This is a genomic window from Paenibacillus sp. MAEPY2 (assembly GCF_000499205.1).
Lineage (GTDB): Bacteria > Bacillota > Bacilli > Paenibacillales > Paenibacillaceae > Paenibacillus > Paenibacillus vandeheii.
Genome location: NZ_AWUK01000027.1, coordinates 115,344 through 157,883, shown reverse-complemented (window position 1 = coordinate 157,883; position 42,540 = coordinate 115,344). Strand labels below are relative to the sequence as shown.

18 protein-coding genes (1 of these 18 cut by a window edge) are annotated in these 42,540 nt (G+C 47.0%); 3 read left to right on the top strand and 15 right to left on the bottom strand.

Annotation, left to right across the window (positions count from 1 at the left end):
• The 11 genes from P364_RS36295 to P364_RS0120245 form a co-directional block, all read right to left on the bottom strand.
• A partial coding sequence (locus tag P364_RS36295) for an SDR family NAD(P)-dependent oxidoreductase (protein ID WP_024631909.1) occupies positions 1–7,283 on the bottom strand: 7,283 nt, incomplete at its 3' end.
• A 13-nt stretch (positions 7,284–7,296) separates the two neighbouring features.
• The gene (locus P364_RS0120290; RefSeq protein WP_024631908.1) at positions 7,297–14,001 is read right to left on the bottom strand and encodes a beta-ketoacyl synthase N-terminal-like domain-containing protein; all 6,705 of its coding nucleotides are present in this window, start codon (positions 13,999–14,001) and stop codon (positions 7,297–7,299) included.
• Between the two features lie 46 nt (positions 14,002–14,047).
• The gene (locus tag P364_RS0120285) at positions 14,048–20,287 is read right to left on the bottom strand and encodes an SDR family NAD(P)-dependent oxidoreductase (protein WP_024631907.1); all 6,240 of its coding nucleotides are present in this window, start codon (positions 20,285–20,287) and stop codon (positions 14,048–14,050) included.
• On the bottom strand, positions 20,284–24,237 hold the full coding sequence (locus tag P364_RS0120280; RefSeq protein ID WP_081718042.1) for a type I polyketide synthase: 3,954 nt from the start codon (positions 24,235–24,237) through the stop codon (positions 20,284–20,286). Before P364_RS0120280 ends, P364_RS0120285 begins: the two co-directional genes overlap by 4 nt.
• Positions 24,238–24,268: 31 nt before the next feature.
• The gene (gene fabD / locus P364_RS0120275) at positions 24,269–27,556 is read right to left on the bottom strand and encodes an ACP S-malonyltransferase (RefSeq protein ID WP_024631905.1); all 3,288 of its coding nucleotides are present in this window, start codon (positions 27,554–27,556) and stop codon (positions 24,269–24,271) included.
• Positions 27,557–27,576: 20 nt separating this feature from the next.
• Entirely contained in the window at positions 27,577–28,257 is a 681-nt protein-coding gene (locus P364_RS0120270; RefSeq protein ID WP_024631904.1) for an MBL fold metallo-hydrolase, read from the bottom strand.
• Positions 28,258–28,272: 15 nt separating this feature from the next.
• Entirely contained in the window at positions 28,273–29,016 is a 744-nt protein-coding gene (locus P364_RS0120265; RefSeq protein WP_024631903.1) for a hypothetical protein, read from the bottom strand.
• Positions 29,017–29,186: 170 nt separating this feature from the next.
• The gene (gene bacA / locus P364_RS0120260; RefSeq protein WP_029881145.1) at positions 29,187–30,023 is read right to left on the bottom strand and encodes an undecaprenyl-diphosphate phosphatase; all 837 of its coding nucleotides are present in this window, start codon (positions 30,021–30,023) and stop codon (positions 29,187–29,189) included.
• Positions 30,024–30,403: 380 nt separating this feature from the next.
• On the bottom strand, positions 30,404–31,264 hold the full coding sequence (gene yidC / locus P364_RS0120250; protein ID WP_024631901.1) for a membrane protein insertase YidC: 861 nt from the start codon (positions 31,262–31,264) through the stop codon (positions 30,404–30,406).
• Positions 31,201–31,551 carry a hypothetical protein gene (locus P364_RS36965; protein WP_201770148.1) on the bottom strand — a complete coding sequence of 117 codons (351 nt, stop codon included), beginning with the start codon at positions 31,549–31,551 and terminating at the stop codon, positions 31,201–31,203. Before P364_RS36965 ends, yidC begins: the two co-directional genes overlap by 64 nt.
• A 92-nt stretch (positions 31,552–31,643) precedes the next feature.
• On the bottom strand, positions 31,644–33,263 hold the full coding sequence (locus P364_RS0120245; RefSeq protein ID WP_024631900.1) for a DUF4153 domain-containing protein: 1,620 nt from the start codon (positions 33,261–33,263) through the stop codon (positions 31,644–31,646).
• Positions 33,264–33,397: 134 nt separating this feature from the next.
• On the opposite strand from P364_RS0120245, the gene P364_RS0120240 reads away from it, so the two are divergent.
• Positions 33,398–35,179 carry an ABC transporter substrate-binding protein gene (locus tag P364_RS0120240; RefSeq protein WP_024631899.1) on the top strand — a complete coding sequence of 594 codons (1,782 nt, stop codon included), beginning with the start codon at positions 33,398–33,400 and terminating at the stop codon, positions 35,177–35,179.
• Between the two features lie 61 nt (positions 35,180–35,240).
• Here P364_RS0120240 and P364_RS0120235 read toward each other — a convergent pair whose 3' ends face one another.
• Positions 35,241–36,593 carry an FtsW/RodA/SpoVE family cell cycle protein gene (locus P364_RS0120235; RefSeq protein WP_024631898.1) on the bottom strand — a complete coding sequence of 451 codons (1,353 nt, stop codon included), beginning with the start codon at positions 36,591–36,593 and terminating at the stop codon, positions 35,241–35,243.
• The gene (locus P364_RS0120230; protein WP_024631897.1) at positions 36,590–36,925 is read right to left on the bottom strand and encodes a PadR family transcriptional regulator; all 336 of its coding nucleotides are present in this window, start codon (positions 36,923–36,925) and stop codon (positions 36,590–36,592) included. The genes P364_RS0120235 and P364_RS0120230 overlap by 4 nt, the downstream gene beginning before the upstream one ends.
• 297 nt (positions 36,926–37,222) lie before the next feature.
• Here P364_RS0120230 and P364_RS0120225 point away from each other — a divergent pair, with 297 nt between their 5' ends.
• A complete protein-coding gene (locus P364_RS0120225; protein ID WP_024631896.1) occupies positions 37,223–37,807 on the top strand; it encodes an AAA family ATPase in 585 nt (194 codons plus the stop codon).
• A gap of 182 nt (positions 37,808–37,989) precedes the next feature.
• Here the strand turns inward: P364_RS0120225 and P364_RS0120220 are convergent, their stop codons facing one another.
• Together P364_RS0120220 and P364_RS0120215 are read right to left on the bottom strand one after the other, a co-directional pair.
• Entirely contained in the window at positions 37,990–40,152 is a 2,163-nt protein-coding gene (locus tag P364_RS0120220) for a hypothetical protein (protein ID WP_024631895.1), read from the bottom strand.
• Positions 40,153–40,550: 398 nt separating this feature from the next.
• On the bottom strand, positions 40,551–41,390 hold the full coding sequence (locus P364_RS0120215; protein ID WP_024631894.1) for a YitT family protein: 840 nt from the start codon (positions 41,388–41,390) through the stop codon (positions 40,551–40,553).
• A 375-nt stretch (positions 41,391–41,765) separates the two neighbouring features.
• On the opposite strand from P364_RS0120215, the gene P364_RS0120210 reads away from it, so the two are divergent.
• On the top strand, positions 41,766–42,540 hold the 5' portion of the coding sequence (locus tag P364_RS0120210; RefSeq protein ID WP_024631893.1) for a fatty acid desaturase. Its footprint extends 284 nt past the window's final position; 775 of the gene's 1,059 nt are visible here — the first part of the coding sequence; its start codon is at positions 41,766–41,768; its stop codon lies off the right edge, out of view.

Below are 42,540 nucleotides of genomic sequence, written 5' to 3'. Positions count from 1 at the left end.
TGCCTTGTCAGCAGTGTGCGGGAAAGCTCACTCCATTGCACCGGGTCCAGACCATATTCACTCCAGTCCATATCCGGATCCATGTCCTGCTCCTCTACGTTCAGCAAGGCAGCCACCTCTGACGTAAGCACAGCTACAGCCTCCTGCTGGGCTGTACTTCCCGCCGGAGGCGCCCACGTTGAGGGTGGTGTTACCGTTAGGGTCGCTGGGGTAGTTGGGGTCGCTGCCGTCTGGCCAAGTGGCCGTTCCGGCCTGTCTGCATGTGCCGATCCGATCGTTTGAGCGGACCCTGAACTTCCCCGCTCCAGCAGGCTTCTTCGCAGCACCGACAGCTTGCCTTCCGCCACCGCCACCTGACTGCTTCCACTCGCCCAGGCCTGATACAACGCCTTCACACCCGATGCGGTTCCCAGCGGTCTCAGCCCATGCTGTTTCCACAGGCGCTGCTTCCCCTCTTCCTCCAGCTGCATCCCGCCTTCTTCCCACAGCGGCCAGTTGATGGACAAGGTTCGCCCTTGACACTCCCCGCGGTTCATCCGCGCATTTCGGCTCACCGCATACGCATCCATATACCCGTTGGCGGCGGCATAATCACCCTGCCCTGCATTCCCCGTCACCGCTGCACCCGAGGAGAACAGCAGCAGTACATCCAGGGCTTCTGTCCCGATCGCTTCTTCCAGGTTCCGTAGGCCGTCTACTTTCGGAGCCAGCACGGCCTGCCAGTCGCTTTCCGTTTTGTATCGTACCAGACTGTCACGGATCTCTCCGGCACAATGCAGCACCCCGTTCACCTGGCCATACTGCTGACGGAGACGCCCAAACAGTCCGTGGACCGCTTCCCGATCGGTGACGTCCACTGCTTCATAAAGCACCCGGGCAGGAAGCTGCGCCATCTCTCGCTGGACCGCCTCTGGCATCACCGGGGATCGGCCCGTCAAAATGAGCGTACCGCCTTCTGTACGGGCTGCAATCTCCCGGGCCCAGATCCGTCCCAGGCCACCGGCTCCGCCTGTAATGACGTACACGCCTCCGTCTCTCCAAGGGGACAACAGCGGGAAGCCGCTCTTCCGCTTTGTCTTGACCTCTGTCTCCGCATTCCCATTCGTCTTCCCATCCATATTCAGGTCGACATTCACGTTCTCGCCCATGTCCACGTCGACCGCCTGCCAGCCCGCTCGCTCCAGCTCGTCCGCTTCCCAACGCAGATGGCTCTCCTCCGCATGAAGCGCACACTGGTGCAGCTGCTCGGTCAACCGTGCAGCGGATGTACCCGGCTGGACTTCGACAAGCTGTGCCAGACAGCCCGGATGCTCCAGCCTCACTGTCCGCAGCAGCCCGCTCAGGCCGGCGAACCGCCTTCCTTGTTCATCTCCCGCCATGACGACCTGCAAGGCCATCCGGTGGCTTCGCTGCATCGCAAGCTGCTGCTGCACATGATGCAGGATGGCCTGAACCGCCTGTCCGTACCGCGCCTCCAACGGTCCCGTTAACGTCATCTGCTTCCAGGACACATCCGCAGCCGCGAGGTCTTGCGGGGCCCACTCACACAGCAGCACCGCGGGTTCGACTGCCGGAACCGCAGGCGTTAGAGAGTACTGCGGCAGCTCCTGCCACTCGGGCTGCACCAGCAGCACACCTTCCCGGCTTTCCGGTACACGCGAGGTCATGCCTCGCAGCCGAATGCAAACCTGTCCCTCTGAATCGGACAACTCCAGATCCAGTTTACGGACCCTCGCCTCCGCATCGGACGATGCCGCTGGCTCGGGGCGAACACGCACTACCGCCCACATGTGCGCCTGGCAAGGGGCCATCACTTCCGCCTCCTCCAGCGCAAAAGGCAGCGGAGCGAAAGCGGGCGAGTTCCCATACCGTTCTGCTGTGCTCGCAAGGGCTGTGCCCTCCAGGCCTGCCTCGCCCCCCGAACTCAGCACTTCCGCGATCTGATCTCCTGCCAGCAGGGCGATGGACGCTTGCAAGGCGCCATCCACCATCCCCGGATGCAGCACGGTGTCCGCCTGCCCTTCGAAGAGGGCTTGCGGCAGACGAAGCTGCGCCAAAGCCTCGTCCGTCCCCCAGTGTAGTTCGACAATCACCTGATGGGACGGACCGTACTCCAGACCCAGTTTCCGAAACGTCTCATAACAGACTGCCCCGCTGATCTCTCCCTGCGTACACCTACTGCGCACAGCCTGCAAATCCAGGCTTTGCCCCGCTTCTGCAAGGGGCGATCCCACACTTACACGCCCCTGGCTATACACCGCTTCGCCAGACTCGATTGCACCCTCATGTGATAACGCTGCCCCTATTTCATAGGACAGGCTCCCATCTGCCTCGGCCTCAAGCGCGAGATGAACCTCCACAGGCTCCTCCCCAACGACGAGCGGCCTGCTCCACATTACATGGCGCAGCAGCAGACTGTGCGTGCGTGGAGGCCAATTCGCTGCGTGCACCGCTGCTGCCCGGGCCATTTCCAGCTGAACGACAGCGGGAAGCAGCTGGTGTCCCTGCACCACATGATCGCTTAGGAAGGGCTCTTTGCCATTAAACTGACTGCTGTACCACTGACCTCGCAGCAGATCCGAACGGTTGTGGTGCAGCATGGAGTGCAGCACTGCCGCTTTTTTGCCGAAACCTGCCGTCCCGCTCTCCCTTTTTGCTTGGACCATAGGGACCCAGTAGCGCTCTCTTTGAAATGAATAGGTAGGGAGACTGATCCGAGTGGGCTTGCTGTCCCTCTGGTACATGCTGTTCCAATCAATGGTAATTCCTTTAGCCCATACTTCGGCGATTGAAGCCAGCTTTCTCTTGTTCATCCAGATTTCGATTGCTGTCCGAATGTCTTCATCTGATTGAAACAGTTCTGTGATACCATCTTCTTGAAGCCGGACTTCTCCCTCATAACCAACCCGACTGTTCAACGATCCCTTCTCCAGGCCAAGATCCTTGCTTTTCACATATTCTGCACATTTTCTTTTCAGCTCTTCAAGAGAACTGACAACAAAAGCAACCCTGTATCGCATGTGCTCTCTGCCCACCTGCAGCGTGTATGCCAGATTGGATAGCTTGATTCCCAGTGTGGCAGCGGAATTTGGGTCTTCCTTACCGGTGGAGAGATAATTCATCATGTTGCGTACATGATCAAGCAGACTTGTTTGGTTTTTGGCAGAGAACGGAACAATGACTGGAAGCTCGGACTCAAAATCCGAACTGGAATCTACTGCTGTCGATATATATTGTTCAACTATCATATGGGCGTTACTGCCGTTTGCCCCAAAGGAGCTAATACCCGCTCGCAAGGGTCCGGTCTCTGGAGTGCTACGATCTGCCTTCACAATTCTCCAGTCCCTTCCTTCCCTCTCCACATAAAAAGGTGTGTGCTGAAAAGGAATATACGGATTCAGACGCTCCGCATGCAAGGAAGGAAAAATCCGGTTGTATTTCATCTGTAGCAGTACCTTGGTTAATGCAGCTACACCCGCAGCCGCTTCCAAATGCCCGATATTGGACTTCAGTGAACCAATTGCACAACTCTGTTCCGACAGTGCCCCGTCCGCCAATGCTTTGTTCAGTCCCTGTACCTCGATCGGATCTCCAAGGGACGTTCCTGTGCCGTGTGTTTCAAAATAACTGACTGTTCGAGGATCAACCCCTGAACGTTTGAAGGCCGCCTTAATAACTTCCGACTGTGCTGTTGAGTCTGGTACCGTTGGACCTGATGTTTTTCCTCCGTGATTGATTGCAGACCCTTTGATGACACCATAAATGGAATAACCTTCCTCCTCGGCATGACGCAGACTGGTCAGCAATACCGTTCCGGCTCCCTCGCCCGGCACATATCCATCTCCACCCTCTCCAAAACTGCGACACCGTCCATCGGATGACAACAGCTGTGCCTCCTTCAAAAACATGTATCGATGTGGATGCGTAATGACGTTGACTCCGCCAGCAAGAGCATACTCACATTCCTCATTTCGAATGCTTTCGCAGGCCAGATGAATGGCCGTTAATGCGGAGGAACACATCGTATCTACCGCAAGAGAAGGACCATGGAAATTCATGCAATACGATACCATGTTGGCAACGGACGCTGCACTGACTCCCAAGGATGTAGGTACACCGCGATCTGTCAGCTCTGATGCAAACAGTTCATAATGATTCCAGAATACACCGGCAAATACACCTACACTCCGGGTGCCTGTTGCAGCTTCGTGATGTGGATTGCGGTCAACACGGAAACCCGCATCTTCACAAGCCTCCCATGCCGTTTCCAGAAAAAGTCTTGCCTGGGGGTCCATCATCTCCACCTGACGGGGAGATAGATTAAAAAACAGTGGATCGAACTCATCAATCTTATCGATGAATCCCCCAAACTGATAATATGAATCCGGCGTATACGAGAAACGCCCCTGTTCCCAACGTTCGATCGGAAAGCCTGTAATACAATCCTTGCCTGATAACAGATTGGCAGCAAACTCATTCACATTCCGAGCCATCGGATATCGTCCAGCCACACCAATAATGGCTATATCCTCTGTTTGCGTTCCTGATTGCCGCATTTCTTTTTGAGGCACCTCATGATTTAAACCTTTTGCTGATGATGGGCCCTCCACATGGATAGTCGTTTGCGCAAAGCTTCGAATGAACGTGGGTTTACCATACATCACGACCATCTGTGTTGAAGCATTCATCATAAGCGAATCGAATAGTTGTATTCCTACGCTCTGAGGCAGCGGAGCCAATCCTGTTTTTGCTTCCAACTGCTGCTCGTAAACTGGATCGATCGACATGCCTCCATTCGCCCATAGGGGCCAATTGATCGAAATGGTTCTGCCTGATCGCTGTCCTGCCACAACCTGTTGCTGACGCCGCTCTGCAAACCAATCCATAAAAGCGTTGCCACAAGCATAATCTGCTTGTCCCATATTCCCGAGCACAGCCGACAGAGAAGAAAATAAAACAAAAAAGTCCAATGGTTCATCACGAGTATATTCATCCAGGTACCAAAGTCCGCTCACTTTAGGGCCAAGCACTTCCGATATATCCTCTTTTGTTTTCTGTAAAATGAATTGGTCCCGGGTAATTCCTGCACAGTGTACGATTCCCCGAATAGCTCCCAGGCTGGTCCGAATCTGCTGGATAACACGACTCGTCTGTTCGCTATGAGTTAGATCTGCCTGAAAATAATGAACATCAGCCCCCAGACGCTTCAACTCGGATATCTTATCGGACTCTTTTTCGCCAAGAGAAGAACGCCCCACCAGCGCCAATGTAATCCTCCCTTGCTCAGCCAAATGGCGGCCCACCATCAAGCCTAATCCACCCAATCCACCTGTAATCAGATAAACACCGTCTATTGCGACATACTGGCTTTTCTGTGGCGACATTATCGGTTTCTCACGGAATTTTTTCACCATCCGCACATGAGATTTTCCGGTGTAATACACTTCAATGACTCCCGAGGAATGCGTTAACCGCTCCTTATCCAACCAGTCTGCCCATTGCGTTCTTGTGACGTTATGAATATCATCCACCGTGATGATCTGCCCGTGCAGATGAGGGTTCTCAGCATGAGCTGTTCTTAATAGCGCTCCCATAGCGCCTGAAAAATCAGCGCCCGTTCCCGACGGACCAATTAATTGTATATGGGTCTCCGCTTTGGGAAACCGCTGCATGTAATTCTGAAGCCAGACTATACATTGCTCGCATATTTGTTCAAATGATTGTGGCATGGTACGTTCACTTGTCAGGGTGACAACCTCGGATTGCGGAAAGCATTCCTTGATCATTTGATCATGTCCAGCTGACTGCCCGCAAAGAATGATAACGTGGCTGCGCACCTTATTTGAGGTGTTACGCATATGCAGCGTGACTTCTTCCCAGAAGGGTTCGAGCAAGATCGATGAGTAATGATCACTCTTTCTCTGATCAAAATCGCGTTCCGAAGTTTCGGTGCTTGCCTTGCTGGCGGAAGCTTTGTTCTCTGCATACTGATGTTCAGTAAATGCCTCAGGCCAATGTTGGTGCAGGTATGCAGCCAGAGAATGGATATTGGAATATTCAAATAACAGCGTGGGGTATAGCTGTTCCTTCACTTTGTTCTCCAGCGTCCTTGAAAGGTTGACAAGCTGTAAGGAATCCAGGCCCATCTGATAAAATCCCAGCTCTGTGTCCAAGATCGCTTCTGGTGTTCCAAGCACTTTGCCTATCTCTTCCTTTAAATAGTCCCCAACCTGCTTCATGTTCCCTTCTGGAACACTTCTTCGCTGATTCAATAATTCGGATGTGCCATGTTTGCTGACCTGTGACTCTTGTATGCTGACCTGTGGGACATGCTCTCGTACAGCTGCATCCTCTGATTCTGACGCTTCTACTCCATTTGGATGCTGATGTACGTCGGCCCATTTCTGTATCAAATGAGGACTACGAATGCGTTTGGCGGTTAAACGCTCAAATTCAACCAAGGACTTGCCAGCAGAGTCAACCACCCAAATATCTGTAGAAACCAGATCTGGTGATGAGACAGAATGGTCGTTTGTCAATGGTCGAGCGAGCGAATACACACCAATGCTGTCAGGTAACGGACCATAAATACGGAAGCGTTCAATCATAAAAGGAATATAGGGAGTCTGATCATCAAACATCCCCTGTGCTTTTCCCTTTAAACGAAATGAGGAGCCCGCAAACGTTGCCCCATCCAAAAAAGCTGCATGCGCATAAAACTCATCAGAGTAAACGGAAGCCTCATCACTGAGATTCAGACACATAAGCTCCTGATTCTCATATTGGTAGACGACCCCTGAAGTTTGCATAAATGGCCCATGTTCGATGTTGACCTGCCTCGCCAATTGATAAACCTCATCCATGCTCCACTGATCCCGGGATTGAGTTTTCAGATCCTGAACATAGATCACCGGCGGATTAGACTCGGGATCAACAAGAAACATCGTACATTGCATATGTTGTTCTTCACTGCTTTGATCGATAATACCATTCATCACTTTTTTGCTTGTAATGGTTACCCCCCACTGCATCTCTGAAGGTACCGGCGAGAACGTCACAGCAATCTCGCGATCCAATTGCTCTGTTGTCACAATCGGCGTTGTAAACAAAATCTGGCGCAATTCGATGGAGTGTGTCTCTATATATAAAGCCGACAAACGATAGATCATATCCAGCAGGGTGACCCCGGGTAACGTACAAATTCCGTGTACACGATGATCCTGAACGATGGCGTTGCTGTGGCTTAACCGTTGCACGTATGTTTCTTGATTGCGACCTATCAACGACAGTTCCCCCTTACTGCAATTTTTTCGGTGTGAAGAAAGACAGCATATGCTCAGGCTTACGATTGTTTTGTCCTGAATGCGATTTGACCACCAAGTTTTTCTCCTTAACCTCATCCGGCCAAAACCGGGCTCTGTTCCAGATAATGCGATTGAAACGAGGATCCAGTGTCGCTTTATTTGGGTCCGGGATACCTTCATTGCTGACAAGGATATGAGCGTTATTTCCTCCGAGTCCAAATGCGCTGACACCCGCACGCAACACTTTATTGGACCAGGGTGTAAGTTCTTGAACAAGGAATAACGGACTTTCTTCAAACCGAAATCTCGGATTCGGATGCGGACAATTCAAACTGGGCGGGAGCTGGCCATGAACCATACTTAGCAAAACCTTGATTATGCTAACTGCCCCTGCCGCACTCAACAGATGTCCCACATTGCTTTTGACACTTCCTACGCCGCAAAGATCTCCCTTTTCCATACCGGTTCCCAGCACTTGGGTTAACGCTTTAAGCTCAATGGGATCTCCAATGACCGTGCCTGTTCCATGTGTTTCCACATAACTGATTGAAGTCGGGTCAATATTGGCATCTTTGATGGCACCTTCAATCAACGCCTGCTGGGCCTGCGGGTTCGGTGTAGTCACGCCCATCGTATGACCATCATTATTAATTGCAGAACCATCAATCACTCCGTAGATTTTGTCACCATCCGCTATGGCCTGTTCCAATCGTTTCATGACGATTACTCCACAGCCCTCCCCAACCCCAATTCCGTTGGCAGAGGCATCAAAGGTTTTACATTGTCCATCTGGCGACAGTACCTTTGATGCGGTCAGGGAAAGATAAGGAGTCTCATCCAGTAAAACTTCAACCCCACCGGCGATCACCAGATCCGCTTCACCATTCTGCAAACTCCGGGCAGCCAGATGAATGGCTGTCAGAGAACTGGAACAGGCGGTGTCCACGACCATGTTGGGACCTCTGAGATTATATAAATGAGCCAAATGTGCTGTAATAAAATTTTGGCCTGTACCAATGATCGTTTGTTTGTTGTTCTGACGTATTTTGCTCATGAAATGACCTGTTCTTGCCCCTGCAAACACACCAACCTGAAGCGACTCAAGCTGAGTTTTTCCATATCCTGCATCGGCAAGTGCTTCGGCGCTAACCTCAAGCCACTGCCTTTGCAAGGGGTCCAGATGACTTGCCAGAGAATGATCCATTCCGAAAAAATCGGGATCAAACATTTCCAGGCCATCGAGAAAAGCTCCCCATTTGCTCATACTTGTCCCTGCTTTGCCATCAGGATGGTAATACATTCTCCAGTCCCACCGGGATGACGGAATTTCACGTATACTGTTTTTGCCAGTCTTCAGATTGTTCCAGAATTGCTCCAGGTTCGCCGCATCCGGGAAATGACAGGCCATACCAATGATGGCCACTCGGGAACGCGCTTTGGATGACTGGATAATCTGCTGCTCCTCAGGTCTATTGATCTGTTCGGGAGATATACGCGCACTCGTTACGTGCTTTGGCAGCAAAGCCCCTGTCAGCCCTGCGATCGTTGGGTGGTCCAAAAAGAGATGGGGCTCCACCACAGGAATTTGAAGCTCCCGTTCCATCCGACGTGCAAGCTGAGCAATCATGATCGAATCCATTCCGAAATGTTCGAAGGATCGGTCCGGGTGCATTTTCTCGGCTTCAATACATAACTCCTCGGAGAATATGGAACTTAGCTTCAACTGTAATGTCTCTGATGTTTCAGCGATGGGAGCGCCATTTGTGATGGGTATTTCGGACATCTTTTCAGCTTCAACCTTTCTGGTAATCCCCGCCTTCCCCTCAGCATCAATGGACTCGCTGCTCACAATTGCCGGAAGCATGACTGCGCTTGGTTGGGTGATTAGTGCCCAGTCCAGCATCTTCAGTCCCTCTTCATCCGTGATGCTGAGCAGACCGGTTTCGTTATAAGCTTGACTTGGAAACTCACCCATCCCCGATTCCTTCCAGTTCGGCCATTGGATACTGGTAAGTGGACTGGTCTGAGCATGCGCTGCGGCATAATAATCCATGTAGGTGTTAGCCATGGCATAATCGCTTTGTCCGACGCCAAGTTTCGAAATGGCTCCAGCCACGGAAGAGAACAGGACAAAAAATTGCAAGGGCTCGTGACGGAAGCATTCATAGAGTGCTGCAGTGCCTAACATTTTGGGGGATAACACCCTCCGAATCGACTCCAGCGATTTACGAATAAAGGCGGGATTCTCCATATCGGCTATGCCAGCTGCGTGAATTACCCCTCCGGCTGCACCCATCGTTGAACGTATATGTTCTGCTGCCAGCAGAAGTCTTTCCTTGTTTCCTATATCAAAAGACAGGACCTCAATCTGTACGCCACGCTTCTCCAACTCCAGGATTGCTCTAACTTTGCTGCCGATCTCGTCTTGGTCCCCGCGTCGTGCCCACCAGTCATTCCGAGGCGGAAACGGGGTCTGACCGATCAGAACAAGTTTACGGACCCCATAATGCTGAACTGCATGCTGCGCACACAGCAACCCCAGGCCGCGAGTTCCACCAGTGACCCAAAGAACATGACTGGATGGAAAAGGGAGTCGGATATGATCAGACTGCAACATATTCATGTTATCGAGGATGTCCAGATAAGCACTGTACCGCTGTCCTCCACGATAACAGACCTCCTGTTCCTTCCCCGCATGAGTTAACTCCTGGACGATCTGTGCTGCGATATCAAGCTCACTGTCTGCCGGGTCCACATCGATATGCCGCGAAATAATATGACTGTACTCACTTTGCAACATACGGTAAAGTCCAGCCCGTTCTGCTCCGCCAAGGTGAATCGACTCGTTTTGAAAAGACTCCAGCCCCATGGTGACCCCCAGCAGTCTTAATGGTTTGTGACCACGGGTATCAATCATGTGTTGTAGCCGCGCTATCCAGTTGATCAGCTTGTCCAGCATCATTTCTTCTGTTTCCATCTTTCGGTCACAGCCTGACAGATCTATAAAAGCATCACAATTCATCAAAACATCGAGCAGACGTCCAGTGTCATGCTCTTCCTCACTCACCAGCACAACCTGGCTCCCCTGTATCATTTGTGAAAGTTTATTGGCAAGCCCAACGCTTTCCCTTGTAGATCCAACCACAACTTTTACATGCGCTGGATCAAGATTTGTAACCGCCGAACGCTTCCATTGCTTTCCGAGAAGCTTGGCTGTTCTCCGCTCTTTTGTGACAGGAGCAGCATCCGAAATCTCCACGTTTACATCTTTTTCAATGGAAGGAATGGCTCTCCCCGAACTCACCCAATACTTTTCCCGTGCAAAGGGATACGTGGGCAGAGGTATTCTTTTAACCTTTTCTGTCAAATAAAGTCGGTTATAATCCAATTCATATCCTTGTACATACAGTTCTGCAATAGTATGCAGGTTTTCAACATAGCGTGAATCATCTAATGTTGCCGCAGCTATTTGTTGGATGCATTCATTGCCATAACGTCGAAGAACGGATTGCTCTTTGGAAGGCTGGCCTGTTAAATCCGCCGCATAGATCTGTGATGAATCTCCCGTTTTAAGCCATTGTTCCAAAATGGAGGCCAGATCGTCCGAAGGCTGAACTACACAAGCTGCCCGATGTTCCAGGTGTCTTCTCCCCGTCATCAAAGTGAAGCTTGCACTGGCATAATCAAACTGAGCTCCCTCTTTCCTGTAATGCTGCGCAATTCGTCTCACTTGTTCTCTCAACTGTCCTGTCGATTGTGCAGACAGCACCAAAAGATAGCCCGGTTTTTGTATTGAAGGAGACCGCTCTCCGGGTGGTTCCTCGATGGCAAGATGAGCGTTGGTTCCACTAAAGCCAAATGAGCTTACAAGCGCAGCCCTCTTTTGCCCTGGAGGTGTATGCCATGGACTTAATTGGGTACTGACATAGAAAGGACTATTCAAAAAATCAATATTAGGATTTGCTTTGGAATAATGAATAGATGGCGGAATCTGTTGATGTTTCAAGGCCAATAACAATTTGATCACACCGGCTATGCCTGCTGCTGCAATCGAATGTCCCATATTCGACTTGATTGAACCTATAGCGGCATATTGTGAACGGCTCGTATACTTCCGGAAACTCCGGTTCAGTGCTTCAAATTCAATGGGATCACCCAGTTTTGTTCCGGTACCATGCGCTTCGACCATTTGGATCTGATCCGGATTAACCCCGAATTGTTCGTATAGCTGACTTTCCAGTCTTTCCTGTGAGGCTCTACTAGGGGCTGTGATGCCGTTGGTGCTCCCATCCTGATTAATACTGCTTCCTTTAATGATCCCGTGTACATAATCGCCATCTTGGATGGCATCCTCCAGTCGTTTGAGCAACAAGACTCCAACACCCTCACCCGGCACAAAACCGTCTGCACGTTCATCAAAAGTATGGCACCGTCCAACAGGGGACAGCATGCCCGCCCGATGAGCAGAAAGATAAAAATCAGGCGTAGATTGCACAAACACTCCACCTGCCAGTGCAAGCTCCACCTCCCCTGACCATAGGGCTTGACAAGCCAGATGAATGGCAACCAGTGAACTCGAACAAGCAGTATCCACCGCAATCGCCGGCCCCTGTAAATTCAGAAAATAGGATACCCGGGCAGGTACGATGGATGCAGCATTGCCCCAGAACGCTTGTGCAGGGGCCTGTTCACCCATCAATTTCTCATAATCTCCTCCGCAATATCCGGTATAGACTCCGCATTTGCGACCCTGAATTATTTCCCCTGCGTATCCGGCGTGTTCAAGAGTTTTCCACGATTCCTCCAGAAACAGTCGCTGCTGCGGGTCCATATGCATTGCTTCAATATTGGAGATTTTGAAAAACAAGGGATCAAAGCAGTCGCTATCTTCCAAAAAAGCCCCATGGTTTGTTTCCGTTTTCCCTATGGATGCTCCTGTCTGTTCCGCAGTCCACCGTGCCCCGCGCTGAATCAAGTCATGGCCTGCAGCCAAATGCGCCCATAACTCATCCACATTATCCGATTGTGGAAATCTGCCGCTATAACCTATGATCGCGATATCCTTGTTTCTGCTGACGGAACTTGAGGATAATATACTATCCTCAAAATGACTCTGCTTTGCATCACCCAATTTGAATTCTCGTTCTTCACCAATACCCATCTGTTGAGTTTGCTGGACGTCAGGTTTTATGGCACTGCGCCCCCCATGAAGTTGCGTTTGTTGTTCAGGCTCCACTTGTTCCACCTGAACCATTGGGGCAATATACTGTGCAAGCTGGTTGACACAAGGAAAATCAAAAATATCGGTGGTGAACAGCTCCGTTCCCAGACGTTCATTAATGGAATGAATCAACCGAACACCCGTTATGGAGTCAACCCCGTAATCGGAAAAAGCCTCGTCATGGTCAATGAGCTGCGCCTCCACTTTCAAAGATTCACATAATGTCCGAACAAGCACTTCCTTTATGTACTTCAGTTTTTCTTCGGATGAACGTGAAAGTTCCACTTCAGATAACCGGAATTCTGACGTTTTATTCTGAATATCCTGCGAAATGCGGCTCGTTTGACGTTGGGCCTTATGTTTCACGTTCAACTCATGTTTCACGTTCTGCTGGCGTACCACGCCATTGCTTGTCCCCATGATCACTTGCTGACCCTTGAATTCTTCAGAATGAGCCAGTAACTGCACTTCTCCGAACCCCTCGGATAACAGCACGTTTTTCCAAGTTTCCTGTTCAAGCAAAGGTCCTCCGGAAATACGAAGTGCGGGATCCTCATAGCTCCACCATCCATCCAATAACCCAAACGTAAGGTGATTCAAAAGCGTATTTTCTGTGATCTCATTGATCAGAAAAACACCCTGGCAACGGAGCAATGCCTTGACGTTTCTCAAAGCAAGACGAATATGCGGAGCAGCATGCATGACATTGGTTGCGATCGCTATATCATAGGTCCCTGCTTGCAGAGACTGGGTAGACACTGGTTTGGACAAATCAAACGTTCCGTAGGTAAGGTACGGATATTGCGGGCCATATACCTGTTGGGCATGACTCAAGAAAGCCTGGGAAAGGTCGGTATAACAGTACTCCAGAATATGGGGATGAAAATCATTCAGCCGGGCAAAGACCGCCTGGCTGGTGCCCCCTGTTCCGGCTCCGATCTCCACAATGCGGATTTGAGCACCCGGGTCCTTCACAAGTTGTTGTTTGATACTAGCTGCAACCCGATCTGCCAAAACAGCATTAAAATAATCGGCAACAGGATTGTTCATGTAAATGTTCTCCACCAGATGCATGGAGCTATTTGGAAAAACAATGTCGGTTGCGGACTTCCGGCCCGTCAAAATATCCGGGAGTGCTCGGAGCGTGGTATCCAGCAGTGGAATGTAGGAAGACACGTTTGGATCAGATAGCCACAACCTTTTTTTCTTGTCCCATTCCTTCCATGCTTGAGCCCCATCTGTATCTATGGTCTGAATCAAGAGATTTACAGAGCCAGTAGAGGTAAAATAACCGTATTTTTGCAAATAAACGAGACTCTCCCGCCACCATCTGCCGTAACGCTTGATCAATGAAACTGGCATTTCCGCTGAAGCTGAAGCAGTAGCGGCATCACCAGCCTGCAATTTGTTCAAAAGGCCGGCGGTGTGCAATCCGCTACATAATAATCGACTCAACAACAGGTTAAGTTCCTCCATCACACATTCCCCCCAACGTCTGATCATCCCGTTCTTCAGACCCTGTTTATCCCACTGTTGACGACACTCGCCCCTGGTAGACCACAATGGATTCATTTTTATCCATGATCTCCAGATCTACGGATGGGTGTTTTCTCATCAGGGCCATCTGATCCAGCACACCATTCATGAGTACATTTAGCGCCTCCATGGCTTCAGGAGCTTCGATTGAACCTTGTCCTGCTTTCGCCATGCGTGTCTTGTAATGTTCAGAACGTACCGAACCCACACTTCCCCAATATCCCCAGTTCATCACTTTGATGGGGAAATCACAGCACTGTCTTAAAAATTGGGCAAATACATCTTTGAACGTACAGCCTGCCACGTAATTGGCTTGTCCAGCAGAATTCAAAAAGGAGTTCATGGACGAAAAAAAGAGTACAAAGTCAAGCGACTCTCCAATACAGGCATTGGCTATATTGATGCTGATATCTACCTTGGTGGAATAAGCTTTTCGAAAAGAAGCTTCGTCCATATTTTCCAGACTACGATCCTCCAACACGATGGCTGAATGAATAAAACCGTGAATGGTTTGATGATTCCGCCTAATCTCTGAACATGCCTGGCGCATTGCTTCCGAATCCGTTGCATCAACAGCCATGTAACAGGGCACAGATCCAAGCTCGCCCAACCTTTGCAACTTCTCCTGAATCTCAGCATCCAGCTCCCTTCTTCCCAGCCAGATGATCTGGGCTTTGTAATGCTGGATCATATATTCACTCCATGCCTCTCCGATCCCGCCTGCTCCCCCAATAACGACGTAAACACCCCCATGACGATAGGTATGAGACAGCTCGGAATACTCTGGTGGATACACAGGTGTATATGAAACGGGTACGAGTTGTTGACGAAACCATTCGGCCTGTCGGTTTACATATGGAAATCCATAAGAGTCAGCAGGCAGCAACAGCAATTCGTAAAGGCTATGCTCGTTCAATATTTCCAGATCCACCTGTCTAACCTTCCAACCGGGTCTTTCTTTGCACATAACCCCTATGAGGCCATGTATCCCGGCATGAGTAGGATTAACCAGATCAAGTGTATGAATGGAGTTTGCACGCATCGTAATCACAGTCCACTCCATGCTTCGATTTCCATATCCGTTCTGAAGAAGCGCTTTAATCAGTCGGTAAAGAAGAAGCACTCCTTCTTCCTGAGCCTCCATCATTCCCCTGACATCAGGCGAGCTTTCAGCGGTTATCGGAGATATCCACACAACATGACGAAGTTTCATGATTGGGTTCAGTTGTTCCGAGATCCGCAAGATGGAATCCTGTGGATTCAGAACGATTAATTCAGCGTGCGGCAGATGTTTGAGCAGTTGGGTCAAGTGTGAGCTCTCCATACCTACCAAGCATATTTCCCCTGCGAGATCGTTGACTACACATGTAAGGTCACGTTCACGTTCAAACAAGCCGATGGACTGCTCTTTCCATACAGGGGCAAGCATTTGTAACTCGTATGTCTCCATACCTTTAGTTTCTTCCAGATTGGAAACTTTCGGCTCAGGTCTTCTAAAACGCATGGCCCTAACGGATACCCGTACATCACCCTTCACATTAAACAGATCTATGTCATATTCGGTATCCGCGTGCACAACAGCGCTGCCACTCACCTGATGGGCTCGGACATGAGCCCACATCTCTGCTTCACAGGAGCCAAATATATGAATTTGCTGAACAGAGAAGGGCAGCAAAGGCGTATCTTGCTGCTCGTCCTGAATACTTCCCAAAGCACTGAGCCAGATCCCGATTGCAGCCTGAAAAGCGTTATCCAGAAGTCCTGGATGAATGGTACCGTCCTGAAATCCATCCATACTACCCGAAGGCAAGGCAATTCTGGCCAGTGCCTGATCATGACCCACTGTTACAGATTTAAGACCCCGGAAGTCTGGACCATACCGCATGCCCCTGGCTGAAAAAAAGGAATAACATTGCTCTGATGTGAGCTTATCCAGATTACATCTGCTCAGGATGGTCTCCACTTCGCATGTTTTGCATACTTCCCGCTTGGTAATAACAGCAGTACATTGGCTAAAAACGATGCTGTCTATCTCATCCTCCAGAGAATTAGTTGGAGAATGAACTGTTATTTCAATAACTCCATTTGAGGATGGCTTAAGAAGTATTTGAAGCCTTCCCATTCCTTTTTGAGCTACAACAGGTTTGAGCCATACCAACTTTTTGAGGTTGATTTGTTCGTCTTCCCCAGGTTGAGCAGCCATCGTGACAGCGGCTCTGATCAATTCAATATGAGCTGAGGCAGGCAATACGTTATATCCGTTTATTTCGTGATCCTGAAAAAAGGATTCTTGGCCAGTAAATGAAAATTCGTAGCTGTATGCCCGAAAATCCGATCTATTCACCAGCTTCATTGTGAATCTGTTATCCATTCCCGATCGATGGATCTCTTGGTTTTCTATCCTTTTGACTGGATTAGGAAGCCAGTGCCGCGTCTCTGCAAACGGATAAGTCGGGATGGAGATTTTTCGTTTTCCTTCACTCTTATTTATTGAAGACCAATCAATCCGGTTACCGGTTACCCATAACTGAGCAAGTTTATGGAGCTCTGCTTCGATCATGAAATCCTGATCTGTGGATGGGTGATGGTAAGCTATAGCCTGTTCATCTTGGGGGGACTTGCGCTTGACTACGCTCCCTTGCCAACAATGAGATGGATCTGCCTGACCTGCAATAAACCGATTAAGCATTTCCACGGTGTCCGCGATGCTTGAACTCACAAATGCAAGTCTTTCCTCCATCTCTTCCCTGCCCGTCTGCATTGTAAATGCAACATCAGCCAGAGTAATCCCAGCCGTTTGACTCAGAAATGTACTGATTCGCCTCGCATATGCTCTCAATCGATCTCTGTTTTTTGCAGAAACAATGAGTAACTGTGGGCGATTGGATAGATTCTGGGAACTGTCACACTTCGTCACGTATTCACGGATGACAATATGAGCATTGACACCTCCAAAGCCAAATGAACTTACGCCTGCACTTCTTGGGACAGCATCATGTTTGCAATTCCACGCCTGCCCTTCCTTTACGATATAAAACGGACTGTTCTCCAACTGAATGTACGGGTTAACTTCATTCAGCTGCAGGTTTGGCAGCAATCGGTTATGCTTCATACTGAGTAACACGTTCAGGACTCCCGCTACTCCTGCTGCTGCCTCCAGGTGTCCAATATAGGTTTTTATCGTCCCTACTGCACAGTGCGGAACATGGGGGACTGGGCCTGAGTCGCTCGGTTTGCCATGCAATTCATCCCAGTTGTGAACCAGCTGAGAGAAGGCCTTTTTAAGTGCATTTATCTCGATCGGATCACCCAATGGCGTCCCGGTACCATGTGCTTCAATATAATCTGCTGTCCTCGGATCGATTCCAGATCTGGACCACGCATCGATAATAAGTTCTGCCTGAGCGTTAGGGTTTGGAGACGTCAGAGTATTAGCATGCCCCCCATGATTTACAGCGGTTGCCTGGATTACTCCATAGATATGGTCTCCATCCGCTTCCGCTTTGGACAACGGTTTGAGCAGCAATGCACCACTTCCTTCGCCACGAACGTACCCATCAGCACCTTGATCGAAGGTTTTACAGCGACCATCCACACTGAGCATGCCTGCCTGATTAAAGGCAATCGTCAGCTGTGGACTTGCGATAACACTAATGCCTCCGGCAACTGCCAGTTCACATTCTCCGTTGTGTATCGATTCCACCGCCCGATGAATGGCGACCAGTGAACCGGAACAGGCTGTATCCACAGGCTCACTGGGTCCATGCAGATTTAGAAGATATGAAATTCGGTTAGCCAGAATGGAGTGAAATATGCCCAAAGCTGTATGTGCCTCGGTAGGAGTGCCGGTTTGATGCATCAGATCATAATAATCCGAACTAACCACCCCGACAAACATGCCTGTTTTACTCCCGGACAAATCGGATGGCCTGTAACCGGCATCTTCAATGGCTTCCCATACGGTTTGCAAATAAATGCGCTGTCTCGGGTCCATCAATCCAGCCTCATGAGGAGATATGCCAAAAAACGAAGCATCAAATTGATCAATGGCTTTCATAAATCCGCCCCATTTGATGTTGGTTTTATTGACTTCCTTTATGGGGTCCCCATAATATTGATGCCAATCCCAGCGTTCAGGAGGGATTTCCGAAATAAAGGTTTTTCCGGAAACCAAGTTCTCCCATAGTTCATCCATACTCTCAGATTGAGGCATATGAGCACCTATTCCAATAATGGCAATGGGTTCTTTATTCCTCCTATGGACATCGACAGGCTCACATGTGATCTCATTAAATTCATCCGTTTCATCCTCTGAGACCGTTTGCGAAGTCTGCATTTCAGGTTCATCGTGCCCGCCGCTCATTCCATGATATCGGGCAATGTCTTCGCCATAGGCTCCGATCAGGTAGGTTGCAAATGTCCTTAAATTCGCATATTCAAACACGACAGGAGGCGTCAGATCAATGTTGTACGTTGCATTAAGTCGATTGACAAAATCAGTCGTCGAAATGGAATCAAATCCGTAATCGCTCTTATCCGCGTCCAGGTCCATTTCTTGTACATCCACACTAAGAATGTGTGAGGATATCGTCAAAATGATCTCGGCTGCCTTTTCAAGTAGAACTTCTTCGTTTATGCTGTTCTCCAACAACATGTCCTTTTTCGACGGCTCCACATCTGCAAACGACGTTTTCTCATGTACCTTCTGAAATTTGACTGCATCTCCGCTCACAATCACCAGCTGACTTTCCTTGCAATGAAACGCATCTTCAAGAGCCTGTATGCCATTCTCACTGGATATCGATGAAATCCCGAGCGTATTTTCCAAAAAAAGGCGATGGGTTGGATCTACTCCCATCCCTCCTTCGGACCACAGAGGCCAATTCAGGGAGATCGTTTGACCAGGACGCATCCCCTCTTTGTTCAATCGATCCCGTTGACGGCAATAAGCGTCCATAAAGCCATTGGCAAAGGCATAATCACATTGTCCAGCATTTCCAAGAACGGACATGACAGAAGAGCAAACGACGAAAAAGTCCAACTGTTCATGACAGGAAGCTTCGTCCAGCCAAACCGTTCCGTATACTTTTGGAGCCACAACAGCATCCATGTCTGCTTTATTTTTAGATTGAAGTGTTGAGTCTCTCAATACGCCAGCGCAATGAATCAGACCATGAATTCTCCCAAATCTGGATTTGCACTCACGGATGAGATCAAAGGCCGACTCACGTTGCGATACATCTGCTGGGATATACACCATTTCAGCTCCCAACTTCCCCAAATCGCGCAATTGTTGTTCCTGATCTCTACTGAGAATGGAACGTCCGGACAAAACAATGACTCGAGCGGATTGGGCAAGCAACGAGGCAAACTGAAGACCGATGCCACCCATCCCACCTGTAATCAAATAAACGCCTTGTTTGTTCCACTCTACTTGTGGATATTCTGTTTTCAGCAGCGATACCAATCTCTTCACATAGCGCCGATTGTCCCGATAACGAACCTCAACTGCCTGGTCCCGAGCTTCCAGCTCCTGTTGAATGAGTTGAAACATAGGGATAGTTTCATTTCCCATGTCCAATGTACGGCATGTCCATTGCGGGTGTTCCCATTTCACACTGCGCATGAAACTGCTTACAGCTTCATTTGCCGGTTCTTCTTTACGATCACTGGAATACGCATATAAAAGGTTTACTTTCTTGTTGTCAGCACATTTTGCCAGCCATCGGCATGTATAAAATAAGGTGTACACACCTTGGGTAAGCCGTTTGCTTAATAGGGTCCCTTCATCTTCAGGAAGCACCGTACCACTCCATCCGTGAACGACAGTATCAGGTACCCACTGTAATTCGGACAGCCTGTTGAACAAACGGTCAACGTCCTCTTCCTGTTCCGGGCGGATTATGAATGTATTAACATCCTGCTCAATGAATTGATTTCCCTGTAACACACGAATCACGGAAGTACTCTGGTCCCATTGCCGCATGTTTTCTTCACCGGAAACAAATAACAGAAGCCTTTCACTTTTGAAAAGAGTACGTTGAAGGGTCTGACTCTCCCAGGAGGGATAAAGATACGTATTCTGCTGCATGTTTTTTTCATGGGAAGCCGAGCTATCCTGTCGCTGTATCTCCTGTATAAGCTGGTAGGCTGTCTCAGATGAGAGACGTCGTCCCTTAACCATGTCAAGAATCTGATCCAGTGATAACATCTGATCTTTTCTCATCGCTCCTCCATATAAGTTAAGACATCAATAGGCTCGACCTCTCCGGCTTCCAATTTTTGCAAAAGTGTTTTTAATGGGTCCTTTGCATGGTGTTTTTTGTTCTGAACCGGTCTTACCGTAAAATCGCTCATTTCCATGCATATTTGTTCCTGCTCATCAAGCCATACCATATCAAACTTAAATGCTTTTCCCCCTTGTTTACCCTGTTGTCTGACATACACACTTCCCTTGTCTGGAAGCCGATTCCACCACTTGACCGCACCTATGGAATAGGGCATACAAGGAACAGAGCTCACCTTTTGGACAAATAGCATCGCTGTCTGCAGAGCGCTGTCCATCGTTACAGGATGCAGCGTATACGCGTGTGACTGTTCATGACAATGGATCGGAAGCACATACCTGGCAATAGCCTCGTTTTCACCTATACAGCATTCCGTTATGGACTGAAAGGAAGGTCCATAGATCAGTTGAAGCCTCTCAAGTTTGGGATATACTTCCGGAACAGGGATAATACATCTTTTTCTAATCGCATCGATATCCTGGTTCGTTCCAAATGGACTTCGTTGTCGCGCGTCCTGTTTGTTGCCATCTGTCTTTATTCCATACAACGTACCTTGTCCGTAAATTTTTCTGGAGTTCGCCTCATCGCCGGTCCAAACGTGGAACTGAACTTTTCCCCGAGCTTTGGACAAAGAAATATTTACTTCAACCGGATGCTCTATGACCGTTAAGGGTATGGACCACACCACTTCATCAAAACCGCTGACCTCCTGGATGCCAGCATTCTGCGCAGCGGCTAATGCCATCTCCAAATAAGCAACACCTGGTAATGTCCGTTTACCGTCTGCGAGGTGATCATTCAGAAAAAATTCTTTGCCTGTAAACAGCGTTTGGTACTTGAATTCATCCAAGGTTGAGGCATTCCAGCCGATCATCGGATGCAAAGTCGATCCCAGTCCTTTCCCATACACACTTGTAATTGCATGTACATCCGTAACTGATTCTTTAGCTACATCAGCTACGGTATCATCATTATGATGTAATCGATGGATTACAGAATCGAAACGCTGAGTCGGCAGGGCAAGCTTGTTAAATGTTCCTGGAGGGAACCATAGGTCCCATCTCACATTCACGCCATGGAGCCATAACTGACAGAGAAAATTCCAGACATCATCTCCCGCTTCATCCTCTTTTAAAGCGAGTTTCAGCGTATCAGGTGAGGCAGATTGAAATGCACCGATGTCGATGATTTTGATGTCTGACGAAATTTTCCCCAGCTCAATCTGGCTTTCCTGCATTTGACGAAGCCATAGCTCAGCGCTTCCAATTTCGGGAAGATTATCGTTTCGGGCATATAACTGCTTGTCATTTTGGTTCGTATAGATCTCTTGCTGTTTCAGGTTCATGGATTGGACAACAGCCTTATAATCCGCATTGGAATCCAAAACAAGCCGGGCGACCATTTCTGGAAGTAAGATGTGATCGTCCATCAGGTCCAGCATTTCTTCGAAACGTGGATCAGGCTCAGCCATTATGGTCAAATCCCACTTGCGGTTCAACCTTCGCAGGGAATGAGCCACAGCCGTAACCATAATGAATAACTGTTGAGCGGAAAGCTCCGTAAACAACAGGACATCAACGGGATTCCCAAGCAACTCCCCTAAATCCCACTCGTTCCCACTTACTTTACCTAGCAGATTCGACCATTCATCCATATACTTTCTGAAGGTGAACTGATGAGAGATAAGGGATTGACCCTTCGTCAGATAATATTGAACCCGTTCGTAATCACTTACCATTGGGTATTCCAATTGGTCATCTCTGCTATCCCCAGAGCCCACACTTTCAACTTGCGAGCTACCCAACAGACGCCGGAGATAAGACTCGTCAAAAGAACTCGGATACAAAATATCCTGCAATGTTGGATCAAAATAGGGCAGATACGGACGATTGAGTTGAATGAAGTCTGTTTCATCTCTCCCAGCAAGCCTCGCAAGGATTTGTTCGGGAGCAATCATTTGGTTTACGCCAAGAACAGCCCACATGCCTGTATGTTCCCCTGTCATCCATTCCACTTTTAAGCCCGCTTCCAGTAAACATCGAAGGACGGCGTATCCTGCAATGAACTGACAACAGGAAAGTGTCTCTTTCTCCCATGGTTCATTGTAGAACATCCGCCGATAGTGATCGGCCAGTGAGCGATTAGCAATTTGGTCCAGTAAGGATTGGACAAAGTCTTGCACATGCGGTAAATCACGGGTTGACATGCTAAATTGCTCATAATTCAAACAGGAAAAATGACCCATTCTTATTGCCCACTTTTCCTGTTTTGGCTTAGATGAAAGTCCTGACTCTAAATGCAACTTTTCCTTTAACTGCTGCAAGCTGTCTGCCATGACGGCATAGCGGTAAGGAGAAGCCACTCTTCCCGTGAGCAGCGTTCCGCTAATATCACGCAGCGTACATTCATCAAACTGGGGAGTAAGCGAGAATGCTCGCCATGATTCAAGCTGTTTTTCCAAATGCCACTTCGTTTTGCCTGAAAGCGTGAATAACTGAGAACGGACTTCAGCTGCTTCCCCCCTCTGTTTGTGCAAGGGTGCAGCGCACCATTGTTCAATCACCAGATGTGCGTTAACTCCACCAAAGCCGAAAGAGCTTATGCCCGCTCTTAAAGGCAGCCCATCGCCAGCACTGTTCCAATCGGTTAGATGGCTGGCCACCTCAAAAGGAGTACTCTTAAAATCTATGACGGGATTAGGGTCGTTAAAATGAAGGTTGGCCGGTATTTTGCCATGTTTCATCATCATGATCACTTTAACAATACCAGCCATGCCTGCAGCACTCTCAAGGTGGCCAATATTGGTTTTCACCGAGCCAATTCGACAGAACTGGGTACGGGAAGTATAGGTAGCAAATGCATTTTTGAGCGCTTCAATTTCGATCGGATCTCCCAATGACGTGCCGGTTCCATGTGCCTCAATATACGTGACCATTTCCGGGGAAATACCCGCATCCTGATACGCAGCCAAGATGACGTCTTGTTGTGCCTTCATACGCGGAGCGGTTATGGATGCGCTTCTTCCGCCATGATTGCAGGCAGATCCCTTGATAATCCCGTGGATATGATTGCCTTCCGCTAACGCATCTTCAAGCCTTTGAAGCAAAAGCACCCCTGCTCCATCGCCTGGTACATAACCATTGGCTTCCTTATCAAAGGTTTTACAACGTCCATCCGGACTTAACATTCTGGACTTGGAAAATGAAATAAACTTCCATGGGTGCAGATTCAGATTCACACATGCAGCCAATGCGTAATTGCACTCTTTTCGTTGCAAGGCTAGCTTCGCTTCATGAACGGCTACTAGCGAGGAAGCACAAGCTGCATTCACGGTTATGCTGGCCCCCTTGAGATCCATGACGTAAGAAATCCGATTGGCAAGAATGCTTTCATAATTTCCAAGGCAGGCGTAGCTATCTGTCTCCAATTCGGGATGGGAGGCCATTTGGCGGTGATCTACTGTCATTACTCCGGCATAAACGGAAGTGACCTGATTTTGTAACCTTTGAAGTGATATCCCGGAATCCTCAATGCATTGCCAGGAAACTTCTAGCATAATTCGTTGCTGTGGGTCCATATTTTTGGCCTCTCGGGGAGAGATGCTAAAAAAGCGGTGATCAAAAGAATACACATTATCCAGCAGACCGCACCATTTCCCAATGCTCTTATTCGGGGCTTCAATATCTTGAGAATAGAATTTCGATACATCCCATCGATCTGGAGGAATCTCCTTGATGGAATCTACACCATTCGCAAGATTATCCCAAAACGTCGTATAATGATCAGCCTGTGGAAACCTGCATGCCATACCAACAATTGCAATATCCGCAAGGCAAATTCCCGGATCAATATCGGATGTTGGCTTCATGTCCTTCTTTTGTCGCATCATCACACACCCCTGTCCCCCACAATGCTAAAAGTTAGTTTATCTCAACCGCCACAGCCAATTGCTTCAAGCGTTCCTCCAAAACCAAAGCCGTATCTTCCATCAGCTTTATGCCCACTTCAGCTACACGACGGTTTCTCCAGTCCTCAAGCGGTGTGCCTTTTACCCATTGATTAAAAGCACCCAAGGCAGGACCGCAGTGGATCTGATAATCGACCTGATGACCTTTTGCTCCTTCCATGGCAAGCTTTGTGCTATGGGCAAAATACCACTTGAATACCAATGCCATTTTGTATTTGGGATTCTGTTCAGCTTTCTGTATTTCCTCGAGAGATCGATATTGAACAACCTCGCGGTATACTTCTTCAAAGGTTTTTTTGAAATATTTGTTTTCCAGCTGCTGTTTGTTTTTTTCACTAATGTCATTCAATGAATCATGCTGCCGGTACAGATCATAGAGCTTGTTCGCCCTGGCGGGGAAAAATACACCTTTGCGAAGCACCTGCACCTTGGCTCCGATCTCAAACATGTCTCCAGCAGGGGCATATTCCGTGTCCTGTATATTCATGTCCTGTAGTAAATCCTTCACAGTGTCGCTAGTAGCTGCTTCAACAGTGCATTGATTAATTGAACCGGTTACAATGAAATCCGCTCCGAGCAGAAAGGCTGCTGCTGCGGCTTCAGGTGTACCAATACCGCCCCCAGCACCTATGCAAATGTTTCTTGAATAACTGTACTTTTCCATCATTCTATTTCGAAGACGAACTATTGCAGGCAGCATGACATAAGCCACGCCCGCATCTGTATGTCCGCCTGAATCAGACTCAAGACAAAGATCTTCTGCAACAGGTACTTTTTTCAGGAGTTCTGCCTGAGCAGATGTAATCTTGTTTTCCTTTAACAACCTCTCAACCATAAATTCTGGAGCGGGACTTAAAAATACTTCAGCTACTTCAGGTCTGGATACCTTGGCAATAATGCGATTGGTTGCAGTTACCCGCCCATCTGAAGAACGCTTCAATCCATGGGCACGATACTGAATTAATGCCGGAGTAACACCCATGAAGGCGGAAGCCTCTACTGTATGTACACCTTTACGCAGTAATAAGTTAACTTGTTCTTCCTCTCGCTCAGGATGAGTCATTTGATGCAGAAGATTTAACCCATACGCCTGTCCATCCTGCAAATGCTGTTGTATATAATCGATTCCTTCTTCGATCTGTTTCAAACTTAGCCCACCTGTCCCCAAAAAACCCATCATTCCTGATTGCCCCACTTTAACAACCATCTCGGGAGAAGCAATCCCTTTGTACATTGCACCTGTCAAATAGGCCCATTTCAAATTGTAGTCCTTTTTAAATTGTTTTGAGCCTAGGGATTCGGACAGTCGAGTTCCTTTGCTGCCGGGCTGTATGGCGGATGATGTTGGAGAAGTGGAGTGAACTGCTGACGGTGACGGTTCCACAGACATGTGATCAGGGCGATATACAATGGGCTCACACTCTGTCTGAATCTTGGTAACGAGCTTAGTCAGCACGTTGCCCGGACCTATCTCTTCTATTGTGTTTACTCCCATGCCCATCAGAACCCTTACCGTTTCACACCAGCGAACGGGATGTGTAATTTGTTGGACCAAATTGCCATGAATTTCATTCAAGCGATAGGGCATAGCCGTATAATTCGAAATGATGGTCATCGTTGGAGCGGAAAATGAATAACGCTGGAGGTACTGTTCAAATTGTTTCGCTGATTGTTCCATATAACGGGAATGAAATGCCCCGCTGACCCTGAGAGGGATATACATCTGTGCGCCAGTTTGTTCAAAAATCGTTTTGGCCTGATCAATGATTTCTAGAGGTCCTGCCAGTACAATTTGGGTTGGGGAGTTCAGATTGGCGATGTCCAGTTGATGCAGCCCATATTGTTGAAGGATTTTTTTTATGGCAATATCCGTTAGACCGATCACAGCGGCCATTCCCCCTTTAGGGGCTTTGCTCATGAGTTCTCCTCTTTTGCGTACAAGCTTCAGTCCTGTAGCAAAATCAAATACGTCTGCCGCAAAAAGCGCATTGTATTCTCCCAAACTGTGACCCGAAACCAGGCTTGGCTTTCTGCCCGTTTCCTTGATCTTATGTAAATATGTCATGGCGTTAACTACAAACAAAGCTGGCTGCGTATATTCTGTGAGGCTTAATTGCTGAGAACGATCATACATACACAGTTCCCGAATGGAATATCCAAGAATATCATCCGCCTGCCGGGTCAGCTCTGGAAACTGCTCAAACAACCCTTCACCCATGCCCAATTTCTGTGATCCCTGTCCTGGAAATACATATGCCCACAAAGGTTCATCCCCTCCAGTTTCATTCGAATTGGCATAACAACTAATGATCTGTTCTACATGTTTTACATCCTGATGGAAGGGTGTCATGGTTATACATGTTCGTTCCTTCCGGGGGCTAATCTGATTCACGAGGCTGGAAAGTGTGCCCGAAGGCCCCAAATCCAGAAATATACTATTCGGTTTCTCTTCTCTTATATGAGATAACGCCTGAGAGAATTGAATCGGTTCCTTGACAACTCGCCAAAAATGGTCGGTTGATACTTTGGTGACAGGTTGTCCGGTTAAGCTGGAGACAAGCGGGATCGTGGGAACATTGTAAGACTGCGTGTTTAGATAGGCTAAATACTCTTTGGCCGCAGGATTGATACAGGCTGAATGAAAACCCTGAGTCACAGGCAGTCTGACATAAGAAAGCCCTTGGTTTTTAAGCCAACTCTCTGCTCTTGTAACCCCTCTCAAACTCCCGGAGATGACTAGATGATTTGACGAATTTACAGCAATTAGCTCGCACTCCCCATACAGCTCCGGATTAGTGTCATAGACGTCGCGACTATGCAATACAGCCAGCATGCCTCCCGGAGTACACGTCCTGTGCATGATTTCAGCTTGTCTATAAACTGCTTCCAGTCCCGCCTTGGGAGTCATTACGTTGGATACAGCCGCTGCCGCAAACTCCCCCAAACTGGTGCCAACAACGGTTGTGGGTATAACCCCCCTCTCCATTAACGTCCTGGCAAGCGCATATTCCAGCATATAAATGGCAGGATGTGTAATTAGAGTTTCCTCGAAAACATCAGAATAAGACCGATTTGAATCATATAATTCCTGTATAATGGATCTGCCGCCGATGTCTTGAACCCAACGATCCATCTGCAGCATCCATTGGTGAAACACCGGATAACTCCGGTATAATTCTTTTCCCGCCTGAATATATTGTGAACCCTGACCGGAGAACATAAAAACAATATTTTCCTTCATATGTCACGCCCCTTGTTCCTTCACACAAAGCTTTTGGCATCCGGCTGATTCTTTCGCATTCGAAAAGCAATAAACTGTTCTTCATCCAAAATATTAAAATATATATTTCTCTCAAGCAGCATATCAAGTGTCTGACCCGGTTCAAGGCCAAACGAATGCGCAGGGTATACCCTGACAGAAGGATGTACTCGTTCCCGTATTTTTTGTAAACTGTGATACATCGCACCCGGGTCCCCTCCGCGCTCAGAGCATATGCCACATCCCTCCGCAAATAGAGTATCTCCTGTAAAAATATGGTCTTGCAATGAAAAACATATGGAACCCGGCGTGTGCCCAGGGGTCAGCATACAGGATATCAGTGTGTTACCCAGCAAAATGGCATCCTGATCCTTTACGGGTTTCAAATTTTCACATTGGTACCTAAAAAATTCAATTTCCACAGCTCCCATATATACCTCAGGATTGAAACGCTCCAGCAATGCCCCCACCAGATTTACATGATCAACATGGGAATGCGTTAACAGAATGTGAGTAAGCGTGGCCTGTTCCGCTGCCAGGGAATCAAGAATGGCTTCCAGATCCCAAGAAGGATCAATAACGGCTGCCTCGCGAGTCGTTTTATCAACGACAACATAGCTATAATTGATGAACGCACCATAACTGGACTTTATGGCAAGCACTTTGTATTCACTGGTTGTCATGTGCTATTCTCCTTGTTAAACGAATGAAATAATCATATACAGACACGCAAAACCAACAATCAGTATAAACGGAGTATCTACGGTATGGGGTGAGAATGCCTCAGCCAGAGTTACAGCTATAGGAAGAACCAGAAGTGCCACAACGAGTTGCGGTACGGTAAAACTACTTGCGAATACCAGCAAAATAAGTACCGCTGATAAAAACACACATAAACTGCCTTCAATACTTCTGGTAAACTTTTTCTTGGAAAACAAGGCATGAACACGATATTTATGCTTCCCAAAGCGAATACCGATCGGTTCGGCAAGTCCGTCTCCAAGTCCATTGATGATGACCGGGATAAAGGCCAGCGTGCCATAACCTATACTTTGAAAGTATAGAAAGCAGGGTGCCAGAACAACGTAGCCGGCAATTAATTGCGTATTCATCCATAGCAAGGTATGAGGACGGTCCTCTGGTCGGTCAAACGAGGCAAACATGCGATGAACCAATACACTTTTCTCACGAATTGGCTTAATATAGATGAGCATTATTACACAGTTCATCAGCATTCCGACGATAAAAATAGGCCCGGTATATCCCGTACTGGAGCTCACGATCAATTCGATAGCCATCGGTGTAATAAATGACATGAAATGAACAATTTTACGAGCGTAGTTCACACGCAACCGATATTTGAGTACAATCGTACCGATCAAAAATTGGATTCCATACAGTATGACAAACATGATGCTTTGCTTTACGATGAATGCAGTCATATTTTGCGCTCCCACCTCAGTAGATGAATGTCCCTTTAGCTAACCGCTAATTTTACCCCAAAAAATAAAAGGGAATCTTTCCTTTTCAATGTGAGTTAATAAAAAACACTGATTATGGATAAGACTCCCGATAATTGTTACCTTATTCAAATGTAAGAATGGTCTGTACTCTAGCGAAGTAAAAAGATCCAAAAAGCGGCTGCCAATACAAAACGATAGATCGCAAAAGGAATTAGTTTAATCCGGTTAATCAACTTCAGGAAAAATTTAACTGCAATCATAGCTACGATAAAAGCAGTTACAAACCCTGTAATAAACAAGGGAAGATCATCAACAGACAGATAATCCCAGCTCTCGTATAAATCCTTCAGTGAAGCGCCGAACATAATAGGAAGCGCCATTATAAACGTAAATTCCGAGGCTGTTTTGTGACTCATGCCTGCCAGCAAACCTCCTGATAGCGTAGCACCCATTCTTGAAAAACCGGGAACAAGCGCTAAGCACTGGAACAAACCTACAATTAACGCCTGTCGGTAAGTGACCTGATCCAACGTTTCTGCAGCCGGCTTTTTCGGTTTGAACATCTCGGCTGCAATCATCAGAATCCCGCCAAGGATTAACGTAACAACAACCGTTTGAGCACTGAACAAAACCTCTTTTATGTAATCGTAAAAAAATACGCCCCCAACACCAAAAGGGATCACACCAATAATGATATGAATAAGTGTTAATTTTTCCTTAGCTTTAGTTGCTTTCCGATCTTCTCCAACATGGATGCCAAGGATGCTGAGGATTCGTTTCCAGAACAGAAAAGCTACAGCCAGGATAGAACCGAGTTGGATTACAATCTCGAATGTCGAAGCACGTACAGTACCCTCGAAACCTAGCAAATGTCCCACCAGAATCAAATGACCTGTGGATGACACTGGGGCAAACTCCGTAAGTCCTTCCACAATACCTAGTATAAGCCCGATAATAATATCCACTAATTCCCCTCCAGATCCAATTTATCGCGGTATGAATTTACAAAAAACGCCCTATTAAGTCAAGCATTCTACACTAGATTGGCTCCTCCCCAAAACTCTTAAACAAAATGGTAATTGATACATCAAATTTTGTCAATAAATCCAAACAATAAATTTTATTTGTTTTTATTCCATGTTTCCACATCATGTTTACTCTGAAATTGACTTGTAATCCCCTCCTACCATACGTATGTTCTCCCCCTCCCCTATACACTAAATTCTGTTGAGCTATTATCTACCTCTTAGATCACTGGATAGTCCCCCCTCACAAAAAGACCCTATAAAGTAGACTTTATGTCTGCTCTATAGGGTGCATGTACGTAAAAGATGTTCTTAGATATTGTATGATGTTACACGCCAGTCTAGGACATGTTATGTTTTGCAGACTTGACCTTCGTCACCTCAATCACAGCAGGATCCTGCGGATGTTCCACGGGATACAGTTTGCGGAACAATAACGTCTGCAAGACCAGGAATGAACCACCAATCGTCCAATACAGCGGCATGGCTGCCGGGGCCGAAAGGGAGAAAAAGGCCATCATCAGAGGAGAAATGTATCCCATGATTGCAAATTGTTTTCGCTGTTCCGGCGCCATATTGGCTTGCGAGACCTTGGCTTGAATCAGATAAATAACAGCTACTACAACAGCAAGCACATAGTCAGGCGCTCCTAATTTGAACCACAGAAATGAGTGGGATGACAGCTCTGGCGTAAGTCGGATAGCCGTGTAAATACCGGACAGAATAGGCAACTGAATGAGCATCGGCAAGCAACCGATATTCAGCGGATTGAACTTGTGCTTTTTGTACAGCTCCATCGTTTCCTGCGAAAGCTTCTGCTTATCGGCCGGATCGTTTTTGCCCTCATATTTTTTCTTGAGCGCATCCATCTCCGGCTTCATGGCATTCATGATCACTCGGGTACCTTGCTGAGATTTGGCTTGACGCATCATCAAAGGCAGCAGTGCAAGACGAATGATCAGTGTAATCACGATAATTGCAACCCCATAGCTTCCGCTAAACAGGGTGGCAATGTGCTGGATCAGATACGACAGTGGAAAAACAATGTAATGATTAAAAAATCCTGGTGTTGATGAAGTAATCTCTGATACGTTGTTGCTGCAACCGGCAAGCAGCATGACCGCAAACAAAATGGCGATCAGGCCATAGATCCGTCCCTTGCCCGATGTAAAAGTGAACCCCTTGCTTGTCTTATGTTCCATATATATCCTCCTCGTTGATTTGTAGGAATTTCGCTCAACGAGGGCGTGCAATCGGGTTCATCTTCATCCGGTGATTCTCTGCGTCTGACCATTCGAGTTAATGCTTCAGGTCTGTGCTGTGCATCCAGGAACAATGCAGGCAAGCCTGGTTCAAGTCCACCACCTGCTCCAGCTTCCATCCAGTACTCTGTCATGCCGCAATGCAGATGGGCAATATAAGCATAACTGACGGTGAAAATGAGTCCGATTGTGAATATATAGGGTATTAATTCATGAAGTTCAAACAAGGGATTCACCCCCTTTATAGGTTAGTTTTTATATTATAACACTTACATATTGATTTTGCATAAATTCATTGTTGGAAAACAGGTAGATGAATTTATTCCGTTCTCAATTTGGACAATTCCAGCTCAGCCCTATGTCTTGCCACATTATAAGAAGGCCAGGGAAGGTCTGCTGAATTCATGTCCAGGTGGGCATGGCGCTCCAACAGCTCCTTCTTTAGAATCGGATACTCTTCCATGGCAAACTCCCGCAGTAGCGGAACTGCATCTGCCGACAGACTCGCCAGGTATGAAGCATCGATAGTGCCCGTCTGATGATAACGTTCGATATTTAGCTCGGCAATTCGTTTATCCATTCCCACATAATTGACTGCAACATAGGCTGTGAGTGCCAGCACAATATACCAGCGAATCAGCGGTATCGTTGTGTAACGTATACGAAGACCGGCAATCAGTAACAGAAGTGCCAGGAAGATCATGAATGCGTGCACCAGAAAACGAATGTACGTATATCCATAAGCCTGCTCATAGAGATTCAGACGCATAAAAGCGGAATACAACATGATTGCTGAACAACATACCAGAACCAGGAGTAGTACCTGATGCATGATTAAACCAGCTTTTCCACTCGGACGGGTATACTGCAATGCAACAATAAGGATAAAAAAGTTAATGCCTGTGACGAGAACCAACTCTGCGAATCCACTTCTCGCATACTCCGCGTAAGACAGATCGGCCGGAAGCTGCCCGTCGCCTGCACCAAACAAGTACGAAAACTGTACGAGCACAAACAGAACGTACACACAGTTAATGACCAGCAGCATCGTGCCCACAATGACCGGGTCCAATTTGAATGGTTCCCGATGAACCTGCGTGCAGGGTTCCTCGGCCGTGATCTGATTCGTAACTTCCCCCTCGACAATCGGGTTTACAGGAGAGGCCTCAAGCGTATGATCACGCGGAATAACCGCGGATTCTGCTCCATTTTTCCAATGTGCGTTCGCTCTCTTCTCTGCTTCATATTGCATCGGCTGCACGAATCCCCATACATAACCGAACAACAATACACCTGCAATAATAATCCAGAGGATTCTCGGCAATCCTGGCGTAAATGTTAATTGATTCAGCCACTCCGGGAAACCGGATAAATATTGATTGAAAATTCCATCAGCAGAAGACAGTAAAGATAAGACCACAATGAGGATGGGCAAGGATGCCACCAGGCCAATGAGCACTTTGAAAACAACCGTTTTCTGTGACTTGCCCATGCCACGTCCTCCTGCTTTTACAGCCATAGCCCCAATGGTTCCCCAATGTCGTATGGCTTGTGGTAGCAGATGGTCAATAGCCGTACCGATCAAGCCAATCTCCCACCACTCCCTCCGTTTTCTACCCATCAGATATGTCATATGTAAGCTAATAAGGCCCGGTACAGCCAGGAAATTGAGAGCGTACAGCGGTTCATTGTCGTATAACATAAAAGTTAGCGACAACAAAAAAACAACGCCCCCTACAAATGCATCAATCCACTTGAATGACCTCATACGATCCCGGGCAAAAAGATACATGAAACCATAAAAGAGAATAACAAAGATCGGATACGATACGCCTATCTCATTGCCAAAGAATAAATACTGTTGAATGACAGCCAGTATCCATGCAGATAGCAGCGTGATTAAAGCGCGTTGCGGTGAAGCCATTATTTTATCAATCATGGGAAAAACCTCCATTATACTTTCTATGTTTAATTTTAGATGATAAAATAAGAATATAAATAGAAATAAAAATGAACAAAACTTCTTATTTTATGACATTACCATCGTGATCATCTCCCAGGAGGGCTTCATATTTGAAATTACACCAGCAATATCTGCTGCTGCATAACCGACTTGGTCACAAGACAGAACACGAAGTTACACTTGCCGACCTTGCTGAACTACTTGATTGTACACACCGTAACACGTTAACAATCGTCAAAAAAATGGTTGCCAACGAATGGATTCGTTGGGTGTCCCAACGCGGACGCGGACGGCGTTCAACGCTAACCCTGCTTGTTCCGGCTGATCAAATTGCAGCAGAATACATGATGCAAGCCATGAATCGCCGGGAGCTGCAGCAAGCTGCCGAACAGGTTGGTGCTTACTCCAATTCTATGACGATGCAGGATCACCTAAACCAGTGGCTGCTTGGTTATTCTGGACATCATACGGAAGCTGGCAGCCATAATGAGAGAATTGATACGCTCAGGTTACCGATCCGCCAACAACTGCATGCGCTTGATCCTCTTTTTATCAATTTGCTGGCAGAATCTTTTGTCACCAGTCATGTGTTCGACGGGCTGGTTCAACGTAATGAACATGGGGAGATTGTTCCTTGTCTGTCTCATACCTGGGATGTCAGTTCAGACCGGAAAACATGGTTCTTTTATTTGCGTAAAGGGATTACTTTTCACAATGGACACCTGCTGACTGCCGCAGATGTGGTGTATACATTTGAACGTCTGCAATCCACGGAACGACGGACATTATACCGCGATGTGAGCAAACAAATTCTATCGATTGAAGCAGCAGATCCCTTGACCGTATGTTTCAAGCTTAGAGCCCCACACGAATTGTTTTTGCCGTTTCTTTCTACGAGCCGTGCAGCGATTGTTGCTTTACAAGCCCCATACGGGCAACAGAAAGATGGAGAAAATGACCCAGACGTATCGAATACCATGCAGATACCTATAGGAACGGGGCCTTTCAAGGTCACTGACTGGGATGATCACCTGTGCAGACTAGAAGCTTTTCCGATGTATTTTCAAGGCAGAGCCCATCTGGACCGTGTAGACATTCTACAAATTCCGTGGAGTGCCCCTGCACATGTGGATGAAAAGCAAGAGATCGAATCTCCCTTCTTTCACCTTGTTCATAATCCATCTTCGTCTGCGGGTAGGGACTGGACGCAGATTAGTGCAGGCGTGATGGTGTGCAAATTACTTACTTGTAACACGCAAAAAACCGGACCGCTAAGCGATCCGGATGTAAGAGCACATGTTCAGGCATGTATTGCTGAATTGTATAGGAATGGCATGAATGAAAGTAATGAAGGTGATCCAGGAGATGCTGATAAAGTGTTGATGAATGCAGAAGATTTGACTTATTTGTCTCAGCACCCCACTTTTGATCTACCTATCCCCTTGCACATCACAACCATTCCTCAGTATCGGATGGATGCTAGACGTTTGGCATCGTCATTGGAAATGTACGGCTTCACATGTACTGTCCGCATAGGCACGATGGAGGAATTCAAAGGGAACCTGAGACTGGAATCCGATCTGATTCTCTTCTCCCTGATTCGGGACCGGGACGAAGAATTGCGCAGATACGATCTTTATCTCACTTTATCCGAACATCTGGATAACTATTACAAGAAGATTGTTCAAGAGATGCTGCAAACCGTTGTTGCTTCGCAAATATTCGCAGACCGAACTGGCGAGCTGGATCGGATCGAACAATTTTTAGTGCAGCAGAGTCTATTGTTACATTTAACTGAAAAACCGGTAGAGACTGCCTACCTGCCTTCCGTTCGCGGACTCTCCTTTAACAGCCAGGGTTGGGTAAACCTCCGTCACATCTGGTTCCCGTGATTAATCATTTAACGAGAATAACTATATCTTCGTTTCAAGATGCGGTAATGATTTTGGATGCCTATGAACTGATCATTGGATCAGCATCCACCTTCTGCCGCATTTTTTCATTTCTCTTCGAATTGGTATCCTTTCGACGATAAATACCGAGAAGTAAACCGAGCATGGCATATTCGAAAAGCAGGTGATTTCCATATCCTATTAAAGGAAAAACAATGCTGAGAATTGGAACCTTCCCGGTAGTCATCGCCAACGAATAGAGGATTTGCATTGCAAACATAGCGGTGATACTGACAATAATCATACGACCAAAATCATCCCGGATGCGAGGAAGTATCTTCACCATACTGGCAACAAACCAGATGATACCCACCAATAACAGTATCCCGGCTGACCAGCCAAACACATCAATGAGCAGCACACCTGGGTAATCCTTATAGCCCGTTTTAAACATGTCGAACGTTGTATCCATCCCATTACCCCACCAGCCCGCTGATCGAATAACTTCAATAATGGAATTGTTGGTATAACCATCCCCATATGGGTCAGCCTGAAGATTCAAAACGACAGAGAGCCTCTCTAGACGTCCATATTGATCCGCAAAAAACAATAAAAATACAAATACACATCCTGTTATTACAGCACCTACGACCGTATAAAGCCATTTTCGCGTGAGCCAGCCAAATAAAATAATGGACATTGTGCCAAATAGAAACATGCGAACCCAGTCCGATATTTGAAACAATAGCACTATCGGTAACGCTACCATTGCAATGTAGGCCAATATGGATTGCATATTACAATTGGAACGAAGCTTGTCCAGCATAATTGTGCCAATGGCAAGTGGCAATACCCACATTGAAACTGTCGTCACATCTAGCACAAAGCCGAATGGTAACACCCAAAACCTATTTATACCATTGTAAGTTGAAGATAGCACTGGATTGATCCACAGCATGGCATTAAGCAGAATATAGATCCACCAGGCCGCTTCTTTAAATTTCCGATAATCAAAGTAAACAAAGAACAACATGAATATGAAACCCATAACAGTGTATATTACATGATTGCTATACAGTTCCTGATATATTTCCACTGTAACATTGGTCGTAAAAATCCACATTAACAACAGGCTTACTGTTGCCAAACCAAGTAATCCAACTAACAGCCCCCAATGCATACGATAACGATGCAATCTGTGCATACTTTTGCCGACAACTGCGGGATCACCCATCTGCTCAATAGCGTATGCCGCTGCCTCTTCCTGGCTCAGTCCCTCTTGCTGCTTGTCCAACATCATTTCTTCCATGTGATTGCCAAGCTCATCACGCAGATCCGTATGTACTTCACGTGCCTTAACCTGACTACACATTTGATCAAGATAATGTTTAACCTTCTCATGTCGATCCGTCATGTAAGCCCCCCCTCCCCAAGCACCCGATCCACGGCTCCGCGGAATAAAAGCCACTCGGCTTTTTTATGTTGTAACGCTTCCACACCCTTATCACAAATTGAATAATATTTACGCTTCCTACCTTCAACCTCCATCCAGTAGGACTCCACCCATCCTTCAAGCTCCATCGCGTGCAAAATGGGATATAACGTGCCTTCTTTCAAATTAAACACACCTTCGGATTGACGATGGAGTTCCTTGATCAATTCATAACCGTAAAGCGGCTGTTCCTTCAGTAGCGTAAGAATCAATGTCTCGGTACTGCCTTTAATCATTTGTTTGTTTACCTGCAAAGCTGTCACTCCCTTTTTTCATGCTTCACCGTCCAATAACATCAACCACTTTTACCTCTTTTTAAAAATAAACGTGAACCTAATAAAATCACTTGGCTATATACATCGGAAATCTATGCATAGTAAAACTAGGTATTATATTACCTGATTCTTCCTTTTCTGTCTAGCTATGAATTGGATACGTTTATGATAAAATAAACAAGTCATTTCACATCTGAGATACTATACTGGATCTCTCTATTCTTTGTTTTCATATTACATATTCGTTCTAACCATTATGAGGAGGCCATCCAAACCATGAGCAAATTGATATTCTTTCTCGGCGGGGCCGGGAGCGGCAAAACAACCCTTGCCAAAGCCCTCTCCCGTAAATATAAAGCTGCTTTTTTTGATATGGATATCCTGCTGCGTCCTGCTGCGGAAGCAATAATGACCCTACAGGGACTCGATCCATCCGATCGCGATTCACCGGAATACAAACGGTTATGCCGTGACCTGGGATACCGTATTACGATGGATGCTGCACTCGACAACGTGCAATTGGGAATCGATACGGTTGTTGTCGGACCCTTTACCAAAGAAATCGGAACTCCGGACTGGATCGAGCAGGAACTCGCACGGATCGGACGTTCCCTCGACGATACGGATGTACGTGTAGCCTATATTTATCTGGCAAATGAAGCGTTGTATCGTGAGCGGATTACAGACAGACAATCTCCGCTGGATGAGTGGAAGCTGGAAAACTGGGATGCCTTCACAGCTTCACTTACCCGAAAACAAGTCGCCTGGCCGTTGCCTGCTTCAGCCGTGGCTTATATCGATAATTCCGATGAGAGCCCTGATATCGCGTTTGCTGAAGTCGAACAACGAATATACGAATAAACATGGAATGACCCTGAACCCATCCGTTCAGTTCACTCTCATGTTTGCTTATACGCTCATTAATCCAAACTTAAAAGGGGTATATGTCATGATGACCCGCGCAGGTCCAACGTGACATATACCCCTTTACAATGAGCTATGACCAAACGTTACATCCAGTCTCCATCCTCGTTACATCCTAGTTACAAAAAATGCTTCGTAATATAATCCTGCTCCAGAGGTGTAATCACGGTGCGATCCACGGGTGGCCCTTCTGTCAGATACTCTGCCACTTCAGCCACTCGATTGGATTCCAGCTCTGCTGTAAATACGAGATTGGCCATCCCTAGTGTCTCCACCAATGTTCCCCTAGCTTTAGCGTGAAGCATGAATAAAGTATATAAATCCGGTCGTTTCAGCTCCGTCATTGCTCGCGCTATCCAAGCCAAATCGGCCTTGTTGTTCTCCTCAGTATGATGCATTTTAGGATGTCTCTTTAGGCCGAGATCACACCACAAAATGCGGCGTTCCTCTACATCAATAATGGCCGGAATACAAATACGGGCATCGGCCGTCAGTTCCATTCGCTCCTGCACCGTTGAAGGTTCAAACATCTCATCCGACTGTGGCGCCTGACGCATCATCCAGCCAGCATAACACTCCGGTAGGTCCTTGAAGGCATCTGCCTTGAATGCGTCAACCATGATCACCATATAACGTGCGCCCAACCTGGAAACCGACGGCAAGTGCACATCCATATACTTTGCCACTCTTTCAGGTGCCGTCACCATATCACCGCTATGCGCAGCCTGATATTCGTCCGCTTGCCGATAGGTGCAGGATGTCTGACCCATATAACGCCACATCGGATCATAAAGTACACTCGACAGATCGGCATCCACACGACCGGTTGGTTCAGCGCCCATCATGCCTTCTTTCCACCACAGGAAAAAGCGAACCGTATCTCCAGTGGGCAACGATAGCCATGACGCACGCGATAGAGCTCGAATGGATTCGCTTGCCCGGCGTTTCCCCCATGGAACCGTAAAGTCTTGAAGTCTCTCATCAATATAGACGTTACCAAGTGGGGGAAACCCGGCAAATCGTTTCAACAGTATATGCTCTACCGCAGAAATTACCGTATGAATATCCTCCAGTGATATGGGCTGCAAAGGTTTAGTGGAGACATACAGATTTGCCGTGTTGCCTTTTGGGAAAAAGCTCTTCCTGGCCTGGAACTCATTCCTTGTGCTGAAGTGGGCCAACACCCGAAGCAGCGCCCGAGTCGAGACCTTTTCTTCCACAACTTCCAATTTGCCGATCACATGCTGTACCGGAACACCGAAACGAATCATTCGGTCCAGCTGACCGACCATCTCTATTGGACGTTCTGTGAGCGTCTCCAGAATAAGCTGGTTATCCTTCTGTTCAAATGCCCGTTCCACCCTGCCATGAAAGGTAAGCGGTCGTTCACCACGTCGCAGCTGGTTCAGCGCCGCTACTGCCTTTGGATAACGGTGCTGATACTCACCCGGATGCAATCGCTCGGCCAATCTCAGCCAGCGTCCTTTATATCGAAACAAATCTTCCAACGGGTCCGAAGCCGCCTCCAGTAAAGCGAGTATTACCCGACGTTCAGATCGGTTAAATGAACGGAAGCGGGTATTCTCCTTCAAAGTGACATCTCCATCGGAACAGGCCACAGCCAAGCACAATATATCTGTTGCTGTCCGCAAATGCCGCTGGAATTGCTCCAATGAAGCACGCCCCGCCTTTAATAAAGCCGCACAGTAAATGGCCGCATTTTCCCTCACAGGTATTTGCTCTGGCTCTGGCTCATATGCGGACCAGCCCTCATACTCTGTTACAAACCAAATCAACTGATCTCTTGCAACTGGCTTTAACGCAGCTTTCGCTGCAAGCAGGTCTAATCCCACTTGGTAAAAATCCGCTTCACTGCCGAGCTGAATTACACGCAGGCGCAGCTTGCCCAGCCATAATATGCGCTGCTCCTGTTCATTTTCATGTTCAGGAAACTGCTGTCTCCAGGAGTGCATCAAAACAGTCAGATAAAGCTGACTCTCCTGAATATTCATTTTTTGCTTGGGAAATCTGGGATACATGATGGTTTCCTGTAAATCGATTTCTTTCACCTCTTGAAGCTCACCCATCAGTCGCTCAAACCAGGAAACAAATGTGCTCCGTTCCCAGGTACGCAGCACATCTATTAATTTCGTCGAAAACGTATATCCCAGCGATTCTAAATTTCTAAGTGCAGTCGCCAATATACGCACAGGCAGCTTGCCCTTGCGCTCTGCGATGATCACTTTCAAATTCCTGCTGAAATAGATTGAGAATAAGTCCATTACTTGTACTCTCCCACATGACGATAATATATTCAGCATTGGTATACTTGGCCTATCTCGTGACGGTTCTTCATATGTATAAAGCGGTCCAAAAACTAAAAAAATCAGGGAAGCGGTACCCCTAGTACTATTAAGAGTTCAGAAGGAAGGGATACCATAGCCTGATTAATGCATATTATATCTTATATTTGCAGATTAGAGAATATCACATCGGAAAGAGCGCAGCAGATTACCACGTTCTTATTAACGAAATGAATTCAATATATCATCGGTTCCACAAGTGTACAGCTTTTTGTCTTTGCTCCTTGGCGTATAAGAATTTACAAGATGTACAACAAAAAAAGCCGCAGTGATAAACACCGCAGCTCCCTTACTTCTTTACATACACGCTTCATTCATTACGATTTGGACAATTCAATGAATCCTTCACCAAATACGTCACGCACATCATGAATCGTTATGAACGCAATTTCGTCCTCTGCTCGCACAATCTTCTTCAGCATCGGGACTTCTTGTTTGCTAATGACAATATATAAGATCTCTTTCGGGTTCTTCGTATAATAGCCATGACCAGACAGGACGGTGACTCCCCGATCCATCTTCTCAATGACCTGCTGAGCAATGGCATCCTGTTTGGCAGATATAATCGTAACTGCTTTTTTCGGATTGAGCCCTTCAATAATGAACTCCATCGTTTTGGTCCCAACGAACAGCATGACAATCGTACACATCAACCCTTGCGGCCCTATAATGAAGAATGAAGAGAACGCCACGATCAGATCGAAGAATAACAGTCCATAACTGATGTTCCAATCCAGATATTTGTTGGCAAGTCGGGCCAGAATAACCGTCCCCGCCGTTGTGCCTCCTACTCTAACAATCAAGCCGATACCCAGACCGGCAAATAATCCACCAAAAATAGTATTGATCCAAAGCTCGTCCGAGGCGATCGTCCAGCTCTCGGTCAAGTGCAGGAACAGCGAGTTGAATACCACCGCAATAATGGTATACACCGTAGTCGTTCTGTCCAGAAACTTGTACCCCACAAGCAACAAAATACCATTCAGAAGCAAGTTCATGAGTCCAGGAGACCATTCAAAGAGATAATACAAAATAATGGTAATCCCGGTAACGCCACCTTCAGCCAAATCATTCGGGATGACGAACAGGTTTACTGCAAGTGCGAACAGAAATGCACCCGCCATAATAAATAGAATATCCGTTATTCTTTTCTTCATCATTCACTCCATCCAATCCATCAGAAAATCAACCTATCAACCAATTTCATAAGTTGTCATAACCACTCAATGATAGATTCTACCATGCCATGAGCAAAATTTGTATACATAATACAAATTGTTGCGCGAATTGTACAAAGGATTCTGAAAACACTGCTTTTTCAGCTCTACAAAGCGGATTTGCTTCGTCCACCCATGACATTTGTCATGGATCATCATTGATATTCATCATTACAAAGTGCTGACGTTTATGACTTACTGCACTGGACGCATTCTTATACAATGATAAAAACGCCTCACTCGGAGACATTTTCCCAGGAAGCGTTAGGTTATGACTGAGTACAGTTATCGACCATTGAAGGAGGACGTACGTCTATGAGCAGAACCAAAGAGATGGCGCTTAAAAAAGAAGTAACCCCTTATGAGAAAAATAATCTTCGCCTGAGTATCCAACAATTAGTGAATTCCATACTGCCACTATTATTATTATGGGCCGCAGCGTACTATAGCCTGTCCGTGTCCTACTGGCTGACATTTCCGATTGCCCTCGTAGCCTCGGGATTTGTCCTTAGAACGTTTATCATTTTCCATGACTGCTGTCATGGTTCATTCTTTAAAAGCAAACGTGCCAACGACATTCTGGGCACCATTACAGGGGTATTAACCCTGACGCCCTACCTGCAATGGAAAAACGAACATTCCATTCATCACGCAACGAGCAGCAATCTCGATAAACGTGGTGTAGGTGATATCTGGGTCATGACCGTTGATGAATACAAAGCCGCTTCCCCTTGGGGTCGTCTCTTCTACCGTATTTATCGTAATCCGTTTGTCATGTTTGGTATTGGACCCATTTATGTGTTTTTGTTCGCTTACCGCTTTAACCGTAAAGGTGCAAGACGTAAAGAGCGTATGAATACTCACCTGACTACAGTGCTGATTGTAGCCCTTTATGCCTTTATGTGTTGGTTAATCGGCTGGCAGGCTTTTGTACTGGTGCAAGCACCCGTATTTTTCTTCTCTGGCTTCTTCGGTATCTGGCTGTTCTATGTACAGCATCAATTTGAAGATACGTATTTTGAACATGAAGATGAGTGGAGTTATGTAAAAGCTGCTGTAGAAGGTAGTTCATATTATAAACTGCCAAAAT

Coding starts and splice junctions, on each gene's coding strand:
- P364_RS0120290 (WP_024631908.1), bottom strand. CDS start 14,001: ATGGAGGAACTTAACCTGTTGTTGAGTCGATTATTATGTAGCGGATTG.
- P364_RS0120285 (WP_024631907.1), bottom strand. CDS start 20,287: ATGAGAAAAGATCAGATGTTATCACTGGATCAGATTCTTGACATGGTT.
- P364_RS0120280 (WP_081718042.1), bottom strand. CDS start 24,237: ATGATGCGACAAAAGAAGGACATGAAGCCAACATCCGATATTGATCCG.
- fabD (WP_024631905.1), bottom strand. CDS start 27,556: ATGAAGGAAAATATTGTTTTTATGTTCTCCGGTCAGGGTTCACAATAT.
- P364_RS0120270 (WP_024631904.1), bottom strand. CDS start 28,257: ATGACAACCAGTGAATACAAAGTGCTTGCCATAAAGTCCAGTTATGGT.
- P364_RS0120265 (WP_024631903.1), bottom strand. CDS start 29,016: ATGACTGCATTCATCGTAAAGCAAAGCATCATGTTTGTCATACTGTAT.
- yidC (WP_024631901.1), bottom strand. CDS start 31,264: ATGGAACATAAGACAAGCAAGGGGTTCACTTTTACATCGGGCAAGGGA.
- P364_RS0120245 (WP_024631900.1), bottom strand. CDS start 33,263: ATGATTGATAAAATAATGGCTTCACCGCAACGCGCTTTAATCACGCTG.
- P364_RS0120235 (WP_024631898.1), bottom strand. CDS start 36,593: ATGACGGATCGACATGAGAAGGTTAAACATTATCTTGATCAAATGTGT.
- P364_RS0120225 (WP_024631896.1), top strand. CDS start 37,223: ATGAGCAAATTGATATTCTTTCTCGGCGGGGCCGGGAGCGGCAAAACA.
- P364_RS0120220 (WP_024631895.1), bottom strand. CDS start 40,152: ATGGACTTATTCTCAATCTATTTCAGCAGGAATTTGAAAGTGATCATC.
- P364_RS0120215 (WP_024631894.1), bottom strand. CDS start 41,390: ATGAAGAAAAGAATAACGGATATTCTATTTATTATGGCGGGTGCATTT.